Below are 56,233 nucleotides of genomic sequence, written 5' to 3'. Positions count from 1 at the left end.
TCGGCCTCATTGTCTTCATGGTGATCGGTGCGCCGAAGATGTCACTGGATAACCTGAACGCCTACTCCGGCGGAGCCATCCTGCCCAACGGCATCGGCGGCCTCTGGGCCACCCTGCCGCTCGCTGCATGGTTCTTCTTCGCCATCGAAAGCCTCCCTATGGCTGCCGAAGAGACCAAGAACCCGGCCAAGGACATCCCCAAGGCCCTGATCATGGCCTTCATCACCCTCGCCGTGATCGGCCTCGGCACCCTCACCGTCGCCGCCGGCGTCGGCGGGTCCGACTTCCCCGGCGCAGCGGCCCCGCTGACCGTGGCCCTGTCCAACGTCGTGGGATCCCAGACCTGGATCGTCCCGGTGATCGCGATCTTCAGCCTCGCCGCCCTGGTCGCCTCGTTCCACGCGATCGTGATCGCCTACTCACGCCAGACCTTCGCCCTGTCCCGTGCAGGCTACCTGCCGGCATCACTGTCCAAGCTCAACAAGCATCACGCTCCCATCGGCTCGCTGATCGTCCCCGGCGTCATCGGCTTCGTCTTCGTCATCCTGGGCGCCACCATCCTCCCGGACGCCATCCCGGTCCTGGTCACCCTCTCGGTCCTCGTCGCAGCCGTGTCCTACATGCTGATGATGGCCGCGGCCCTGGTGCTGCGCAAGAAGCGCCCTGACCTGCACCGGCCCTACAAGGCCCGCGGCGGACGTGTCACGATGTGGATCGCACTGATCCTGGCCGGGATCCTGATCCCCGCAGCCCTGGTTAGCTTCCCCCTCGCGTTCGTTATCGCCGTCATCATGGTGGCCCTGTTCATGGCCTACTACTTCGCCGTCGGCCGCAAGCGCGTCGGCAACTACACCGCCGAACAGGAACTCGCACTCACCGACCAGGCCCTCACCGCCGACGCCTGAGCAAACCGGCCCAACCAGCCCGGCAGGCTGACCAGGTTTGACCGCCCCGCGGGGGCCGCCGCGACCCGGCAGCCCCCGCCCGGCACCCGCACCACCAGCACCACACCGCGAAACTTTCTTCCAATGATTCCATTACCGACTTGAGTCGTTAGACGTCTAACGTTAGACTGATATTGTGTCCCGCAAGGGGCCGAAAGGAGGGCAAAGATGCCCGTTGAACTACTGGCCAAAGAAACCGGCCGCCGCGAAGCGGCCCCGCTCTACCGGGGCTACGCCTTCGACCTGGACGGCACGCTGTATCTGGGCGATGACCTGATCGAGGGCGCGGACACCGTCGTGGCGGCGCTGCGCGACTCGGGGGCCCGGGTGGTCTTCGTGACCAACAAGCCGCTCGAGACCGCCGAGGCCTACGCCGCGAAGCTGACCCGGCTCGGCATTCCGGCCCAGGCCCAGGACGTGATCTCCGCGCTCGACGCGCTCACTCTGTACCTGACCGGCCGCCACCCCGGGGCCCGCGTCCTGGCCGTGGGCGAACCGGTTCTGATCGAATCGCTGCGCGGCGCCGGGTTCACCCTGACCGAGGACCCAGCCCAGACCGACGTCGTGGTGGTCTCCTTCGACCGGACCTTCGACTACGACAAACTCACCCGCGCCTACCAGGCCGTGAACGCCGGCGCCGTAATCGTGGCCACTAATCCCGACCCGTACTGCCCCACCCCCGACGGCGGCCTGCCCGACTGCGCTGCGATGCTCGCGGCGATCGAGGCCTGCACCGGCGGGCACGCCGAGGCGATCGTCGGCAAACCCAGCGTCCACATGGCCAACGCCTTCCTGCACCGGCTGGGCGTCCCGGCCCACGAGGCCGTGATGGTCGGGGACCGGCTCCTGACCGATGTCGCCATGGGCCTTAACGCCGGCATGGCCTCGGCCCTGGTGATGTCCGGAGCGACCACCGATGACCATCTCGCTGCCTCCGGCATCCTGCCCACCCACGTCCTGGACGACGTCCGCGGACTCCTCCCCGCCTGACCCCACACACGCACCACCCCCCAAGCACCCACCAGCAGCACCCCAGCACCACCCCACCAGCAGCACCCACCACAAACGAAAGAACAAGAACAATGTCTGAATTCATCTTCATGCTCACCCACAACGACCGCACCGTGGACAACGCCCTGGAGGTCCTCGAACAGGTCAAGGACACCGGGCTGCGCCACATCGGCTTCAAGGACGTCGGCGCCACCGCCGAGAAGGCCCGCGAGCTGACCGCCGCCGCGCACGCCGCGGACCTGGTGGTCTACCTCGAGGTCGTCTCCGTCGACAAGGCCGACGAAATGGCCTCCATCGACGCCGCCATCGCCGCCGGCGTGGACTGGATCGTGGGCGGCAAGTTCGCCGCCGAGGCCGTCGAGAAGCTGGCCGGCACCGGGATCAAGTTCGCTCCCTTCCCCGGCCGCGTCGCCGGGCACCCCAGCGCACTGCTCGGCACCATCGAGGAGATCACCGCGCACGCCGCCGAACTCTCCAGGCTCGAAGGCGTCCACGGCGTGGACCTGCTCGCCTACCGCCACGCCACCGTCGACCCGCTGGAACTGACCGCCGCCGTAGCCCGCGTCGTCGACGGGCCCACCATCGCTGCCGGCTCGGTTGTCAATGAGGACCAGATCCGCGGCCTCGCGGAGGCCGGCGCCTGGGGCTTCACCATCGGCGGGGCCATCTTCGACGGCAAGCTCCCCGGCGCCAAAGACGTCGTATCCCAGGTCCGCACCGCCCTGTCTTACGCCGACGCCGCCGCCGGCGCCCGGGTCTAATCCGGACCCCCACCGCCAGTACACTGGATTTATTGCCCCAGGGAGGACACCATGTCAGGTCGCCGGCCAAATCTTGCAGAACAGGTTCGAGATGAACTCACCGAGCTCATCAGCAACGGCACGTATAACGTCGGCGACCGGCTCCCCAACGAAGACGAAATGTCGGTGAAGTTCGCGGTCAGCCGCGCCACGGTCCGCGAGGGCTACCGGGCATTGATCGACGCCGGGTACCTTTCCCGCCTCCACGGCAAAGGCACCTACGTCACCCGGGTGCCGCAGCGCCACGCGCTGGACCTGAATGTCAGCTACACCGCGATGATCCAGGCTGCCGGGTTCACGCCCAGCATCCGGATCATCTCCCAGCGCGTGGCACCCGCCGACGACGGCGACCGGGCCCGGCTCCGCTTGGACCGCGGGGCAGAGGTCGTCATCGTCGAACGGGTCCGGTTCGCCGATGACCGCCCCGTCGTCTACAGCGTCGACCGGGTCCCGCTGGCCCTCGTGCCCGAGGCAGCCCGGTCCGACCTCGGCCCGTCGCTGTTCGACCTGCTGGAAACCCTCAACCACGGCGTCCGGAACGGGCGGGCCAAGCTGCTCCCCGTCCTCGCCGGCCCCCCCGAGGCCGCACAGCTCCAGGTCAACGAGGGCGTCCCGCTGCTCTACTTCGACGAGGTCGACTACGACATCAACGGCACCCCCGTGCTCGCCTCCTTCGAGTGGCACACCAGCGACGTCTTCGAAATGTGGCTCAACCGCCGCGCCCAACCGCCCGCCCACCAGGCCCAGGCCACTCCGCCCCTCGCAGAGTCACGGACCTGAGCGGGCAACAACCGCACACACACCGGACACACGGCCGGGCACGCTCCCCAGCGTGCCCGGCCGGCTTCGTTATGGACCCGCACACCGACTCCGGCGCCCTGGAAATGTGGCTGCTGCCGGCCTACCGGCAGGTGTTCCGGCATGTGTTCAACGGCGAGCCCGAGAAGTACGACTCTTGGGACGCCGCCTACCGCACCGAAGTGCGGCGTCAGCCCGCGGCACGTCCTGCCGATCAGCGAGCAGTGGCACCAGCTCCTGATGCGCGCGCTCTCGTCCATCCCCGATGTGCAGGCGGGAGACTCGGTGTGGTGGCACTGCGACGTGATCCACGCCGTCGCGCCCGTACAGGACCAACTGGAATGGGGCAACGTCATGTACATGCCGGCAGCCGGTTCCGTGAGGAGGAACTCAACCCCACCGGCAGGCGCGGACCCGGGCCGGAGGCATGGCCGCGTCTCGCTCGAACGAGACTGGGCCGCTTCCGCTAGCGGAAACGGCCCAGTCACTCGCCAAACATCAGCAGAATGTGTGGTTACCCGATCAGCGCGAGCACCGCGCCGGCGGTGACAACCCCGCCCGCTTCGGTGCGGACGTCGGTGACGATGCCGTCCCGGTGCGCGGAGACCTGGGTTTCCATCTTCATGGCCTCAAGGACCACCACCGGATCTCCGGCCGAGACTTCGGTTCCCGGCTCGACGAGCCACTTGACCACGGTCCCGGCCATGTCCGCGCGCAACTCCCCCGGGTCGGCAGCGGCGGCGGCACCGCCGTCGGACACCGAAGACACGCCCGCGGGCAGCGGACCGCCCGCGCGGGCCCAGCCGTCGAGCAAATCCGCCGGAAGGCCGACGGCGAGGCGCCGGCCGTCCACGTCGACCGTGATGGTGCGGCGTGCGCCGTCGGGGGCGGTGGTGCTGTAGTCGGGGTCGGCAGGGATGCTGTCCGCGAAGTCGGTTTCGATCCAGCGGGTGTGGATGCCGAGGCCGTCCTCGGAGGTGAAGTCCGGGGATTCCAGCACGGCCCGGTGGAACGGCAGCACGGTGGCGACGCCGGTGATGCGCATTTCGGCGAGGGCCCGGCGGGCGCGGCGCAGGGCCTGCTGGCGGTCCGCGCCGGTGACGATCAGCTTCGCGAGCAGGGAATCGAACTGCGGTGCGACGAAGGAGCCGGAGCGGACGCCGGTGTCGAGGCGGATGCCCGGGCCGGTGGGGCCGGCGAACTCGCCGATGGTGCCGGGCGAGGGCAGGAAGCCGCGGCCCACGTCCTCGGCGTTGAGCCGGAATTCGAAGGCGTGTCCGCGCGGCGCCGGGTCTTCGGTCAGGCGCAGCGGCTCGCCCGCGGCGATCCGGAACTGTTCCTGGACGAGGTCGATCCCCGTGGTTTCCTCGGTGATGGGGTGCTCCACCTGCAGCCGGGTGTTGACCTCGAGGAAGGCCACGGTGCCGTCCGCCGCGACGAGGAATTCCACCGTGCCGGCGCCGGAGTAGCCCGCTTCCCGGCAGACGGCCTTGGCGGCGTCATAGATCAGCGTGGTCTGCTCGTCGCTCAGGAACGGCGCGGGGGCCTCTTCCAGGAGCTTCTGGTGCCGGCGCTGCAGGGAGCAGTCGCGGGTTCCGACGACCACGACGTTGCCGTGCGCGTCCGCCAGGACCTGCGCCTCGACGTGGCGGGGACGGTCCAGGTAGCGCTCCACGAAGCACTCGCCCCGGCCGAAGGCGGCAACGGCTTCACGGACGGCGGAGTCGAAGGCTTCCTCGACCTCGTCGATGGCCCGGACCACCTTCATGCCGCGGCCGCCGCCGCCGAAGGCGGCCTTGATGGCGATCGGCAGGCCATGCTGTTCGGCGAAGGCGCGGGCCTCGGCCGCCGTGTCGACGGGACCGTCGCTGCCGGCCACCAGTGGCGCGCCGGCCCGGACGGCGGCGTCGCGGGCCGTGATCTTGTTGCCCAGCAGGCGGATGGCGTCCGGGCTGGGGCCGATCCAGGTCAGTCCGGCGTCGAGGACGGCCTGGGCAAAGTCGGCGTTCTCGGAGAGGAATCCGTAGCCGGGGTGGACGGCGTCCGCACCGGACTGGGCCGCCACTGCCAGGAGCTTGGGGATGTTCAGGTACGTGTCCGCGGGCGAGTTGCCGTCCAGGCTGAAGGCAACATCTGCGGCCGAAACGTGCAGGGCATCGGCGTCGATGTCGGCGTAGACAGCGACGGACGCCAGCTGCGCGTCGTCGCAGGCCCGGGCTATGCGGACCGCGATTTCTCCACGGTTGGCGATCAGGACCTTGCGCATCAGTTACTCGCTTCTTCGTTATTGGTGGTGTGTTCGGTGGGGGTGGCGGATTCGGCCCAGCGGAAGCGGATCTTGCCGCCGATCGGGACCTGGGCGGCGAGGTCCAGCTGGGAGTCGACCACCACGGCGATTACCGGGTAGCCGCCGGTGATCGGATGGTCGGCCAGGAAGAGAACGGGAAGGCCCTCCGGCGGAACCTGCAGGGCGCCGGCGACGGTGCCTTCGCTGGGCAGTTCGCCCTGGCGGCTGCGCTGCAGCGGGGTACCGTCCAGCCGCATGCCGACGCGGTTGGACTGCGGCAGCACGGCCCAGTTCTGGGCGGTGAAGGAGTCCAGTGCCGCCTGATCGAACCAGTCGGCGCGGGGGCCGGGGACGACGTCGAGGACGGTCACCCCGGCGCCCGGGTAGTCCGGCTGCAGTTCGGGATTTCCGACGACGCCGGACTCGGCTTCTGCTCCGGCGCCGAGTTGCTGCCCGGCGGCCAGGGGCGCAGGACCGATCCCGGACATGGTGTCCGTGGAGCGGCTGCCCAGTACCGGGGCGGCATTCACCCCGCCGCGGACCGCGAGGTAGCTGCGGAAGCCGCTCTGCGGCGCACCGATGCTGAGCGTTTCGCCGTCGAGCAGCGCGAAGGGGGTGGCCACCGGCACGGTGCGCTGCCACGTATCGCCGGCCTCGTCCGGTGCGGAGGCGATGCTCAGTTCCGACGGCGCCCCGGCGACGGCGAGGACCCGGTCCCCCACGGCCTGGACCTTGAGGCCGCCGGCGACGGTCTCGATGCCGGCTGCGCCGGGGGCGTTGCCGACGAGGCGGTTGGCCCGGCGCAGCGAGGCCCGGTCCAGCGCGCCGGCGGCGGAGACGCCCAGGCCGGAGTGGCCGTCCCGGCCGAGGTCCTGGATCAGGCTCTGAAGACCCGGTGAAACGATCCGGAGTCCGTCGGCGGAAGCTTCTGCGACTGCCGCCGCGGGCTCCGCTACTGGCTCCGCCGCCAGGGCGAGTGCGTCCCGGACCGGACGGAACTGCACCCGGTGGCCGGGGGCGGCCAGGGCGGGCGGCTCCCGGTCCAGGTCCCACATCTTGGCGTTGGTGCGCCCGATCAGCTGCCAGCCGCCCGGGGACCGGCGCGGGTACACGGCCGAGTAGTTACCGGCCAGCGCCACGGAGCCCGCGGGAACAGCGGTGCGGGGCGAGCTGCGGCGCGGCACTTCCAGCTGTTGGTTCTCCCCGATCATGTAGCCGAATCCGGGGGCGAAGCCGGCGAAGGCCACGGTCCAGATCTGCCCCGAGTGGGCGGCGATCACGCCGTCGGTTCCCAGGCCGGTCAGCCGCCCGACTTCGGCGAGGTCCTCGCCGTCGTACACGGTGTCGATGACCACCAGCTCGCCGTCGCGCTGGACGGGTGCGGTGAGGTCGAGCTGCATCAGGCGGGCGGCGATGCGCCGCGCCGACGCCGGGGATTCGGCCTTGACCAGGACGGTCTCGGCCGCGGCCAGGACGTCCTGCTGGCCCGGCAGTGGCTTCTCCAGCAGCAGCGCCTGCAGGGCAAGCACGTCCTGGGTGCCGGAGAGCTCGGCCAGGACCGCGCGCGTCCCCACTGCCCGCACGGAGCGGACCTTGTGAGCTGCGGTTTCGCCTGCTTCGGCCGCTTGTACCTTCAGGGGTTCCCCTGCTGTCTCAATCACGAGTTGCCTCAATCATTGTGCCGGTGAACAGGATCCGCACCGCTCAGGCGCGGGCTTCCTGCAGGAGCCGCTCTTCTTCGTCGGTATGCGGGTTGCGCCCGATGGCCAGCCCGATGACCGTCACGATCGACGCGACCGCGAGGTAGCCGGCGATCAGGAACCAATTGCCGCTGGCAGCGAAGAGGGCGGTGAAGACCAACGGTGCGACGGCGCCGCCGACCACGCCGGCCAGCGTGTAGGCCAGCGAACTGCCGGCGTAGCGCAGCCGGGCCGGGAACTGTTCGGTGATGTAGGCAGCCTGCGGGCCGTACATGAAGGCGTGGAAGGCCAGCCCGATCACGATGCCGACGGTCAGCGTGAGGACCGACTTGTCCTGGATCATGACGAAGAACAGCGGGATGTAAATGGCGGTTCCGACGGCGGCGATACCGTATACGAGGCGGCGGTTGACGCGGTCCGTGAGGGCGCCCGCCGCGGGGATCAGAACCAGCTGGAAGGCGGAGCCGATCAGGATGGCAGTCAGTACGTTGCTGGTGCTCATGCCCAGCTGCTTGGTGGCGTAGACGGCCATGAAGACGGTGAGCAGGGAGTACAGCACGTCCGGGCTGATGCGGGACAGGGCGGCGGCCACGAGGGCGCGCGGTTCCTTGGTGAAGACCTCCTTGATGGGGGCCTTGGGCTGTTCGCCGTGGGCTTGGATGGCCTTGAAGACGGGGGTTTCCTCGAGCTTGAGCCGGATCAGCAGGCCGAAGCCCACCAAAACGGCCGAGGCGAGGAAGGCCACGCGCCAGCCCCAGGAGAGGAAGTCCTCGTTGCTGAGAGTCGCGGCGAGCACGGCCAGGACGCCGTTGGCCATTAGGTTGCCGGCGGGCGGGCCGATCTGCGCGGCGGAAGACCAGAAGCCGCGCCGCTTGGCGTCGCCGAATTCGCTCGAGAGCAGGACGGCACCGCCCCACTCGCCGCCGACGCCGATGCCCTGTGCCAGACGCAGCAACACCAGGATGATGGGTGCGGCTATACCGATGGTGGCGTAGCCAGGGAGCGCGCCGATCACCACCGTTGCGATGCCGATCAGCAGCAGGGTGGTCACGAGGACGTGCTTGCGGCCGATTTTGTCACCGAGCCGGCCGAAGATCACGCCGCCGATGGGACGGGCGAGGTAGCCCACCGCAAAGGTCGAGAAGGACAGCAGCAGCCCGACGTATTCGTCGTTGCCCGGGAAGAAGACCTTGGGGAACACCAAGGCCGAGGCCACGGAGTAGATCGCGAAGTCGTAGTACTCCAGCGAAGTGCCGGTGAGGCTCGCGACGTAGGCCTTGAGGGCACCGGGCGGGATCCTCCTCTTGCCGGCGGCCGGGGTGGCCTGATGCGGTGCTGCAGTCATGGTTTTCCTCCAGGTGTGCGGGGTGCTGCCTGTTGCTTGGGTTTACGTGCGGGGTCCCGGCGGAACCGGGGTGTGAAGCGGTGAAGCTGCGGCCTAGACGAAGGCGGCGGTGGTGATGTCCGCGGCGTTGAGCGCTTCGCGGACAGCAGCGGCCATGGCGACGGCGCCCGGGGAGTCACCGTGCACGCAGATGCTTTCGGCGCGGATTTTCAGGATGGAGCCGTCGATGGTGCGGATGGCGGAATCGGTGGCCATCCGGAGGACATGCTCAGTGACGAGAGCGGGGTCCTCCAGCACGGCTCCGGGGAGCGTACGGGACACGAGGGTGCCGTCCGGGTTGTAAGCCCGGTCCGCGAAGGCTTCGGTAACCGCGCGGAGGCCGGCGGCCTCGGCCAGGCGCAGCACTTCCGAGCCTGGCAGGCCCAGGATGGGCAGGTTCGGGTCCACGGATTTCACGGCGTCGACGACGGCGTTCGCCTGGGCGGTGTGCGAGACGATCGCGTTGTAGAGGCCGCCGTGCGGCTTGACGTACCTGACCGTGCCACCCTCGACGGCAGCCAGCGCCTGCAGCGCACCGATCTGGTAGACGATGTCGTCAGCCAGTTCGATCGGGTCGATGTCCAGGAAGCGCCGGCCGAAGCCGGCCAGATCGCGGTAGCCGACGTGGGCGCCGATCACGACGCCGGCGGCCACCGCCTCGCGGCAGGTCCGGCGGATGACGCTGGGGTCGCCCGCATGGAATCCGCAGGCCATGTTGGCGCTGGAGACCGAGCGGAACATCGCCGTGTCGTCGCCCAGGGTCCAGCGTCCGAAAGACTCGCCAACGTCGCTGTTCAGGTCAATGGTTGCCATTTGTGATCCTCGTCTCATGATAGCCCCCTACTAGGATGCATCAATTTCTGGGATTGTTCAACAATCCGACGATTCAACATTGGGACAATCGTGTAGATTCGGCACTATGACCACTCCCGATGGGGCTGCCGGCTCAGCCCTCGGCGCAGCTGCCGCGCGGCTGCGCGTGGCCGTTCCCTCCGTGGCGGACCGCGTCGCGGCCGAGCTGCGCCTGCAACTGGCGGAAGGCCTGCTCCTGCCGGGAGTCCGGCTGACGGAGTCGAGCATCGCCGAAGACCTGGGCGTCTCCCGCAACACGGTCCGCGAGGCCTTTGCCGAACTGGCGGCCGAGCGCCTGGTGGTCCGGCACCCGAACCGCGGCGTCTTCGTGGCCAGCCTCGAGGCCGGCGACATCCACGACGTCTACACCGTCCGCCGCGCCATTGAAGTCAGTGCGATCCGTGGCGGGGGCAGCCCGGAACGCGTTGCCGCGGTCCGGGCGGCGGTGGAAGAGGGTAAAGCCGCCGCCGCCGCCAATGACGAGGAAGGCCTGGGCAGCGCCAACCAGCATTTCCATGGCGCGATCGTGGCCCTGGCGGGCAGCCGGCGGCTGGACACGATCATGTCCCAGGTCCTGGCCGAGATGCGGCTGTTCTTCCACAAGGCCACCGTGGATGCGCACTTCTACCGGGGCTACCTGCCGGACAACGAGGAAATCTGCAGCGCCCTGGAAGCCGGGGACCTGGACCGTGCCGGCGCGCTGCTGCTGGCCTATTTAAACCGGTCCGAGGAGCGCCAGGCCGCCGTCCACGGCGAGTGACCCTGGTCCGGCACCCCGCGACCGTACCCTGGCCGCAAGAAAACCATTGACAGATCGTGGCTGCCGTCCCATAATTGTGGAACCGATTCCATGGAATCGATTCCATGACCGGGTTGAGTGCGAAAGGCGGCAGCAGTGACGGGACCATCCATCACCATCAAGGACGTGGCGGCACTGGCCGGCGTCTCCCCCGCCACGGCGTCCAGGGTGCTTTCGGGAAACCCGGCGACCTCCGCCGAGTCCCGCCAGAAGGTGGCCGCCGCCGTCGCCGAGCTGGATTTCCACCCCAACGCCCAGGCGCGGGCGCTCCGTTCCACCAGGACCAACGTCATCGGCCTGCTCCTTTCAGATGTCCGCAACCCCTTTTTCGCCGATCTGGCGCACGCCGCCGAGCAGGCCGCCCTCGCGGAGGGGCTTGTGACCTTGCTGGGCAACGCCAACGAGAGCATTCCGCAGCAGGACCGGTACCTGGACACCTTCATTTCGCAGCGCGTGGACGGCGTAATCGCCGCACCACAGGGCGAAGGGAGCTCCAGCCTGCGCGCGCTGCTGGAACGTGAGATCCCCACGGTGTTCGTCGACCGGACCGTCGACGGGATCGACGTCCCGAGCGTGACCACAGACAGTGATTCCGGCATCCGCCAAGCCGTGGAGCATCTCGCCCGGCAGGGTCATGAACGCGTCGGCTATATTGCCGGGCCCCAGACCACGTCCACCGGACGGGACCGGCTCAAGTCCTTCGCCCGCGCCGCCCGTGAGTTCGGGCTCAGCACCGACCCCGCCCTGACGTATTTCGGCGACTTCCAGTCCGCCAGCGGCTCGGCCGGAGCACACCACCTGCTGGGCCTCGCGCAGCCGCCGACCGCACTGCTGGCAGCGGACAGCCCCATGGCCGTCGGCGCGCTGGCCACCTTGAACCGGAAAGGCCTGCGCATCGGCCGCGACATGGCCCTCATCGCCTTCGACGACATCGAATGGTTTTCCCTGCTGGATCCACCGCTGACCGTCATCTCCCACGACGTGGAGGCAATGGGCCGCACCGCGGTCAGGCTCCTGCTCGAAGTAATTGACGGGCAGAAGCCGGCATCAGTCGTCCTCCCGAGCGAGCTCATTGTCCGTGCCTCCTCGGGCACTGCAGACCCGAGCCTGGGGCAGCCGTGACAGCAGCACCCCTCTATTCCGCCCCTATGTACTGCGGCTTGGGGCACCGTTCCGCACCACCGAAGGAGCAGGTCCAATGAGCACGGTTTTTGTGGTCGGAAGCCTCAATATCGACCAGAACATCCGCGTCAGCGCCCTGCCCCGGGCGGGCGAAACCGTCCGGGGCTCGGACGCAACGTATAGCCCCGGCGGCAAGGGCGGCAACCAGGCCGTCGCGGCCGCCCGGGCCGGCGCCACAGTGAAATTCACCGGCGCCGTCGGCGACGACGCCCATGGCCGGCGGATCCTTGAGGTCCTCGCCGGGGCGGGCATCGACGCCGGCCACGTGCGGGTCAGCGGCACCGCCGCCACAGGAACGGCGATCATCGCCGTCGACGACCAGGGTGAAAACCAGATCATCGTGAGTCCGGGCGCAAACGCCGGGCTTGCCGCCGCCGACGTCGAGGCGGCACTCGAAGCCGTCCAGGCCGGCGACGTCCTGGTCCTGCAGCTGGAGATCCCGACGGCGCTGGTCCGGCAGGCCGCGCGGACCGCGAAGAGCCGCGGGGCCTTCGTCATCCTCAACGCCGCCCCCGCCCCGCGGCAGATCGGGGCGCTGCTCGACGACGTCGACCTCCTGGTGGTGAACGAGCAGGAAATCCAAGTTCTAGCCGAACTCGCCGGCTTGGCCGGAATCCACGGCAACCACCGGGACCTGGCCCAGATGCTCCCGCCCGTCCTGGGGCCGGCCATCGTGTGCACCGCCGGCGCAGATGGGTCCTTCACCGTCTTCGACGGCAGTCCTGTGCACGTGCCGGCGACGAAAGTAGACGCCAGGGACACCACCGGAGCCGGCGACACGTTCGTCGGCTACCTCGCCGCGTCCCTCGCCGGCAGCCACCGCGACCTGCCTGCCGCCATGGTCCATGCCACTCGTGCCTCCGCTGTCGCCGTGACGCGCCCCGGAGCCATGGAATCGATTCCATGGCTCGATGAAGTCCCGGCCCTGCCAAACCCCGCAACGCCCCGCCTCAACGTCCTGCACTGAATCCCGCACTTAGGAGACCCCATGAAAATCGCACTCGGCAATGATCACGCCGGCTTCCCCTTGAAGTCCTTTGTCCAGTCAGTCCTGGAGGATCTCGGCCACGAGGTCATCGACTGCGGCGCGCCCGGCGAGGCCCCGGTCGATTTCCCGGACATCACCCGTGCCACCTGCGACTTGGTCCGCACCGGCGAGGCCGAGCGCGCGGTACTGGTCTGCGGGACCGGAGTCGGCGCCGTGATGGCGGCCAACAAGATCCCGGGCATCCGCTGCGCCCTGGGGCACGACGTCTATTCCGCCCACCAGAGCGTGGAGCACGACGACGCGAACGCCATCGCCATGGGCGCCTGGCTGATCGGCAGGGCCACCGCCAAGGAAGTCCTCCAGTCCTTCCTCGACGCCAAATTCGACAACGACGAGGACACCATCCGGCGGGTCCAAAAACTGCGCGAAATGGAGCTCGAAGGAGCCAGGGAGCTGGCCGCCGAAATCTGAACCGGCCCGCACCGCACGGCAAACATTTACCTGGCCTTCGGCACACCGCCCAAGGCTGTCCAGCAATATCAAGGGAGATATAGAACATGACGGCAGCATTCACGGACCGGCCGCGCCAGGCCGCCCACGGTTCACCCGGAAAGATCAAGACCGCCATGGCTTCGGCCGCCGGCACATGCGTGGAAAACTACGACTTCGTCGCCTACGGCACGGCCGCCGCCCTGTACTTCGGCAAGGTCTTCTTCCCCAACACGGATCCCGTGGTCGGAACGCTTCTGGCCTTCGCCACCCTGGCGGTGGGCTTCCTGATGCGGCCCATCGGCGGAGCCGTGGGCGGCTACCTCGGCGACAAGTACGGCCGCAAGCCCGTGCTGGTCGGAGCGCTGCTGACCATGGGCATCGCCACCGTCCTGATCGGCTGCCTCCCCACATACGGGCAGGTCGGCATCCTCGCACCCATCCTGCTGGTCATCATCCGGATGATCCAGGGCCTGGCCTTCGGTGCTGAGTGGGGCGGCGCCGTCATGATGACGTTCGAGCACGCACCGTGGAAGAAGCGCGGCCGTTTCGCCGCCATTCCGCAGGCGGGCAACCCGCTGGGCATCACGCTGGCCAACGCCGCCTTCCTGCTCTCCGCCTCCCTGCAGACCGACTGGGCCTGGCGCCTGCCGTTCCTCGCCAGCTCCATCCTGATCGTCGTCGGCCTGGTTGTCCGGATGAAGCTTGAGGAATCCCCCGAGTTCGAACACACCAAGGCCACGGGCGCGATCGTCAAGAACCCCCTGGCCACCGTGTTCAAGAACGACTGGCGGAACATCCTGCGGGTGATCTCACTGCGCGTCGTGGAGAGCTGCGCCTACTACGTCACGGCCACCTACCTGCTCTCCTACATCACGAAGAACAACCCCGACGACCGGGCCGTCGGCCTGACCGGAATTGTGATCGCGAGCCTTCTTGCCATCCCGGTCACGCTGATCGCCGGCGCGCTCACCGACCGCATCGGCCGCCGCAAGCTCTACCTCGGCGGAACCATCGCCGTCATTGTCTTCGGCTTCCCGATGTTCCTGCTCAGCAACACCGGCAACCCGTTCCTGATCGTGCTGGCGTTCGTGATCGGCATCGGCATCATCCACGCGACGTTCACCGGCACGCAGGGCGCCTGGTTCGCGGAGCTGTTCCGGACCAACACCAGGACGTCCGGCGCCTCCATCGGATACCAGGTTGCGGCCTCGATTTCCGGATTCGCGCCCTTCCTGGCCGTGCTCCTGGCCTCCATCTTCGGGTGGGCCGGCGGCGCGTCGCTGTACGTCCTGGTGGGTGTCATTGGCCTGATCGGCGTGCTGAACACCCGCGAAACCTGGGGTGCCAAGGAAAAGGCTGAAGTCGACGCCATCATCGCCGGCGAACCGGCCGCCGCGGAGGACCGGACGGCGGCTGCCCGGTAGCCGCCCAGCGACTGCGCGCACAAAACGAGCGACCCGGGTTGGCTTCATAGAGGCCACCCCGGGTCGCAGCAGTCTGCGGTATCCGGCGCTAATTCCCGGCCGCTGCCGCAAGGACGGGGGCGGGCACCGGCGCGCAGCCGCAGGACGCGCGCAGGACCAGGTCCACCGGAAAGATCCTGTTCCGGGTCGGAGACACGCCGTCAAAGCCAATGAGCGCCTCGACGGCGGCCTCGGCCATGGCCTGCACGGGCTGCGCGACCGTGCTCAGCGGCGGCCAGCTGAACTCCGCCTCAGCCGAGCCGTCGAAGGAGAAGACCGCCAGGTCCTCGGGGACCCGCAGCCCGGCCTCGGACACCGCGCGCAGCAGCCCGACAGCCTGCAGGTCGGAACTGACAAACACGGCGGTGGGGCGGTCCGCGGCCGCGACCAGCCGCTGCCCGGCCCGGTAGCCGCCCTGCCGGTCGAAGTCACAGCGCAGAATGGGCCCTTCCGGGAGGCCGGCCTCCGCGAGGCCCTGCTGCCAGCCGACCTCTCGGGCGTCCAGATCATTGCCGGCGTTCATGCCCATGACCAGGGCGATGTTGCGGTGGCCGTGGCCCACCAGGTGCTCGACGGCACGCCGGGAGCCTTCCAGCAGCTCCACGCCGACCGAGTTGAAGCCCGGCACCTCGGTGCTGTGGTTGAGCAGCACGGCGGGGATTTCCGAATGCTCCAGCTCGGTCAGGTCGGGTTCGAACAGCACGCTGGAGAGGAAGACCCCGTCCACGCGGCGGCTCGCGAGGTTCCTGACCTGCCGGCGCTCATTGGCTGCCGATCCGCCCGAGTTCGCCAGCAGCAGGGCGTAGCCGCGCGCCGCCGCCGCTTCCTCCACGGCGCGGGCCAAAGTGGCGAAGAAGGGGTTGGTGGTGTCCGGGACCACCATGCCGAGCATCTCGCTGGAGCCCAGCTTCAGGGCCCTCGCCGCGGCGTTCGGCCGGTACCCCAGGGCGCTGATGGCCTCGCGGACTTTCGCGGCCGTCACCGGGGAGACCCGCTTGGGGCCGCCGTTCACCACATAGCTGACGACGGCGGTGCTGACGCCCGCCAGCCTGGCCACGTCTTTGCGGGTGATCGTGGGCCTGGCGGAGGCGGGCGAGTGTGGCACAGTGACCATGCTACCGCCGGAGTTCCCCGGCAAAGCCTTCCTCATTGGTTCGCTGCGCAGGCAGCCGGACGGGGGCGTCGCCGTGGTCCGGCACGGGCAGCCGCTCCCCGCCGCGGAGGGCGGACTCGTGCGCCACGATCCCCGGCAGCGTGTAGCGGGCGGCTTCCCAGGCGTTGACGGGCGGGAGCGTTCCCGTGTCGACGGCCGTGGCAAAGTCGTCCACCAGGAAGTGGTGGCTGCCCTCGTGCCCGTTGTGAAGTCCGCGGAACTCGGCCGGAAGCCGGCCGGCTTCGTGCACGGCGGCCAGCCCGGAGCTGAAGGCGTCCCGCAGGGCCGGCGCGACGCCGGCCAGCGCCGGATCGTCCGCGGCGAGCGTGGCCCGGGTGGCCAGTTCGTCGCTGACATCGGTCACGGACTCCTTGTCCTGCCACACACTGACCAGGGCCAGCTGCTCGAAGCTGGCTTCGGTACCGAAGTAACGGAAGCGGCTCTCGCGCAGGTGAGACGGGTAGCCGACGCGGCGCATCTCGTTGATGCGCATGGACCCGCCGCTGGAAAGCTCGAACAGCGCGGTGGCATTGGAGAAGTCGTTGCCGAACATGCTGACGTCCTTGTCGAACACACCGTCCCCGCGCTCATCGCGGACGCCAATGCAGCTGACGCTGACCGCATGGCCGCCGATCGCGCCCAGCACCCCGCCGGTGGAGTGGGTCGGGTACAGCATGGGCGGGTAGCTGGCGGTGCGCTTCCAGTCCTCCCCGCCGCTGTACTGGTAGGCCTCGTAGAAACCGAGATCCATGTCGTGGACGTAGTCGCCCTCGGCATAGAAGATGCGGCCAAAGGCGCCCTCAGCCTTGCGCTTGCGGGCATAGACGGTGGCGGGGTTGTAGTAGCTTGTCTCGCCCATCATGTAGGTCAGGCCCGTCTCCCGGACGGCCTCGATGATCCGGGCGATCTCGTCCTCGCTGATGGCCATCGGCACCGCCGAATACACATGCTTGCCCGCCCGGAGCGCCTGCAGCACCAGCGGGCCGTGCGTCCAGCGCTGGGTGAAGATCGCCACGGCGTCGAGGCCGCCGTCGAGCATGGCCTCAAAGCTGGGGTAGGTCCCCGCGAGGCCGAGCCGCTCCCGGAGGGCCTCGGCCCGTTCCGGCAGGACGTCGGTGACATGGACTTCTGAAATCGCGGGATGGGCGTCGAAGAGTTTGGCGAAGGCGCCTGCGAACTGTCCGGCGCCGACGATTCCTAGTGTGAAAGTCATGCACGCAAGTTTCACACCAGTTTCTACTCGAGTCAATAGCAGGTGATGAGCAGAAAGTTTCCGCCCGGAAACATGAAAGAAACGGTTGCGCATTGCAAAGTTACTCGTGTAGATTCAAGCCTCAGTTGTAATCCACGTCACAGCATTCATGTCACAGCGGAGGAACCACCAATGACCACCACAACTGCCCGCGGAGCCGTTCCGGCCCGCAAGGCGACCGGCACGGGAACGGGCAATGCCGCCCCCCGTGGCCGGCGCCGAACGCGCAGCGACCTGAGGGTCGCCCTTCTCTTCATCGCCCCGGCCCTGATCGGCTTCGTGGCCTTCTACCTCGTGCCAAGCATCCGGGGCGTCTACCTCAGCTTCACCGAGTACAGCGTCCTGGGAGATCCCACCTGGATCGGCACCAAAAACTACACCGCGATCTTCGCGGACGATCTGTTCTGGAACGCCATGGCCGTGACGGTCCAGTACGTGGCACTGAACATCGGCTTCCAGACCGCGATCGCCCTCGGCCTGGCGCTCCTGATGCACAACGTCGCCAAGTCCACCTTCATCCGCGGCGCCCTGCTGCTGCCCTTCCTGGTGGCGAACGTGATCGTTGCACTGCTCTGGTTCTGGATGCTCGACTACCAGCTGGGAATCGTCAACGAGGTCATCAACTGGCTGGGCCTGCCGCGCATCGCCTTCTTCGGCAGCGAGCAATGGGCCATCCCCACCATCGCGGGCGTCAACGTCTGGCGCCACATGGGCTACACCGCCCTGCTGATCTTCGCCGGCCTGCAATCCATCCCCAACCACGTGTACGAGGTCGCCTCGCTCGACGGAGCCTCCCCGACCCGGACCTTCTGGAGCATCACGATGCCGCTCCTGCGGCCCGTGCTGGTGCTGGTCCTGGTGGTCACCGTGATCGGCTCCTTCCAGGTCTTCGACACCGTGGCAGTGACCACTGGCGGCGGCCCGATCAATGCCTCCCGCGTCATCCAGATGTACATCTACCAGAAGGCCTTCGGTGAATCCGACTTCGGCTACGCCTCGGCCCTGTCCGTCATTCTCTTCGTCATTCTCGCTCTTGTGGCCTTCGTCCAGATGAAGTTCCTCAAGGGCAACGAATCGGATCTGGACTAAGGAACCCCAGCCATGACTACCTCCGCCCCTTCCCGCACGAAACCCGCCACCACCGTTCCCGCTCCCAGGAAGCCGGTGAACTGGCGCCGCGTCGGCGCCTGGGCCCTCGTCGCCGTCGCCGTCGCCGTGACGATCGCGCCGTTCCTCTGGATGCTCCGCACCGCACTGTCCAGCAACGCCTCCCTGGCCTCGAACGCCAGCAACCTGCTGCCGGCCGACTTCAGCCTCGGCGCCTTCAAGCGGGTCCTGGGGCTGCAGAGCCCCGAGGAAGCCATCGCCGAGGGCGGCTCCGGCGCCGCTATCAACTTCTGGCTATACCTGCGGAACTCCGTCATCTTCGCCACCGTCACCACCGCCGGGCAGGTGTTCTTCAGCGCGATGGCCGCCTACGCCTTCTCCCGGCTCCGCTGGCCGGGCCGGAACGTGGTGTTCGGCCTGTTCCTGGCCACCATGATGGTCCCGCCGATCTTCACAGCCCTGCCCAACTTCCTGATGATCAAGAACCTCGGCCTGCTCAACACCTTCGCCGGCCTGGCCCTGCCGTTCCTGTTCATGACCCCCTTCGCCATCTTCTTCCTGCGCCAGTTCTTCCTCTCCATGTCCCGCGAGGTGGAAGAGGCCGCCATGCTCGACGGCGCCAAGCACGTTCGGATTTTTTTCCAGATCGTGCTCCCGAACGCCGCGGCCCCGCTGGCCACGCTGGCGCTGCTGACCTTCATCGGCCAGTGGAACGAGTACTTCTGGCCGCTGCTTGTGGGCCAGGACGAAAGCGTCCGCGTCCTGACCGTGGGCCTGGGCGTCTTCAAGTCCCAGTCCCCTCAGGGCGCGCCCGACTGGTCCGGCCTGATGGCCGCAACACTGATCGCGGCCCTGCCCGTCCTCCTGCTCTTCATCGCCTTCGGCAAGCGGGTGGTCAACTCCATCGGCTTCTCCGGCATCAAATAACCCCGACCCAACACGCACTCCCCGTCAACAAGCGTTCCCTCAAAGAAGCATTTCCACGAAAGGTCCACCATGAAGAAGACCCTAGGCGCCGTCGCTGCCGCCGCAGCCATCGCCATCTCCCTCTCCGCCTGCGGCGGGTCCGCCCCGGCCTCCACCGAGGCCAAGGGCGAAATCAACTACTGGCTGTGGGACGCCAACCAGCTCCCGGCCTACAAGCAGTGCGCGGACGATTTCACCAAGGCCAATCCGGACATCAAGGTCAAGATCACCCAGCGCGGCTGGGACGACTACTGGACCACGCTGACCAACGGCTTCGTCGCCGGCACCGCCCCCGACGTCTTCACCAACCACCTCTCGAAGTACCCCGAATACGCCGCGAAGAAGCAACTGCTCTCCCTCGACGAGGCAGTGGCCAAGGACGGCATCAAGCTGGAGAGCTACACCAAGGGACTCCCCGAGCTCTGGGTGGGCCAGGACGGCAAGCGCTACGGACTACCCAAGGACTGGGACACCGTGGGCCTCTTCTACAACAAGGCCATGACGGACTCCGCGGGCCTGACCGCCGAGCAGATGGCCAACCTGGACTGGAACCCGCAGGACGGCGGCAGCTACGAGAAGGCAATCGCGCACCTGACTGTGGACAAGAAGGGCGTGCGCGGCGACGAGGCAGGCTTCGACAAGAACAACGTGGCCGTCTACGGCCTCGGCCTGGCCGGCAGCGGCTCCGGGCAGGGCCAGACCGAGTGGAGCTTCCTCAGCGCCACCACCGGCTGGACCGCCACGGACAAGAACCCCTGGGGCACCAAGTTCAACTACGACGACCCCAAGTTCCAGGAGACCATCGCCTGGTGGGCCGGACTGACCGAGAAGGGCTACATGCCCAAGCTCGAAACCACCGTCGGCGCCAGCCTGGCGGACAACTTCGGCGCCGGCAAGGCTGCCATCAACACCACCGGCGACTGGCTGATCGGCCAGTACCAGAGCTACAAGGGCGTGAAGACCGCGTTCGCCCCCACCCCGAAGGGCCCTGATGGCAAGCGCGCCAGCATGTTCAACGGCCTGGCCGACTCCGTCTGGGCAGGCACCAAGAACCCGGCAGCCTCGGTCAAGTGGGTCGAATACCTCGCCTCCACCGCCTGCCAGGACGTCGTAGCCTCCAAGGCCGTCGTGTTCCCGGCTCTCACCAGCTCCTCCGAGAAGGCAGCCGAAGCCTTCAAGGCCAAGGGCACCGACGTCTCCGCCTTCACCACCCACGTCAAGGAAGGAACCACGTTCCTGTTCCCGATCGCGGATAAGGCAGCCAAGGTGGACGGCATCATGAAGCCGGCCATGGACGCCGTCCTCTCCGGCAAGAAGCCTGCCAGCTCCCTCACCGAAGCCAACGACCAGGTCAACGCCCTCTTCAAGTAGGCCCCTGAAGCCATAGCCGCCCGCCACGGCGGCGTCCGGTGCGCGGGATCTCCCGCCGGGATCCCGCGCACCAGCACCTGACTTCCGCACAACTGAAAGCGAATCCCATGCACCCCGTGCACCTGCGTTCTGCCGGCACCAGCGTCCTGCTGGCCTTCGACTCCGGCGAGGCCGAGATCGTCCATTGGGGCGCCGACCTCGGGGAGAACCTCCCCGATCTGGCGATCCTCCGCGGACCGGTCCCGCACTCCGCCCTCGACATTCCCGTCACCGCCGGGCTGCTCCCGCAGGCCTCCTCCGGCTGGGCCGGGCGGCCCGGGCTGCGCGGGCACCGGAGTACCGACGGCACCGCCGGCGGGGACTTCTCGCCGGCCCTGCGGGTGGTTTCCGCCGAAGTCCACGACGGCGGCCGCGGAGTCCTCATCATCCACCGGGATGCCGACGCCGGACTCGAGGTCAGCTCCGAACTCACCCTGCACCCGGGCGGTCTCCTGGAGCTGGCGCACACCCTGACCAACAGCGGCACGGCCGCGTACCAGCTCGAGGAACTGGCCTCTGTGCTGCCGGTGCCGCGGGACGCCACGGAGCTGCTCGACCTCACCGGACGCTGGTGCCGCGAAAACCACCCGCAGCGGCACGCCGTCCAGCAGGGCACCTGGGTCCGCACGGGCCGGCACGGCCGGACCGGCCACGATTCCTCGCTGCTCGTAGCCGCGGGGACCGCCGGTTTCGCCAACCGGCGCGGCCAGGTCTGGGCCACGCATTTCGGCTGGAGCGGCAACCACGAGCAATACCTCGACAGCCTTGCCGACGGCCGGCGCATGCTCGGCGCCGCGGAGCTGCTCGGCTCCGGCGAGGTGGTGCTCCACCCCGGCGCCAGCTACCGGACGCCGCCGCTCTTCGCCGCCTACTCCGGGCGCGGCCTGGACGGCATCACCGAGGCCTTCTACGACTGGTTCCGCGCCCGGCCGCAGCACGTGGACACCACGTCCGGACGGGTCCGCCCGGTGGTGCTCAACACCTGGGAGGCCGTGTACTTCGACCACAGCCTCGAACCCCTGCTGGAATTGGCCGATTCGGCCGCCAAGCTCGGCGTGGAACGGTTCGTCCTCGACGACGGCTGGTTCCGCGGCCGCCGCGACGACCATGCGGGCCTCGGCGACTGGTACGTCGACGAAGGCCTCTGGCCCGACGGCCTCACCCCGCTGATCGACGCGGTCACCGGCCACGGCATGGAGTTCGGCCTGTGGGTGGAGCCGGAGATGGTCAACCTGGAGTCCGACGTCGCGCGCGAACACCCGGACTGGATCGTGGGCCCGTCATTGCTCTCCTACAAGGACGGCGGCCGGCTCCCGCACCCCTGGCGTCACCAGCACGTCCTGGACCTCGCCAACCCGGAGGCCTGGCAGTACATCTTCGGCCGCCTCGACGCGCTGCTGCGCGAGAACGCCATCGCCTACCTCAAGTGGGACCAGAACCGGGACCTCACCGAGCACGGCCGCGGCGGCCGCCCGTCCGTTCACGAGCAGACCCTGGCCGCCTACCGCCTCTTCGACGCGCTCAAGGCAGCCCACCCGCATGTGGAGATCGAAAGCTGCTCCTCCGGAGGGGGCCGTGTGGACCTCGGCATCCTGCAGCGCACCGACCGCGTGTGGGCATCGGACTGCAACGACGCCCTGGAGCGCCAGACCATCCAGCGCTGGACCCAGTCGGTCCTGCCGCCGGAACTCGTCGGATCACATATCGGCCCCACCACCTCGCACACCACCGCCCGCACCCACGACATCTCCTTCCGCGCCATCACCGCCCTCTTTGGCCACTTCGGCATGGAGTGGGACATCCGCACAGCCACGGACGGGGAGCGCGCCACGCTGCGCCGCGCCATCGCGCTGTACAAGCGCCACCGTGCGCTGCTCCACTCCGGCAAGCGCGTCAACGCGGACACCGCCGAGCCCACCTTGAGCGTCCACGGTGTGGTGTCGCACGACGGCGGCGAGGCTCTGTTCGCGGCGGTATCCCTGGCCTCCGCCCCCGCCGAGGTCCCCGGACTGGCCTCGCTTCCGGGCCTTGACCCGCAGCGAAACTACCGGGTCCGGGCCGAGCTGCCCACCCTTCTCGACGGCGACTACGCGCACACCTTCACGCAGATCCGGCCGCCCGCCTGGCTGGAAGACGGGGCCGTCGCCACCGGCGCCTTCCTGCAGCACGTCGGCCTGCCCCTGCCGGTCCTGAACCCGGAGCACGCCCTGCTCCTGCACGTCCAGGCCCTCTGACCGCTGAGTTTCTGACCGCTCCTTTCGGCACCGCCCCCCATCCTTGAAGGAACCCCATGACCAGCATGATCAGCCGCGTTGACGCCCCGGCGTCGGTGTCCGCGGTGACCAGTACCCGCCTCGCCGACGGGCGCGAGCTCCTGTTTTTCGACGACACCGCCCATCCCCTGCAGCGCCCGTCGAGGGACCGCCGCGACCTTCCCGAACGCGGCCCGTCCGGGGAAATCCGGTACGACGCGCTGACCGGGGAATGGGTGGCGGTCGCCGCGCACCGGCAACACAGGACGCATCTTCCGCCGGCGGACGAGTGCCCGCTGTGCCCGGGCACCGACGCGCGGCCCTCGGAGATCCCGGCGGATTACGATGTCGCCGTGTTTGAAAACCGCTTCCCCTCGCTCGGCCCGGATCTCGCCGCGGCCCCGGCCTCCCCGGGCTGGGGCAGCCGCGGGGTGGCCGGGGGCCGGTGCGAAGTGGTGGCGTTCACGTCTGCGCACACCGGAACCTTTTCAGCGCTCAGCACCCGGCGCGTGCGCACCGTGATCGACGCCTGGGCGCACCGGACCGAGGCCCTCAGCGCCTTGCCCGGCGTGGCTCAGGTGTTCTGCTTCGAGAACCGCGGCCAGGACATCGGCGTGACACTGCACCACCCGCACGGGCAGATCTACGCCTACCCGTACGTCACGCCGCGGGCCGCGGTCATCGCCGCGGCCGCCCGGCAGTTCCATGAGGCGGCATGCGGAACGGCCACCCTGACCGGAAGCATTCTGGCGAGTGAACGTGCCGACGGCGCCCGGATGGTGCTCGAGGGCGAATTCTTCAGCGCCTATGTGCCGTTCGCGGCCCGCTGGCCGCTGGAAGTCCATCTGGTCCCGCACCGCCAGGTTCCGGACCTCGCCGCGCTGACCGGCGGCGAGCGTGACGAGCTCGCCGTCCTGTATCCGGACCTGCTGGGCCGCCTCGACAGGCTCTACGGCAGCCCGACGCCGTACATCAGCGCCTGGCACCAGGCCCCCCTTGACCCGGTATTGCGCCGGTCCGGATACCTGCACCTGCAGCTCACCTCCCCGCGGCGGGCCGCGGACAAACTCAAGTTCCTGGCCGGCTCCGAGGCCGCCATGGGCGCCTTCATCAACGACACCACCCCCGAAGAGGTCGCGGCCCGGCTCCGGGACGCCAGGACAGGAACGGCATGACCACCACCGACACCAAAGGAACGGCCCTGACGGACGCGCTGACCCGCGCCTTCACTGGCCACTTCGGCCACGAGCCCGACGGCGTCTGGCAGGCACCGGGACGGGTCAACCTGATCGGCGAACACACGGACTACAACGACGGCCTCGTCCTGCCGTTCGCCATCAACCGCACCACCACCGTGGCCGTGGCGGTCCGGGCGGACCGCACCGTGCGGCTGGCCTCCGCGTTCGCGGGCGCTGACCCGGTCGAATTCGATCTCGACACCTTCGTCCCGGACCAGGCGGCCGGCTGGTCCGCGTACCCGGCCGGGGTGGCGTGGGAGCTGGAACGCGCCGGCATCACGGTGCCGGGCTTTGACCTGTTCGTATCCTCCGATGTCCCGGTCGGCGCCGGACTGTCCTCCTCCGCCGCCCTGGAATGCGCCGTCGCGCTGGCTTTGTCCGATCTCACCGGGGCCGGCCTGGGCCGCGCCGAACTGGCGGCCATCGGACGCCGGGCCGAAAACAACGTGGTCGGCGCCCCCACCGGCATCATGGACCAGTCCGCCTCGATGCTCGGCACCAAGGACTGCGCCGTCTACCTGGACTGCCGTGACCTCAGCTCCCGCCCGGTGCCGCTCGGACTGGAGGAGTCCGGGTTGGTCTGCCTGGTGATTGACACGAAGGTCTCGCACGCCCATGCCACCGGCGGGTACGCCGAACGCCGGGCCTCCTGCGTCCGGGGCGCCCGGGCCCTGGGCGTCGGCGCCCTCCGCGATCTCGACGGTGCCGATCTGCCCCGGGCCGAGCGCATCCTCGACGACGTGACCTTCCGCCGGGTCCGGCACATCGTCACCGAGAACGAACGGGTCGCGCGGACCGCGGAACTGCTCACGTCCCACGGGCCCCGGGCTATCGGAGACCTGCTGGACGCCAGCCACCGTTCCATGCGGGACGACTTCGAGATCTCCTGCCCGGAACTGAACCTGGCCGTTGACACCGCGCGCGCCAGCGGGGCTATCGGGGCCCGAATGACAGGTGGCGGGTTCGGCGGCTCCGCCATCGCCCTGGTTCCGGTGGACGATGCCGCTCGGGTCCGGACCGCGGTCCTGGCTGGCTTCGCCGCGCGCGGGCTCCGGGCACCGGATGTCTTTACTGTCCTGCCGGCAGAGGGCGCGCGCCGGCTGTGATCAGCGGCGCGGATCGGGCGCTCAGCGCCCGAAGCCGGTGCAGCGCGGCCCTTCGCTGGGTCCCTTCCATCAGTACTTCCTCAGATCCAGCGGATCCTGGCCGTACCAACGCTTGCGCAGTAGGGCGGTGGCGGCCCCGAGCACGCGTTTGAGTTCCTCCGTGCTGTTGGAAAGCGATCTCAGCACCAGCCCGGCCGTTCCCAGCACGGCGGCCGTGAGCGAAATGCCGGTATGGGCGCCGTACCCGGCCGTAATCTCATGCAGCTCGTCGGCGAGGGCCTGGTCCACTCGCGGGTCCACCACCATCAGCGACCCCAGGTGGCTGTAGCCCTCCATGAACGCCATCCCCGTCACATCGCCCAGGGGCGGGCGGATGAGCACGTTGTCCAGGGCCAGCAGCCCGCCCGCCTCACCGACGGACGCCTCCGACTCGACCCGGATTTCGGTCCGGAGCCGCAGCTCCTCATACCGGAACGCGGCCCCGTCCGGCGACCACCCCGGGGTCACAATTTCGGCCATGATGAGGCTCGACGACGGCCGCACCGTCACGCACGTGTTCTGCCGGTAGCTGGCCTCCCGGTAGGCGATCACCTGATCCGGGGCCAGCTCCAGCTGTGCGCCCTCCCCGAGCCGCAGCCGCATCCGCTGTTCGGCAAAGGATCCCGGAGTCCGGTAGATCTTGGTGGCCGACTGCGTGGCGAGCAGCAACTTCGCCCCGTCCGCCACCTCGACATCGATCACATACAGGTCAGCCCCAAGATAGGCCCCGCCAGGATTGACGAGCACATAACAAACCTGCCCGCTGCCATCCAAGTAATGCGGCCGCAAAACCCGCAAGGCCCCCCGATGGTACTGATGCGTGGCAACAGAACGTCCTGCACGCTCGGCCACCACGAGTTCGAGCTCCCCCATCGGTTCCCGGGCGCTCTGGTTGGCGCCGGCGGCTTCGCCGGATTTGGGGCCGTGCCCACTTCGCGGTGCCCGCCACGCCGCGGCCCCAAAATCCGGCCTCGCCGCCTCAGCGGTTAGCTCGCCGGGACTGACCCGGGGTGCGCTCATGGCGCCAGGTCGAGCATCAGGACGTCCCGCCGCACCCAGTCGATGACGCGTTCCAGCCCTTCATCGGTCTTGAGGTTCGTGAAGCAGAACGGCTTCTCGCCACGGAATTCCTTGGAGTCCCGCTCCATGACGGCCAGGTCCGCGCCGACGTGCGGCGCGAGGTCGGTCTTGTTGATGATGAACAGGTCGGACTTGATCATGCCCTGGCCTGCCTTGCGCGGGATTTTCTCACCCTGGGCCACGTCGATGATGTAGATCGAGAAGTCCACCAGTTCGGGGCTGAACGTGGCGGAGAGGTTGTCGCCGCCGGATTCCACAAAGATCACCTGCAGGTCAGGGTGCCGCTGCTTCAGCTCTTCGATGGCCGCTGTGTTCATGGACGTGTCTTCGCGGATGGCGGTGTGCGGGCAGCCGCCGGTTTCGACGCCGATGATCCGGTCGATCGGGAGGATCCCGTTGGCGGCGAGAATCTTGGCGTCCTCGATCGTGTAGATGTCGTTGGTGATGGCCGCCATGGAGATCTCCCGGCTCATGTGACGGGTGAGCCGCTCCACGAGCTGGGTCTTGCCGGCACCCACCGGGCCGCCGATGCCGATTTTGATGGGCTCAGACATATTCTTCTCCAGACATATTTCGAAGGGCATTTTTCGTACAGATCTGTTAGCTCATGAACATGCGGGCGCGCTGGCGTTCGTGCCGCATCTGCGAAATTTCGAGACCGGGGCTGACCGCCCCGAAGTCGTCGGGCGTGAGGTGACTGACCCGCTCGACCGCGGAGGCGACGTCGTCGGCGGCGTTGCGCAGCAGCCGTTGGCCGGCGTTCTGCCCCAGCGGGATCGCCCGGACGGCGTTCTGCGTCAATGACGTGACGGCGGCGAACAGGTAGGCCGCGAGGGCCTCCGGTAGCGGGACCCCCAGGGACCGGGCGACGACGGCGAACGCCAGCGGCTGATGCCCGGCGGCACGGCCGGAACCCACCAGCTCCCGGTACTCCGCCAGTTCAGCGGACGGGAAGATCTCGGCGCCGATCTCCAGCAGCCGGCCGCCCATCTTGGTACTGGCCTCGCGCAGCTGCCGGGGCAGCAACTGGGCGGTCAGCAACGAATCCAGTTCGGCAACAGTGACACCCTCATAGAGGAACCGGATGGCCAGGGCGTCCGAATACGTCAGCTGCTGTGAAATGAACGCCGCCAGCCACACCCCAAAGCTCGCCTCATCCCGCACCAGCCCGCGCTCCACATACGTCTCAAACCCAAGAGAGTGAGCAAACGCCCCGGTAGGAAGCGCCGAGTCCGTCAGCTGCTGCAACGCCAACTGGTAAGTCATAACGGGTCCCACGACGCAAGGCAAGCTGTCGAACCTGCGAAGGCGGGTGATAGGGGTCGCGGCGTGGCGGGCACCGCGAAGCGGGCACGACCCCTATCACCCGCCGCAGCGCGCACGGCGCCCCAGCCGCGGAAGAGAAAACTAATGGCTGTGTTCGGCATGGCGGAAGGGGACGGGCATCACGCGTTCCTGGCGGTCGTAGGGCGCTCCGACGTGTTTGAGATAGTCCTCCACGGTGTGGTCGTACTGGCAGACCATCACCTCCGCCCCGTACTCCGAGGAAGCGTCGAAGAACTGGGCCTGCAGGTGCCGGTTGCCCAGGGAGTGCGCCACCACCCCCATCTCGTGGATGGTGCGCGGGGCGATCACCAGGACGTCGGTGGCCAGCACCGAGACCACGATCATGTTGGTGTCGGCCACGTGCAGGATGTCCCCGTCGCGCAGGTCCCCGGAACCGGCGGGGAGGCGGATGCCGAGTTCCTTCCCGTGGTCGGTGGTGACGCGCTGGATGCGTTTGACCAGCTGGGCGCTGGGCAGCACCACCTTTTCCCGGTGGAGCCCAAAGTAGGGGTCCGGACCCGGAGGGAGGTCGTGGGTGTTGCCGAGCACCTTTTCGATGATCATGGTGGTCTCCTCTGGAAGCCTAGAAAAGGAAGTAGCGCTGCGCCATGGGCAGCACGTCTGAGGGCTCGCACGTGACGTCCTCGCCGTCGACGCTCACCTGATACGTTTCCGGGTCCACCTCGATAGCAGGGGTGGCGCCGTTGTACTTGAGGTCCGCCTTGGTGAGGCTGCGGATGCCGGACACCGGCCGGATGACCTTCTCCAGTCCAAGCTCCGCCGGGACCCCGGCCTCGATCGCCGCCTGGGAGAGGAAGGTGATGGAGGACTGCTGCAGCGCTTTGCCGTAGGCGGCGAACATCGGCCGCATGGTGCGCGGCTGCGGGGTGGGAATGGAGGCGTTGGCGTCCCCCATGAGGGCGTAGGCGATCTGGCCGCCCTTGAGCACAAGGTCCGGCTTCACTCCGAAGAACGCGGGGTCCCAGAGCACCAGGTCCGCGAACTTGCCGACCTCCACGGAGCCGATGGAGTCGGCCATGCCCTGTGCGATGGCGGGGTTGATGGTGTATTTCGCCACGTAGCGCTTCAGCCGGAAGTTGTCGCTCTCCGCGCCGAGGCCGGAAGCGGCGCCGTGGCTGCCGCCGTCGGGGTCCTTGAGCACGCCGCGCTGTTTCTTCATCTTGTCCGCCACCTGCCAGGTGCGGATGACCACCTCGCCCACCCGGCCCATGGCCTGGGAGTCCGAGGACGTGATCGCGAAGATGCCCAGATCCTGCAGGACGTCCTCTGCGGCGATGGTCTCGGCGCGGATGCGGGAATCCGCGAACGCCACGTCCTCCGGGATGTCCGGGTTCAGGTGGTGGCACACCATAAGCATGTCCAGGTGCTCTTCGATGGTGTTGCGCGTGTACGGCAGGGTGGGGTTGGTGGAGGCCGGCAGGACATTGGGCAGCCCGGCGATCTTGATGATGTCCGGGGCGTGGCCGCCGCCGGCGCCTTCGGTGTGGAAGGTGTGGATCACGCGGCCGTCGATAGCCCGGATGGTGTCCTCCACGAAGCCGCACTCGTTCAGGGTGTCGGTGTGGATGGCCACCTGGACGTCATACTGGTCCGCGACCTGCAGCGACGTGTCGATCGAGGACGTGGTGGAGCCCCAGTCCTCATGGACTTTCAGCCCGATCGCGCCGGCGCGGATTTGCTCGGCCAGGGGTTCGACGGCGGACGCGTGGCCCTTGCCGAACAGCCCGATGTTGATGGGGAGCCCTTCGGCGGCCTGCAGCATCCGGCCGATGTGCCATGCGCCCGGCGTGACCGTGGTGGCTTTGGTGCCCTCGGCCGGGCCGGTGCCACCGCCGACCATCGTGGTCACGCCGCTGCACAGGGCGGCCGCGACCTGGTCCGGGGAGATGAAGTGAATGTGGGAGTCCACCCCGCCGGCGGTCAGGATCTTCCGCTCGCCGGCAATGATCTCGGTGCTCGCACCGATCACGATGTCCACGCCGTCGGTAATCTGCGGGTTGCCGGCCTTGCCGATCCGGAAGATGTGGCCGTCCCGGAGGGCAACGTCGGCCTTGTAGATACCGGTGTAGTCCAGCACGACGACGTTGGTGATCACGGTGTCCGGGACTCCGCCGCCGGAACCAATACTGCCGGAACCAGCACCGTCCCGGGTCAGCTGGCCGTTCTGGCCCATGCCGTCGCGGATCACCTTCCCGCCGCCGAACACCACTTCCTCACCGTAGACGGTGAGGTCTTGCTCGATCTCTAGGAACAGGTCGGTGTCGGCCAGGCGGATGGCGTCGCCCGTCGTCGGGCCGTAAAGGTCCGCGTACTGCCTGCGGGATAGCTCGAAGCTCACTGCGCATCCCCTCTTCGTTCGGAAACGTGGAGTTCGGAAACGTGGAGTCCGGTCTCGTCGAGTGGGCCGTTGACGGCGTTGCTGAGTCCGTACACTTCACGGCTGCCCGCGAGCTCGATCAGCCTGACGGTCCTGCTGTCCCCAGGTTCGAACCGCGCGGCGGTGCCGGCCGGGATGTCGAGCCGGCGGCCGTAGGCGGCCGCCCGGTCAAACTGCAGCGCGGAATTGGCTTCGGCAAAGTGATAATGCGAGCCCACCTGGACGGGACGGTCGCCGGTGTTGGTCACCGCGACGTCCACCGCCTCACGGCCGGCGTTGATGACCAGCGGCGCGGAACTGAGAACGTATTCTCCCGGAATCATCGACGCTCCTAGCGGATCGGGTCGTGGACGGTGACGAGCTTGGTGCCGTCCGGGAAGGTTGCTTCGATCTGGACGTCGTGGATCATTTCCGGCACGCCCTCCATCACGTCGTCACGGCCAAGGAGGGTGGTTCCGTAGCTCATGAGCTCCGCCACGGTCCGGCCGTCCCGGGCGCCCTCGATCAGTTCGTAGCTGATCACGGCGACGGCCTCGGGGAAGTTCAGCTTCAGTCCGCGGGCCTGGCGGCGGCGGGCGAGATCCGCCGCGACCACGATCATGAGCTTTTCCTGCTCACGGGGCAAGAGGTGCATGACGGTATCCCTTCAAGAACCGGCCGGCTGGCGGACCGCAGACGCCGCGGTGTGACCAGCGTAGGCCGCGGAGATTTCCTGCAGGTTTCCGGGACCCGTGAACATCTCCGGGGTCAACCGCTAACGGCTATCCCGTGATCCGCCAGTGTGCCTGGAATTCGGGGTGGTCTGCATACGGCAGCGCCAGGGTGTGCAGGGAGAGCGTGGTCCATTCGATGACGTCCGGCACCCATCCGGCGTCGGCGGGTTCCTGGCTGACCAAGGCGGCCAGCACGGACTGGCGTGCGGATTCAATGATGCCGATGAGCTGGCGCTTGGCCTCGCACTCGCGGAGCAGGCGGCGTTCATACCACTCGCCGGAGACGGCAAGCGTGGGGTCGCCGAGCAGCTTCAGGGCGGCGGCTTCGTCTTCTCTAATGCGTGCGGTCAGGAACTCGACGATGTCCACTCACCGAGCCTATGCGCGCCGGTGCTCACACGGCTATGGTCTGGTGTTTGCCCTTTTTCCTCAGGCCGGCAGAAGCCGCGCTTGTTAGGGTGGATGGATGAAACGACGTCTCGCCGCCCTTGCCGCTGCCACCTTCTTGATCGGACTTACCGGCTGCGCGCAAGTGCAGGACGCTACCGAAAAGGCCGTCAACGACGGGGCGTCCCAGGCTGCGACGGCGGCCGGCAATGAAGTGAAGAAGCAGGCCTGCGCCATCGTGGAGAACGGCCTCGTCAGCGCCAAGGACAAGGAACTTCTGGGCGGTCTTGTCGTCGGCGCGGAAGCCGCGGGTGCTCCCGCTGAAATCACGACCCCGCTGCGCCAGATCGCCGACTCCGGCGACCAGGTTCCGGCCGAATCCGTCAAGGCCCTCCAGGACGCCTGCGCCAAGTAGCGGGCAGCACCCCTGGCGTGTGGAGTTCGGCGCCTCGTGGCGGCGTTCTGTGATCGCCTGATCTCAGAATGAGGGTGAGGGCCAGTGCGCCTGACTTCAGTCATTGCCGCTCTGCGTGTCCTTTGGGAGGCAGGGCGCGCTTCAGCTCGGCAATACGCAGCCGGAGAAAGATGATCACGAGGATCAGAACGTACAGTGCCAGGCCGATCAGCACGGCAGTGAAGATCAGATAGAGGACGTACGAGATGCCAAAGACTTCGATGTTGTTCACTGATTACCCCCAATAGTTGTATCTTCGCGGTAGCCTACGCGGCTAGTCAGGCCAACTTGAGATTTGCGTCCAAGCGAACTCTGGACAAGGTCTTGCTGGGTGTGTCCCTATTGAAGGGCCGAGCGCGAGGCCGGCGGGGCTTACCAAATCGGCCGTGAGTTCCAGCCCGGTCCCGCGTCTTCAGGCACATCCACCATCCGCGCGGACTTTGGGGGCACGTTTGAAACTCTTGCTTACGTCAGGCGGCGTGTCGAACCCGAGCATCCACTCGGCGCTCGTGCAGCTTCTCAACAAGCCGATCGCCCAGTGCCACGCCCTGGTCGTCCCGACAGCGCAGTGGGGTCACCCAATGTGCGGACCGGCATCGGTGCGGGGCCTCCTGGCCGCCGAGCCCGACTCCCGTCACTTGTCCGGCCTGGGCTGGGCGACGCTCGGCGTTCTCGAGCTCACCGCGCTGCCCACCATCGGCGCGGAGCGATGGGTCCCCTGGCTTCGGGAGGCCGACGTGCTCTTGGTCGACGGCGGCGACGCGACGTACCTGTGCCATTGGATGCGTGAGTCCGGGCTGGCCGACCTGCTGCCGTCGCTGCCGGACACGGTGTGGGTGGGAGTGAGTGCCGGGAGCATGGTGATGACGCCCCGGATCGGGGAGTACTTCGTCGAGTGGCCGTCCGCGCCGGACGATCGCACCCTGGGGGTGGTGGACTTTTCGATCTTCCCGCACTTGAACGCTTTCCCGACCAACACTCTGGCGCACGCAGAGCGGTGGGCCGCCGACCTCGGCGGCCCGGCCTATGCCATCGACGAGCAGACAGCTATCAAGGTCGTCGACGGCTCCGTCGTGGTGGTTTCCGAAGGAGAATGGACGAAGTTCGGGTGATGGCAAACCGCCGGAGTGACCCGTTCGCGGGTCCTTCACCGGGCAGCTCAGTTTAAACGTGGGCCGAGGGCTATGGCATCCAGATCATTGGCAGTTACGGTGGCTCCACGAGGGACGGGAGGCTGCCGATCATGTGCGGGACGGCAGAGTCCAACGACGCCCTCGACTACTGCGAGACGGAAGGCTGGCGCCGTGCGGAAACTGATTTACGGCATGAACGTGACCCTGGACGGCTACATCGCCGCGGCCGGCGACGACATTGGCTGGGGCGGGCCGAGCGAGGAACTGTTCCAGTGGTGGCTCGACCAGGAGCGGGCTAACAGCCTGTCGCTGTACGGCCGCAAGCTCTGGGAGACCATGAGCTCATACTGGCCGACCGGCGACCAGCAGCCCGACGCCACCGCGGCGGAGATCGAGTTCGCGCGGAACTGGCGGGACACGCCGAAGGTGGTGTTCTCCTCGACGATCGACAAGGTCGACTGGAACACCCGCATGGTCACCGGTGACGCGATCGCCGAGATCACCCGGCTCAAGGCCGGGGACGGCGGCCCGATGAGCGTCGGCGGCGCAACGCTCGCCGGGGCGGCCATGCGGGCCGGGCTGATCGACGAGTACGTGCTGGCCACCCATCCGGTCCTGGTGGGCGGCGGCACTCCGTTCTTCACCGCGCTGGACAGTTGGGTGAACCTGGACCTGGTGGAGACGCGGACGTTTCCCGGCGGCGTGGTCCTGACCAGGTACGAGGCGAGGCGCTGAGCACGATTCCTCCGCGCGGTCGGGAAAGGACTCCACCACCAGCGGCCCCACGTCGACGGGCAGCAGATAGTCCGGAATGTGCCTGCGCACCGGCCCCGGCGACCTCACCCAGCGACCACAGAACGCCGCCAAAGCGCGTCCGACTCCACAGGCCTAGCGTTTCCCCTTTTTCCGGGATCCCTTGCCGCGGCCCTTGTCCGGGTTGGGCGCGTAGCGCTGCGCCACCTTGGGCTTCTTCGCGGCTCCGGTGCCGCGCCGGTCCGGCTTAGGCTCGCGTTTGGGTTTCTCCTGCTGCGCCGAGGGCTGGCGGGAGCTCGCCGCGGTGCGTCCGCGGACAATACCGATGAATTCCTCGATGACCTCGTCCGTGGCGTCGCTCGGCCAGGCCAGGGCGATCTCCGTGCCGGGCGCCCCCGTGAGTTTCCGCGCCACGGTGTCCTTGACGTTGAAATGCCGGGCCACGGACATCGGCAGGATCACCAGCCCGGCACCGGACGCCACCACCTGCAGCGCCATCGCCGGGCCGCCGAGCTCCTGCACATCGAGAAACGTCTCGGCGGACAGGTCCGCCAGGTCCACTTCTTCAAACAAGGAGACCTCGTGCCCCTTCGGTGCCACCACCACGGGCTGCTCCTCGTAGAGCGGGATCACGCTGAGGCCCTCGCGTTCCACCGGGAGCCGTACGAAACTCAGGTCCGCGGAACCGTCGCGGAGCACGGACAGTTGCGCGCCGTCGTCGGACATAAAGGAGTGCAGCGGAACATCGGGCATCCGTTCCTCCCAGCGGCGGATCCATTTGCCCGGTGTCACACCGGCGACGTAAGCGAAGCGCAGCTCCCGCCCGACTGCGACGGCTGGGACGACGGCGGTTTCGTCGGGGGTCTGGGATGGTTCTTCTGCTGCGGACACATGTTCACAGTACCGCCCGGGGTGGCGCGGGGGTCCGCCGCGATGGCGGCACCGTGCTGATCCGGTGCCGGTTTGGTGCTGGTTGGTGCTGGTTTGGTACTGGGTTGGTGCCCTGCGGGCATCGCGCCAGATACCCTTGGACTATGACCTCTGCAAACTCCCAGTCCATGAAACCGGCCACCGTTGCCAAGAAGCTTGGCATCTACCTGCCGGCGACACCCCAGGAGTTCCAGGATTCAACCATCACCCGCGCTGATTTTGCCGATCTCCAGGCCAACCCGCCGGAGTGGCTCGCGGAACTGCGCCGCAACGGCCCGCACCCGCGCCCCGTGGTGGCGCAGAAGCTCAACGTCTCCATCGCCGGCCTGGCCCGCGGTGGTGTTGAGGAAGCGCTGACGACGGCGGAAATCACCGCACTGCTCCAGGCACCCCCGGCGTGGCTGGTCGCCGAGCGCGCCACCCACGCCGCCGTCCGCGCCGAGGCCCAGCGGGTCAAGGAAGAGGCCGCCAAGAAAGACGCCAAGAAAGCCCGCGCCAAGGCCGAATAGCGGCAATCGCTTTCTCCCGGCCCCTCTTTTCATCCCGCGGACGCAGGACTACGCTCGCGGAATGGTTCGGGGCCGCCGGTCCGATCCCCTCCATATCCCAATTCACCTGCCACCGGCGGCTTATCGGGAAGGAACAAGGCCATGGCCTTCAGGATCGGATATTTTGTCGGGAGCCTCTCCAGCAACTCCATTAACCGCACGTTGTCCAGGGCGCTGATCCGGCTTGCACCTGCGGAGCTGGATTTCACGGAAATCCCCATCAGGGACCTGCCGTTGTACAGCCCGGATTTTGATGCCGCTTTCCCACCCGCGAGGTAAAAGACGAGGCCACGGCCGGTCTGCTGCGCCACTACATGGAGGAGTATGCCTCCTTCGTGGCCCGGGTCCTGGCCGCCAACGCACCGGGCCATATCGGCGACGAGCACCCGGACAAGGACAAGGTGAGCCGTTAGACCCCGCCCGGGGTGCGGTGGTCCGGCACCTAGTCCTGGTGCAGCTGGACGAAGTTCCCGCAGCCGTCATCCAGCACCACGCTGGTCCCGCCGGGCCCCTCGGACGGTTCCCCCTGGAACATCACGCCCTTGGCCGCCAGCCGCTGGTATTCGGCGCGCACGTCCGGCACGCCAAAGACAATCGCGGGTATCCCGGCGTCGTGCAGGCCGTTCATGTAGGCCGCACCGATCGGGTTGTCACTGGGTTCCAGCAGCAGCCCGGCTCCCCCGGCACCATCGGGGTCCTTGACGATGAAGAGGTTGTGCTCCGGCATGGCCATCAGGGTTTCGAACCCCAGCGTGCCGGTGTAGAACTCATGGGCCGAGGCTGGATCCTTGACGTGGATGCTGCACATTTTCAGTCGCATGGCCCCTAGGCTACGCCGGGAGGCTCGGCTGCGGAACCGCGACGCGGCGTTCGCACGGGGCTTGGCGCCTGGGTTTGCGCCTGGGTTTGAGACCGAGCCGGCGTCCGGCACTGCCCCGGACCGGCAGGCATTGACGGCCCCGCCGCCAGGGATTCCAATGGAACTAGCGGAACAGCGCCCGCCCGGGACCGTTCCGGGGAGGTGTGCAATGACGCTTTCACTATCCGGTGCCCTCGCGGCCTGGCAGTTCCTGGCCCTCGCCATGCTGGCTGCCGGGGCAGCGTTCGCCTCGGTCTATTTCGCCGTCAAGCATCTGGCCGTTAAAGACGGACCCTCCGAAGGCGCCGACGGCGCGTTTTGGGACGCTTTCGCCGGACTCGCCGTCATTGTGCCCGCCATCGTCCTGGCCTCCTCCACATGGCCCTGGGCCGGCCTGGCGCTCGGGGTGCTGGCCGCGGGGGCAGCCCTGGCGGCCCTGGCAGCGGCACCCCGGCTGCTCCGCCGGCAGGAAGCCCGCCGGACCAGCCGCGAGACCCGGCTCCTGAACGAGGCGGCCGCCGCACGGCACCGGAGCGCCCTCGCCCGGTGGCAGCGGTACGAGCTGGATCCGGGTTTTTCGATTGACTATCCCGCGATGAGCGATACGCGGCAGCCGGAAACCGCGGCACTGATCCGGGCGATCAAGGCCGCCGAGGGCCTCGGCGGCCGTACGGACCGCGCCTGCACCGATGCCGCTTACGCCCCGGCCGTTGAACGGCTGGAACATGCCCTGGCTGCCGCCGAACGCGCGGCCGGTGTCAGCGCCGCCGGGCGGCCTGGCCCGGACCACGCGCACGGCTGATTCCCGGGATTGCCGATCCGGCAGTTCGCCGCCACCTTCGAAAGGTTCCATCATGACTGACATCACGATCATCGGCAGTGGAAACATGGCACGGGCCATCGGCACCCGGGCTGTCGCTGCCGGCCGTTCCGTCCAGATCCTGAACCGGACGCCGGAGAATGCCGCCAAGCTCGCTGCTGAACTTGGCGGCACAACGAGCTCCGGCGGCCTGAGTGAGGTTCCCGAGGGCGACATCGTCTTCCTCGCGCTGTACTTCGGCCCGGCCAAGGAAGTGGCCACACATTTCGGCGACACGCTCAGCGGCAAGACGGTCGTGGATATCTGCAATCCGATCGACACCGACACCTTCGACTCGCTGGTGGTTGCCCCGGGAACTTCGGCGGCCGAAGAAATCGCCGCACTGCTCCCCGGCGCACGGGTGGTGAAAGCCTTCAACACCACCTTCGCGGGCCCGCTCGGGTCCGGTGCGGCCGGTGGCCAGCCGATGGACGTCTTCATCGCCTCGGACTCCGAAGAGGCCCGCAACCAGGTTGCGGTCTTCGCCGAAGCCGCCGGGCTGCGCCCGCTTCAAGTGGGCGGACTGCGCCACGCCCGCGAACTCGAGGGCTTCGAGCTGCTGGTCATGGCGCTGCAGGCTAACCCCGCGTATCCAAACTTCAACTGGGGCACCGGCCTGAAAATCACCGACTAGGCAGTCAGCCACCCCCGCCGGCCCGGCTCCGCGCGACGGGCCAGGTTCAGCCCGCTACAGCTCGACCGTTCCGCTGTCGCCGACGCTCATCCGGCTGTTGGTCACCTTGGACTTGATCCACTGCAGCACGGTGGCCGCCGTGCCGCCCGGGCTGGTCCAGTACTCGGCGGAGTCCGAGTCGACGTGGAGCAGGACAGCCTCCGGGGTGTCCGGTCCGTCCGGGAACCAGGCCTCCACCACCTGATTCCACATGTCGTGGATCAGCTGCCGGTCAGTGACCACTTCAGCGGTCCCGGCCACCGAAACCCACTCGGTGCGCTTGCCGAAGGAGACGTTCACCGCCGGGTTCGCGCGGATGTGGGCCACCTGAGAGGTGGTCGCCGACGTGAAGAACCACATGTCGCCGTCGTCCTTGACCTCTTGGACTGCCAGCGGCCGGCTGACGAGCGCGCCTGCCTCGTTGATGGTGGTGAACATTCCGATGTGCGAATCGTTGATGATGTCCGTGACCTTGCTGATGCTTTCGGCATCCGACATGCTCTCACCTCGTTCTGGTTCCAACGGAGGAAGGTCCCCCTTCGGAACAGCCTATTGGTAAGTGTGCTTACTTTCCAATGACTGCCGGACGGGGACCTTCCCGGGACCTTCCCTGAACTGGCAGTGGACTCAGTGCCCGCGGGTCAGGACCTTGCCCCTGAAGAACTCGGGGCGGAGCTTGGCCATGACCAGCATGAGCACCACGCCCAGCAGGATGACGCCCATGCCCAGGATAAAGACCAGCCCCACACCGCCAATCGACGAGCCTGATCCGTACGCGGGATCCATGGAGTCGTAGGCGGTCTTGAAGAACATGACCAGCAGGATGACGCCGCCCAGGAGTGGCGCGAGGAACTTGAAGAAGAAGGCCCTCGCTCCGCTGAACGCCTCGGCGCGGAAGAACCAGACACAAGCCAGCGCGGTGATGCCGTAGTAGAAGCAGATCATCATGCCCAGGGCCGTGATGGTGTCCCACAGTGCGTTTTCCGACGTCGTCCGGGTGATGACATAGAACGCGGCGGCCGCAACGGCCGAGGCGATCGTGGCATAGCTCGGCGACTTGTATGTGGGGCTGATCCTGCCGAACTTCTGCGGCAGCGCCCGGTAATGGCCCATGGACAGCAGGGTGCGCGCCGGCGAGACAAATGTGGACTGCAGGGACGCGGCGGAGCTGCTCAGGATGGCCAGGGACATCAGGATGGCGAACGGACCCATCACCGGTCCCGCCAGGACGGCGAAGATGCTGCCCTGGTTCTCCGGGTTTCCGGCGCCCAGCCCCGTGTCGCCGATGCCGGCGTAGCTCAGCGTTGCCAGCGCAACCGTCATGTAGATGATCACGATGACCAGCACGGTGATCGTGGCGGCACGGCCCGGGGTCTTCTCCGGGTTCTTGGTCTCCTCGTTCATGGTCAGCGTGACGTCCCAGCCCCAGTAGATGAAGATGGACAGCGAAACGCCGGCGGCGAAGGCGGAGAAGGATCCCACGGCGAAGGGGTTAAACCAGTCCGGGGAGATGGCCGTGGCGTCAAAGGCGGTTCCGTTGGCGACGTGGCCGAACGCTGCGATCGAGAACCAGGCGAGGACCAGCAGCTGAAATCCCACGAGCACGTACTGGACGGACTTGGTGGTTTCCATGCCGCGGTAGGAGATCCAGCACGCGAGGGCGATGAACACCAGCGTGGTCGCGATATTCAGCGGCAGGTTCGTGGTGAGGTCGGCGAGTTCGGGATTGCCGAAGATCTGCGCCAGCATGAGGTAGAAGAAGTCCACAGCGACGGCGGCCAGGTTCGAGAGCACGATGATGGTCGCGGCGATGAGCCCCCAGCCGCCCATCCAGCCAATCCAGGGACCGAACGCCCGCGAGGCCCAGGTGAAGGAGGTCCCGGCGTCGGGCATGGCGTTGTTCAGCTCCCGGTAGCCGAAGGCCACCAGCAGCATGGGGACAAAGCCCACCAGGAAGATCGCCGGCAGTTGCACGCCGACCTCGGCCACGGTGGGACCCAGGGCCGCCGTGAGGGTGTACGCCGGGGCGATACAGGAAATGCCGATGACGACGGCGCCGATGAGCCCCACCGATCCGGCTTTCAGGCCCTTTTCACTCAGTCCGTGCTGCTGTTCGGTGTGCTGTCCTGTTTTTTGTCCTGTGTTGTGTCCTGTGTGCTGTCCCGTGTGCGACGGATTGGGCGTCGCATGGTCTGCGCTCATTGTTGTGCCTCTCGGGGGGTGTCACTCGACGCTGAATGTTTGAGTTGCTTGAGTTCATAGCCGCTGGGGACCACGATCATCGGCACCGGCAGGGCGCGCAGAATGCGGCCCGCTGTGCTGCCGAGGAAGATGGACCGGCCCTTGGCAAGCCGGCTGGATCCGATCAACAGGACCTCGCCGTCTTCCCAGTCCAGGCGGTCCACGGCTTCCTCGATGCTGCGTCCGTGGGCCACGACGATTTCCGTCTTCGCCTCCACCTGGGCCTCCGCCTTCGCCTCCCCTGAAACTTCCGGCCCGCCGGCAGACAGTGCGTCGGCAAGGCACTTGGCCGCATATTCCCGGGCAGCGTCGGCTGAATCGGCCGCATCGTCGCCGTCGAGGGCCAGAAGCGACACCACGCGCAGCGGCACGTCCCGGTTCGACGCCATGCCTAGGGCGAAATCGAGCAGTTTCTCCGCGCCGGCCCGGGTTCCGAGCCCGCAGCTGATCCGGGTCAGGGCCTCCTGGCGGTAGTAGCCGTGCGGTGCCAGGGCCACCGGAACGGTCGAGGCGTGGAGCAGTGCGCTGGCCACCGACCCGACCGTGAACCGTTTGAAGATCCCGGTGCTGGTGGCTCCGATGATGAGCATGTCCGCGCCCAGTTCCTCGGCCGCCTCGATCAGTGCGTGCGCGTCGGAATCATGGCTGCGGATGTGGGCCTGCGCCGGGACACTGGATGGAACCAGCGCCAGGGCCTGGTCGAGCCACTCCTGGGCCTGCTCATTGAGCAGATTTTCGAAGCCGGCCTTCGGTGCGATGGCGTGCCCGGAGTGCTGCACTTCGGGCACCACCAGCACAAGGTCCAGGCTCGCCCCCCGCCCGAGCGCTAGGGAGACGGCCAGATTGACCGCATCATGGCCTCTGGCATTGGCTGAATACCCCACTACGTAACGCATCTGGCCGCTCTCCTATCTGAACTGGACTGCATTCAACTGAATTGTTGGGATTTTCTACGAGGCGACGGACGCAAGGTCCGCAGCTGCAACGATCCTGGCCGCCGTGAGCTGCCCCATCCGGACGGCGCCGTCAACATGCTGGTAGCCCTCGGCCGCAAGGTCCGAGCAGGACCAGTAGATCGGCCCGACCGGCGTCAACTGGTCCTTGCCGTAGCGGTGCAGTCCGCCCAGGTCGTAGCTGGCGGCGTAGGCTCCCCTGGTCCATTCCTCCGAACCCCAGTCGGACTCGTAGTAGACCTCGGGATCCAGGGCCTTTTCGCCGAGGAAGGACGCAATCGATTCAAGGATGGCGCGGCGGCGGTCCTCCGCGCTGAGCTCGAACATGGCGTCGGCCTTCTCATCCGAGACAAAGCCCACCAGCGTGCCGCGCGGGTCCTCGTGGTTTGTGTTGTCGTAGACCTCCTGCACAATGGCGCCGGCGCCGAAGGCGGTTCCGGACAGGCCGTCTTCGCGCCAGAACGGGCTGCTGTAGACGGCGTGGACCTTGATGACCAGGCCAAGTGACTGGTGCTGGTGCATCTGGTGCTGGCGACGGGGCAACGGCGGGTTAAAGGACACCCGGGTGTAGAGGTTCGGCGGCACGGCCATAATGACGAAACGGGCGTTCACCGTGGCCCGGTCGGAGACGGCCGTGACACGGTAGCCTCCGCTCGCGTCCTCGGCCCAGTTGATGGTGCGGACGGGGCTGCCGAGGACGACGTCGTCGCCCAGTTCAGCGGCCTGCAGCAGCGAAACCTGCTGCATCCCGCCGACAACCCGCTTGTCCAGGATGAAGTCCTCATCCGTGAGGTTGGTGAAGGACCCCGCCGAGGCAGCCATGAGGACGGCCTGCAGGGCGGAGAAGGCGTGGGCCGGTTTGGTCAGCATGCCGCCGGCGATGAACAGGCCGATGTTGTTGCAGGCTTCCTCATCTGTTGAGTTCTGCCGCAGCCAGTGGTGGAAGGAGATGGTGTCCAGCTCGCGGGCCTTGGGGTGTGCCCACGGCTCCTCGGGGTCCATCTCCGCGGCCAGGGAGTCCAGCAGGGCCGTGAGCTTGTCCATTTCGACGGCGGTGGTTTCGCTGACCGGGAAGGTGTCACCGGTGTACAGGGTCCGCTTGCCGTCCGCGCCAATGTAGACGGATTCGCCGTCGCGGTAGCGGGAATAGGTCTGCAGCCCGAGCTCATCCAGGAGCCCCAGGAGCCCCGTCTGGTCCGGCGAGACCCACTGGCCGCCGATCTCGAGCATGGCCCCGTCAACCGTGTCGGTCCAGGTCCGGCCGCCCACGCGGTCCCGCGCCTCGAGTACCGCCACACTGAGCCCGGCCTTCTTCAGCTCGCGGGCGGCGGTCAGGCCTGACGGACCGGCTCCTACGATGACGACGTCGCGGTCAAGTTCCAGCATGATGTTCCTCCCCGTGGCCGCTAGAGTGATGCGGACCACTAAATGAATGGCGTTCATTTAGAATGATAGACCTTCAGCGCGCTTCGGGGAAGACCCTCCGCCTAATGAATTTCGCCCGTAAAGTAGGGGCAGAACGGGCTGACCCCGACACCGCCAGCCAGGCAGAGTAGACAAGCAGAGAAGAAAGGCCCGGAATGACGGCAGCAACCAGCGCCCCGGCCGATCCGCACGGCCCCGCCGCCAGGCCCCGCCGCCGCGCGGGACGGCCCGCCGCGGCCGTGCTGGACCAGAACGGCATCACTTCGGCGGCCCTGCAGCTGATTGGCAAGAGCGGCTACGACGGGTTCACCATGGCTGCCCTGGCGAGGACCCTCAACGTGGCGCCCTCAGCGCTGTACAACCATGTCTCGTCCAAACGGGACGTGCTGGTCCTCGTCCAAGACCACTTGACCTCGTTCGTGGACGTCACCGCCTTCGAGGCCGGGGACTGGGAACAGGCCGTGAGGGATTGGGCCTGGAGCTACCGCGACGTATTTTCCAAGCACACCCCGCTGATCCCCGTTATTGCCGTACTGCCCGTGGCTGACGCGCCCAAGACACTGGCCATGTATGAGGCGGTCAGCGCCGGTTTCAGCCGCGCAGGCTTTCCGCAGGAACGCATTGTCCCGGCCATCGTCGCGATCGAATCCTTCATCTTTGGCTCCGCCTACGACGTCACGGCGCCGGCGGACATCTTCGATTCCGGCACCATGGCCGCGTCGACACCGCACTTCACCGCCGCCGTCCAGCGCCTGGCCGAGGAAGGCCATGAAAAACCGGCCGATGTCGCCTTCAGGCTGGGACTTGAGGCACTCCTCGCCGGGCTCGGGGCGCTGCGCGCAGCCTAGCGGGGGTGTCTGTGGGGTAGGTCCGCCGCGGAGTTTCCCCACTTTTGACGGACCGACGCCGCCAAACACCGGCGGGTCGGCGCAACACGCCGGTCTGAGCCTTCGAATGTGGGGAAACCCGCAAACCCCGACGCCGGCTGCCTCCGCGTGGGTTAAACAAAAGAACCCCGGTCCAAGACCGGGGTTCTTTCGATTGCGTGCGCGAGGGGGGATTTGAACCCCCACGCCCTTTCGGACACTGGCACCTGAAGCCAGCGCGTCTGCCGTTCCGCCACTCGCGCGCAACTTCTTCCACTCGGATAGGGCCGGTTTCCCGGACCGCCAACCTCGTAAAAGCAGCGAGATCAAGCATAACGGACAATTGCCGGAAAACACCAATCGAGCCCGCGGGCCCCCTGCTTGGGGTCGTTTGGCGGCCATATTTGCCCAGCCGCCGGACGTCACGTGGGGACCCGGTGAGGCAGCCCGGCCGGCGGTGTCCGCGCACGTCAGGGCGCGGCGGCCGCTCATTTTGACGCCGCCCCCGTGGCGTCCGTTGAGGCCATTCCCAGACACGCCCAGTAGTATCTGATGTAGGAGTGTCCGCTGAGCGCGGGCCCGCAAAAGTTGGAAACCGAGTTCCGGAACGAGCGCTGCCCTGCAGCCAACAGGAAAGGAGAAGGACCATGGGATTGCTGGACAAAGTCGAGCGCGGCATCGAAAAGGCCGTCCGCGGAGTCTTCTCCACCGGTTCCCGCGCCCAGGTTGAGCCTGTCGAGATCGCGAGCCGCCTCCGCACCGAGGTGGACAACAAGGCCATCACGATCGCCGCGGGACGCACCCTGGCCCCCAACGTTTTTGACGTACTCCTCAGCAGCGACGACTTCCAGCGCGCCCAGGAATGGGGCACACCGCTCGCGGAGGAACTGTGCGACGTCGTCATCAACCATGTCCGGAGCCAGGGCTACACTCTCCAGGGCCCGGTCCGGATCAGTTTCCGCCGCGATGAGGAGCAACGTGCCGGGAATTTCGACATCACGTCGCGTACCGAGAAAGCCTCCGCCCCTTCCGTGCCGGCGCAGCCGGGTGTCCACGGCAACGTACCCGCGGCCCCGACACGCCAGCCGGCCCAGCTTCAGCCGGTACTGGACATTGACGGCCAGCGCTATTCGCTGAACGCGCCCTCAATCGTTCTCGGACGGTCCTCTGAAGCAGACATCCTTATTGACGACACCGGCGTTTCGCGCCGCCACCTGGAAATCCGGACTGGGCCTGGTACGGCCGAGGCGATCGATCTCGGCTCCACGAACGGCAGCTACGTCAACGGCCAAAAGATCGTGGGCAGTTCGGATCTTGCTGACGGCGCCACGATCATGATGGGACGAACCAAAATCATCTTCCGCCTACTGCCCGCCCACCCAGGCGGCCGCGCATGAGCGAATTGACCATCACGGCCCTGCGTTTCGGGTTCCTCATCCTCCTGTGGGTGCTGATCTTCAGCATTGTCTCGGCCATGCGCCGCGATCTGATGATCGGCCGCAAGGCGGCGGCCGGGGCCCCCACGGCGCGCCAGGTGCGCAAGAATCCTTCCCTCGCCGAACCGCCGCCGGCCCCGGTCAAACAGCAGGCCCGCCAGCTGATCGTGACCGAGGGACCGTTGAAGGGCACCACCATCGCCCTCGCGGCGAGCCCCATCCTCCTTGGCCGGGCACAGGAAGCCACCCTCGTCCTGGAGGACGACTACGCCTCGGGCCGCCATGCCCGCCTGTTCCCGCAGGGCAGCCGCTGGTTCATCGAGGACCTTGGCTCCACTAATGGCACGTATCTGGCAGACCAGCAGCTGACCCGGGCCCTCCCGGTGGAGCTGGGCGTCCCCGTGAGAATCGGCAAGACGGTCATCGAATTGAGGCCGTAGCCATGGCTGCCCCGGAATTTCCCGCAGACAGGGCCGAAGGCAAAACACCTGCCCCGAAGCGGCCGCTCATCATGCGCTACGCCGCGCGTTCAGACGTCGGTCGAATACGCGCCAAGAATGACGACTCCGCCTACGTCGGCCGGCACCTCGCCGTCGTTGCCGATGGCATGGGTGGCCATGCCGGCGGCGACGTCGCCTCCGCCGCGACCGTCCTGGACATGATCCACCTGGACCATGACGACTACGACGGCGACGCCGGCACCGTCCTCGCCGACGAAATCCAGACGGCCAACTCCCTGCTGTCAGAACTGGTCCACATCAATCCCAAGCTCGCCGGGATGGGTACCACGGTCACGGCCCTACTCCTCGCCGAAGGAAAGCTCCACTTCGCCCACATCGGCGACTCCCGGGCCTACCGGCTGCGCGACGGCGAGTTCGAACAGGTCAGCGTCGACCACACCTTCGTCCAGCGGCTCATCGATGAGGGCAGGCTCCGCCCCGAAGAGGCCGAAACACATCCGCACAAGAACGTCCTCATGCGCGTGCTGGGGGACGTCGATGCCAGCCCGGAGCTGGATCTCGACACACTGCCTGTCCAGGCCGGGGAACGATGGCTGCTCTGCTCTGACGGCCTGAACTACGTGGCCGGCCACGTCGTGGAGCGCACCGTCCGGGAGACGAAGGACCTGGGCGAATGCGCCGACCTGCTGATTGAACTGACGCTGGAAGCAGGCGCCCCGGACAACGTGACCGTGGTGGTACTCGACATCGCCGAGCCGACCCGCGATGACGTCCGGACCGCCGCCGTCGACGTCGTGCCCGCGCCCGCAGCCGCCGGGACGTCGGCGCCCGCCGCATCGGCCGGGCCCCTGGCCGGTAGCACCGTCGGTGCCGCGAAAGCCCCCGGCGAGTCCGGAACAAAGGACAATTCCGCCCAGGACACCGGGTCCGCCGCGCCGGCCGCGGCGGCAGGAGCATCCGGCCCGCCGCCGGCCGACCCTGCCACAGGGTCCCCGGCCGGCGGCACGCCGCCGGCCGCCGCCGCGCAGAAGGCCGCCGAGGGCAAGGAGCCCGAGACCACCACCGACCCGCACCTGGGCGAACACCTCTCGGCCGAAGTCCTGCGTGAAGAACTCTCCATGCGCCCCCACGAACTCGTCGGGGCCGCCGCCGCAGCAGCGCAATCAGGGTCTATTCCTTCCATCGCCGGACGCACAGTGGCCCGGCGCGCGGCCACGGTCCTCACGCACAAGTCCGAACAGGACCGCGAGGAGGCCGAGGACTTCAGGCCCGCCGGTCGGCCGCGCCGGTGGCTCACGGTATCCATTGCCGCAGCGATCGTCGCGCTGCTGGCCGTCGGGCTCTGGCTTGGCTACGCCTGGACCCAGACGCGCTACTACATCGGCGAACACGATCAGCATGTGGCCATCTTCAACGGCGTCTCGCAGCGTCTCGGGCCCATCCAGCTTTCCACCCTCGAAGCGGTAACCGATATCAAGATGTCCGACCTTCCCGAATTTTCGCAGCAGCGGGTGCGCCAGACGGTGCCCGCCCGCGATCTCTACGACGCGCAGCGGATCGTCAAAAACCTGGAACGCACCGGCACGACCGCCCCGGCCGATGAATGCCTCACTCCGTCCCCCGCAGCGACGGCCGCCGGAGCCACCCCGTCCCCCGGCACGACAGCCAAGCCGGGCTCAACGGCGTCGCCAGGTGCCGCGGCCTCCCCTGGAGCGGCCAAGCCGTCGCCATCCGCCACCCCGACTACGAATTGCGAGGGGGCCAAATGACACCCATCGACCCCGTGCCCAGGCCACGACGAAACGTGGAGCTTGTCCTCCTCGTCCTCGCCCTCGCTGTAGGGATCGGCGCCCAGGCACTCGTGGGCGTGGACCGGCAGAAGGCGTTCGATACCGACTTCTGGTTCCAGTCCGGACTCCTCGCGCTGGCCGCCCTCGCCTTCCATGTGGTGCTGCGGCTCCGCGCAAAATATGCCGATCCGGTAATACTTCCGCTTGTGGTCGCCCTTAACGGGCTGGGCCTGGCCATGATCCACCGGCTGGACAGGGTGGGCGAAGACACCGGCAACAACCAGCTGCGCTGGACCCTGGTGGCCATGGCGGTTGCGATCGCGGTCATTTGGTTCCTCAAGGACCACCGGATCCTGCGCCGCTTCACGTACATTTCGCTGGCCATCAGCGCCGTGCTCCTCATCCTGCCGCTGGTTCCCGGCATCTCGGCCGGAGAGGTCCTGGGTGCGAGCGTCTGGATCAAGATCGGTTCCATGACCTTCCAGCCGGGTGAAATCGCCAAGATCACCCTGGCCATCTTCTTTGCCGGGTATCTGTCGTCGAACCGGGACCTGATCCTGCTGGCCGGCCGCAAGATCGGCCCGGTACAGTTCCCGCGGTTCAAGGACATGGGCCCCATGATCACCGCGTGGCTCGTGAGCATCGGCGTGCTGGTCTTCCAGCGCGACCTCGGGTCCTCGATCCTGTTCTTTGGCCTGTTCCTCGTCATGATCTACGTCGCCACGAGCCGCATCAGCTGGGTGATCATCGGCCTGGTGCTGATTGCCGTCGGCGGCTTCGTCGCTGCCCGCGTCTTCTCGCACGTGGCCCTGCGGATCGATGGCTGGCTCAACGCCTTCACCGATGAGGTCTACGGCCGGCAGTTCGGCGGCAGCCTCCAAATTGTCGAGGGCCTGTTCGGCATGGCCAACGGCGGCCTGGTCGGCACCGGCCTCGGCCAGGGCCGGCCCAACCTGGTCCCCTTCGCCAACAGCGACATGATCATCGCCTCCTTTGGCGAGGAACTCGGCCTGATCGGCGTCTTCGCGATCGTCCTGATGTACCTGCTGCTGTTCACCCGGGGCTTCCGCGCCGCGCTGGGCACCCGCGACGCATTCGGCAAACTGCTCGCCACCGGGCTCTCGTTCGCGATCGCGCTGCAGTGCTTTGTGGTGATCGGTGGCGTGACGCGCCTGATCCCGCTGACCGGACTTACGACGCCGTTCCTCGCCGCCGGCGGGTCCTCGCTCCTGGCGAACTGGATCATTGTGGGTTTGCTGCTCATGATTTCGCACTCCGCGCGCGGCCCGGTGGATACAACGCCGCTGCCGCCCGGCCAGGAACCGGGTGCCCGCAAGAACTTCCCCGTGCTGCCGTCCAAACCGGCGCCGGATCCCCGAAACAGTCCCGACGCACCCACCGAGGCGGTGAAACAGCTGTGAACCAGGCCATCCGCAATTCATGGATTGCCGCCATCGCGATGTTCGTGCTGGTCTTCGGCGCGCTGAGCTATGTGCAGGTGGTCGGCGCCGACGAGCTCAAGGCCAACGCCTGGAACAGGCGCGCCATCCTGCAGAACTACTGCAACGACCGCGGTGCGATCATTGTCGGCGGCACCCCGGTGGCAGAGTCCGTGCCCGCCACGGAGAGCTGCAAATTCCAGCGGACGTACTCCCAGCCGGAGCTCTACGCGGGCGTCACCGGCTACTTCTCCAAGAACTACGGCCTCACCGGACTCGAGAAGTCCATGAACGATGTCCTGGCCGGCAGCTCGGACCAGCAGTTCCTGGACCGGGTGGGCCAGTTGTTCCTCGGCAACCAGCCCAAGGGCGCGTCCGTGGAGCTGACCCTGGACCCCAAGCTCCAGAAGCTGGCGTACGACCTCATCCCGGACGGCATTCGCGGGCACATCGTGGTCACCAACCCGAAGACCGGCGCGGTCCTGGCCATGGTGTCCAAGCCGTCCTATGACCCCAACCTGATTGCCACCCAGGACGCTGCCGCCGAACAGGCCAACTACACCGAGCTGAACCAGGTCCCCGGGATCAACCTGAACCAGAACGTCTCTGGACCCACGGGCGAGCTGCTCGCACCGGGATCGGTGTTCAAGCTCATCGACACCTCTGCGGCGCTGAAATCGGGCAAGTACAACAAGGACAGCGACCTGCCCAACCCGGCCGAAATGTCCTTCCCCGGCATCGACTACAAGCTGCCCAACTACGCGGGCGGCAACTGCTACACGCGCACGACGGCGTCGTTCGCGTTTGCCCTGCAGCAGTCCTGCAACACACCGTTCGCCAGCATCGCCCTGGACCTGGGGCAGAAGGCCATCGGAGACGAGGCCGGGAAATTCGGCTTCGGCCAGGACTTCGGCGACCAGCTCAAGCTGGACAGCGCCCCAAGCTTCTTCCCGAGCGAACCGCTGGACGACGCCGGGCTGGCGCAGTCCTCGATCGGCCAGCGCGATGTCCGCGCCACGCCGCTGCAGATCAACACGATGACGGCGGCGATCGCCAACGACGGAGTGCAGATGCAGCCGAACCTGATCAAGGCCGTACGCGCCCCTGACCTGCGGACGATCAGCGAACCGAAACCGCAGGCCCTGCGCACCGCCACGACTCCGGAGATCGCACGGCAGATCAACGAGTGGATGGTCAGCGTCGTCGACGACGGCATCGCCAGCCGTGCGGCCGTGCCCGGTGTCCAGGTGGCCGGCAAGACCGGTACCGCGGAACTCGGCAACGGCCTGAACAATTCTTGGTTTACCGGGTTTGCCCCGGCAAATGACCCGCAAGTGGCCGTCACCATCGTCATGGAAGGCGTAGACATCACCACTGGCGCAAACCTAACCAGTCCGAACGCGAAGAAGATTTTTGAGGCGGTGTTGAATAAGTGAGGCCTACTTCGGGAATCACCCTCGGCGGCAGATTCCAGCTGACCACGCGCATTGCGATCGGCGGCATGGGAGAAGTCTGGAAAGCCAAAGACCTGATCCTTGGCCGCATTGTCGCCATCAAGGTGCTCAAGGAGGAATACACGGGCGACCCCGGATTCCTGCAGCGCTTCCGCGCCGAGGCACGCCATACCGCCCTCCTGAACCACGTGGGCATCGCCAACGTCTTCGATTATGGCGAGGAAGAGGGTTCCGCCTACTTGGTCATGGAACTGGTTCCGGGCCAGCCCCTGAGCAGCATCATCGAGCACGAACAGGTGCTGTCCCCGGACCGCACCCTTTCGATGATCGCGCAGACGGCGCGTGCCCTGGCCGTCGCCCACGCGCAGGGCCTCGTGCACCGCGACATCAAGCCGGGAAACCTGCTCATCACCCCCGACGGCCGCGTCAAGGTCACCGACTTCGGCATCGCGCGCCTGGCGGACCAGGTTCCGCTGACCCAGACCGGCCAGGTGATGGGCACCGCCCAGTACCTGGCACCGGAACAGGCCACGGGGCAGACCGCCACCGGAGCGTCGGACATCTACTCCCTCGGCGTGATCGGCTACGAGTGCCTCACAGGCCACCGGCCGTTCTCCGGGGAATCCCAGATCGCCATCGCGCTGGCCCAGGTCAACGACGCGCCGCCGCCGCTGCCGGACACGCTGCCCAGGCCCGTCCGCGCCCTGCTGATGTCCATGCTGGCCAAGGATCCGAAGAACCGCCCGGCCGACGCCATCAAGCTCTCCGAGGCGGCCGAGGCCATCCGCAACGGTGATATCGCCGCCGCACACGCAGCTGTGCCGGGCATGCTGCTCTTCGAGGCAGCCACCGGACCCATCACGGCCCCCGTCGACGTCCCCACGGCGGCCACCAGCGTCATTGGCTCCAGCGCGGCAGAGGACAAGTCGACGTCCGCGACGTCCGCGCTGCCCGTCGTGGGCGCCGCCGGTGCAGGTGCAGCCGCGGGCCTGGCAGCCGGCGCCGCCGCCGCCAGCGGCTACGGCGCCCGCAACGCGCTCAACCGCGCCGATGCCCTGGCGGCCGAGCGGAGCTGGGTGCAGGAAGAGGAAGAGGAAGACTACGACGAACCGGAGGAGCCGAAGCGCCGCGGGCGCAGCCCGTGGACGTGGCCGCTGATTGCGCTGATCCTGCTGGTGGTGTTCGCCCTGGTCGGTGTGGTCCTGAGCCAGGCCGGCAGTCTCTTCCCCTCGCAGGGTCCGGCCACGAGCAGTGCCACGTCCAGCATCGCGAAGCCGAGCAGTGCCACGCCGTCGGCGTCGTCCGCTTCCCCGTCCGAGACTCCCACCCCCACACCCACCTCCGCGACACCCACCGAGTCCACCCCGGCAGCGGTCAACCTGATCCCGGATGCCTACCTGGGACGTCCGTTCAACGAGGTCCGCAACGAGCTGATCGGCAAGGGCCTGCAGGTCACCGGTGCTGAAGTTGTCAATGACGCGACGCCGGGCACAGTCACCAACATCGACCCCTCCGGCCCGGTCCAGCCCGGGACCACCATCACGGTCAGCTACTCCAAGGGCCCGGAAATGGTCGAGGTCCCGTCCATCAAGGCAGGCACCAGCGAGGCCGGGGCCCAGCAGGCCATCCAGGACGCCGGGTTGCGCTGGGCCAAGGGAGCCGATGTCAGTCCCACGAACAAGAATGAAGATCCGGGTACCTTCGTCAGCTCCGAGCCTCCTTCCGGGTCCAAAGTGGCCGCCGGAAGCGTCGTGACCTACCACCTCGCCAAGGCCACGGCCACGTCCCCCTCACCTTCAGCTACCAAGTCCGGACCCTAAACGATCATGAGCAATACACCCCGCACTCCGTCGCACAGGGAGGAACGCCCGGCGAACACGCAGCGCGTCCTCAGCGGGCGCTATGAGCTGGGTGAGCTGATCGGCCGTGGCGGCATGGCGGATGTTTTCCGCGGCCTCGATACCCGGCTGGGACGTACCGTGGCCGTCAAGCTGCTGCGCCCGGACCTGGCCCGGGACCCGCAGTTCCAGGCCCGGTTCAAGCGCGAGGCCCAGGCCGTCGCGGCACTGAACCACCCGTCGATCGTGGCTGTCTTCGACACCGGGGACCACGCGGTCCCCGGTGACCACGACGACAGCGTCCGGGTGCCCTACATCGTGATGGAGTTCGTTTCCGGCAAGACCATCCGCGACATGGTGAGGGCCAAGGACGTGACCATCGATCAGGCGATCGATTTCACGCTGGGTGTGCTGTCCGCGCTCGATTACAGCCACAAGGCCGGAATCGTGCACCGCGACATCAAGCCCGCCAACGTGATGTTTTGCCCGGATTCAAACAGCGTCAAGGTCATGGACTTCGGAATCGCCCGCGCCATGGCGGACTCGTCCGCCACCATGACGCAGACGCAGGCCGTCGTCGGCACCGCCCAGTACCTGTCCCCGGAACAGGCCCGGGGCGAGGCCGTCGACGCGCGCAGCGACCTGTACTCCGCAGGATGCCTTCTCTACGAGATGCTGACCGGCCGGCCGCCGTTCATTGGCGACAGCCCCGTCTCCGTGGCCTACCAGCACGTTCGCGAGATCCCCGAGCCCGCCAGCAGTCTCAACCCGGACGTCTCCGCCGCGCTGGACAGCGTGTTGATGAAGGCCCTGCAGAAGAACCGCGCCGACCGTTTCCAGGACGCCGCCGCCTTCCGCCGCGCCCTGCGGGCCGCGCGCAGCGGCGTTCCGGTGACGGCGCCGTCCGCCAGCGAGGCCCCCACCGACCCCACCAACGCGGTTCCCCGGCACGACCCCCTGGCGCCCACGGCGGCTTTCTCCCTGACCGGAGCCAAGTTCCTCGACGATTCCCCCGGCGGCCGGCTGCGGCCCGCCGAAGAAACGCCCGACGACGAGGAAGTGCTGCAGCCGGCAGGCACCGAACTCTATGGCATTGCGGACACCGGAAGCCTTCCCCTGGCGCTGCCGGTCGAACGCGAGCACACCCCGGGCCAGAAGACGCGCCGCCGCACCTGGATCGCGACGCTCGTGGTCCTCACACTGCTGGTGCTGGCCGGCGGCGGCCTCTGGCTGTACAACCTCATGAATCAGGCCCCGCCACAGGCAACCAAGGTCCTGGTTCCCACAGTGACGTCCCTGACGGAATCGGAGGCCCTGCAAAGGCTGTACAACGCCGGCTTCAAGCCACAGCTCCAACGGCTGCAGCACGAGAGTATCCCCAAAGGCACCGCGATTGGCACCGTGCCGACGTCGGGGAGTTCCATGGACGCCAACTCGGACATCATCCTCAACATCTCCGAAGGCCCCAGCGCGATCACCATCCCGACGGACCTGCCCGGCCGGACCGAGGCGGCCGCCCGCGATCTTCTCCACCAAACGGGGCTGACAGGTGCCCTCACCACCAAGATGTCCAACCACCCCACGGTTCCGGTCGGCATTGTCATCACCACCAACCCTGCCCCGGGCCAGGTTGTGGCCGTGGCGGACCCGGTCGAAATCGTCGTCTCCACGGGCAAGGTGGCTGTGCCGCAGCTGATCGGGCTGCCGCTGGCGGAGGCGGAAGCGAAACTGAAGGAGCAGGGCCTGGTGCTCAAGGCCACCGAAGTGGAGAATTCCCAGGTGGCTCCGGGCAAGGTGACGGGCCAGGCCGATGCCGCGGATTCGCTCGTGGAACAGGGCAAGACCATCACTGTGACCGTGGCGAAGGCACCGGCACCGGCTCCGCCTCCCCCGCCGTCGCCCACGCCGTCGCCCACCAAGAGCGCGTCGAAAGAAGACGCAGCCCTGGGCGGGCTGTTCCCCTAATCCGGTCGGGGAACTAACGTGCCGGCTACCGCCGCACTGTCCGCGCCGTCACGTGCAGTGCCTGCCGGGTCAGTGCTTGATGAGCGGGCTCAGGTCCGCTGCCCGTTCGGCAGCGCCCGCCATGCCGAGTGACTCCAGCCAGTTGCCGAGCATCTGGTAGCCGCCTTCGGTCAGGACGGATTCCGGGTGGAACTGGACGCCGCACAGCGGGGCGGTGCGATGCTGCAGTCCCATCACCACACCGGTGCCCGTTTCCGCGGTGATCTCCAGGACCTCCGGGATACTCTCGCGGACAGCGGCCAGCGAATGGTAACGGGTGGCCGTGAGGGGCGAGGGGAGCCCCGCAAAGACGCTGGTTCCATGGTGTTCGACGAGCGAAGTCTTGCCGTGCATCAGTTCGGGAGCGTGCGTCACGGTTCCGCCGTAGGCCTCCGCCAGCGCCTGGTGCCCCAGGCACACACCCAGCATGGGCTTCTCGTGGTTGCCGCACCACCTGATCAGCTCAATGCAGACGCCGGCCCCCGCCGGATTCCCCGGACCGGGAGAGATGAGGACCCCGTCCCGCGCCTCGGCCATCTCGATCGCCTCGGCGAGCGTGACGTCGTCGTTGCGGACCACGGTGGTCTCCGCACCGAGCTCCTGGAGATAGCCGACCAGGGTGTAGACAAAGCTGTCGTAGTTGTCTACGACCAGGATCTTGGTTGTGCTCATGGGTGCCTTGCTGAACCAATCGTTGAATCTGTTAACTGGGTGAATTGCGCCAGCCAGGGAAAAAGGAACTGAACCATCAATACCAGTGCTCCGGCCACCAGCACCAGCGCGGTCGCAATCCTGAGCCACAAGGGCCCGGGAAGGCGGCGGAAAAGCCAGCCATACATGCGTCAGCCTGCCCCGGCCGCGCGGGCCGCCCGTGAAATTTCAGCCGGCGGTCCGGCGGAAAGGGGCTGCCACCGCTCCAGCAGGGCGTAGGCCACAAAGCGTTCCTCGGAGCCAAACCGCGGGTTGCAGCTCGTCATGGTCAGGTAGCTCTCCGTCGGCGCGGCTCCCGGCCGCATTGGCACCGGTAACAGGACGTCGGTCCGCGACGGGAGGACTGTCTGGCTGTTCCGGAACACGTAGACATAGTAGCCCTCACGGGTCTGGACGTAGATCCGGTCGCCGGGCACCAGGGCGTCGATATGATCCAGGACGGCGCCGTGGGTCTGCCGGTGCCCGGCCACGGCGAAGTTTCCCGCAGCCCCTGGCATGGCCGTGCCCTGATAGTGTCCGATGCCCAGGGTGTCCAACACTGCCGGGGTGGTTCCCTGAACGATGGGACGCGTGTATCCGGCGCCGAAACGGGGAACATACAGGATGCCGATAGTCGCGCCCTCCGCCGGTTCGGGCGCGGCGTCGGGTTCCGCGGCACCTGCCGCCGGCAGCCCGGGCGCCGCGGGAGCGGCTGCTCCAATCCCGCGGGCAAAGTCGTGCACAACCTCGAGCTGCCGGGCATCGGAGGCCACGTTCGTCCACCACAACTGCCACGCCACAAAGAGCAGGACAATGGCGCCCGCGGTCATGAGCAGCTCACCCGCGACCTGGACGGTGCGCAGTACCGGCCCGCGGCGGCCGCGAGCCGTCCGGCCGGATCCTTGCTCCAACTCCAGCACTGCGGGTTCTCCTCCAAGGCGGTTGCGGGGTCCACGGTGTGGCCGGAACTACAGCTAGAATTGTGCGACAAATGAATTTGAACTTGACCAAGAGCGCGTTGGCCGGCGGGGGCCTCGCTTCCTGCAGGATACCAAGCCACGTTTGCCGCTCTTGTTCCAGCCCGCCAAGGAGGATCAGTGCCCGAGTCGAAGCCGCGTAAAAGGACTGCCCGTGTGGCCCCGCAGACTTCTGCCGCGGAGGCCTACAAGCCCAATCCGGTCTGGTTCAAGCCCGTCATGTTTGGCCTGATGATCATTGGCCTGCTGTGGATCATCACGTTTTACATCACCGAGGGCGCCTTCCCGGTTCAGGCTTGGGGCTCGATGAACATCGTCGCCGGCTTCGGAATCGCGATCATCGGCTTCCTGATGACCACACGCTGGCGTTCCTGAACCAGGCCCGCGCGGCGCACATCCCTGACGGGCCGGTACACACAGTGTGCCGGCCCGCCACCGTTAAACCACTGCATTAATCCCGGCCCAACGAAGGAATCCAGATGACCCCGGCAGTGAACGGCTCAACCATTGGCGACGACGGACTGGCGCGGCCGGCGTGGGCGGCCGTTGATCCCATGCTGCGCGAGTACTACGACTCCGAGTGGGGCATGCCCGTCCGGGATGAACAGGGCCTCTACGAACGGATCAGCCTCGAGGGGTTCCAGGCGGGGCTGTCCTGGGCGACGATCCTGCGCAAGCGGCCCGCTTTCCGCGCGGCGTTCAAGGACTTCGACCCGGAACTGGTGGCGCTCTTCACGGACGCCGATGTGGAGCGGCTCATGCTCGATGCCGGGATCGTCCGGAACCGGCTGAAGATTCAGGCAACCATCACCAACGCCCGGGCCACTCTGGCGTTGAGGGACGACGGCGGCCTGGTTGACTTCGTGTGGGCGTTCCAGCCGGCCGCCACACCCCGGCCAAGCTCCCTCGATCAGGTCCCCACCACCTCGGCCGAGTCCATCGCGCTCTCCAAGGCGCTGCGCAAGAAGGGCTTCGCCTTCGTCGGACCCACCACGATGTTCGCGCTCATGGAGGCTATCGGAATGGTGGACACCCATCTGCTGGACAGCCACCGGCGCGGGTCATCGGGCGTCTGGCCGCAGTAACCCGACGGCGTCCCGCCTCCTTATCCACACCTGTGCACAAGTCTGGGGAAACTTATCCACATTGTTCATAAGTTTCCGGGTCTTCATCCCATTTGGCTGAGTTTCGAGGCCACAGCGGGGCGCAAAGCCACTGATGAGATTCCCGGCCGGACCTGAATTACACCCTTGGAAGTTATTAACAGTGTGGATTTCCTGTGGACAAGCTCACCGGTCCGGGCAACAGGCCCAGGATGGCGCC

At 67.5% G+C, this 56,233-nt stretch carries 55 protein-coding genes, 1 tRNA gene and 2 pseudogenes (1 of these 58 only partly in view); 34 read left to right on the top strand and 24 right to left on the bottom strand.

Translation table 11 applies throughout. From position 1 onward, the window contains the following. The 6 genes and pseudogenes from eat to C560_RS23810 form a co-directional block, all read left to right on the top strand. A protein-coding gene (gene eat, locus C560_RS0109810; RefSeq protein WP_026538075.1) for an ethanolamine permease crosses the window boundary here: on the top strand, positions 1 to 905 show its 3' portion. It extends 508 nt beyond the left edge of the window; only the last 905 of its 1,413 coding nucleotides appear in the window; its start codon lies off the left edge, out of view; the stop codon is at positions 903 to 905. A 207-nt stretch (positions 906 to 1,112) separates the two neighbouring features. Continuing rightward, on the top strand, positions 1,113 to 1,934 hold the full coding sequence (locus C560_RS0109805; protein WP_051533072.1) for an HAD-IIA family hydrolase: 822 nt from the start codon (positions 1,113 to 1,115) through the stop codon (positions 1,932 to 1,934). 92 nt (positions 1,935 to 2,026) lie between these two features. Beyond that, positions 2,027 to 2,716 carry a 1-(5-phosphoribosyl)-5-((5-phosphoribosylamino)methylideneamino)imidazole-4-carboxamide isomerase gene (locus tag C560_RS0109800; RefSeq protein ID WP_026538073.1) on the top strand — a complete coding sequence of 230 codons (690 nt, stop codon included), beginning with the start codon at positions 2,027 to 2,029 and terminating at the stop codon, positions 2,714 to 2,716. A gap of 51 nt (positions 2,717 to 2,767) precedes the next feature. Next, entirely contained in the window at positions 2,768 to 3,535 is a 768-nt protein-coding gene (locus C560_RS0109795; protein ID WP_026538072.1) for a GntR family transcriptional regulator, read from the top strand. A gap of 71 nt (positions 3,536 to 3,606) precedes the next feature. Then, a pseudogene (locus tag C560_RS24000) lies at positions 3,607 to 3,699 on the top strand (YbiU family protein); the annotation flags it as partial. Further along, positions 3,677 to 4,102, top strand: coding sequence for a YbiU family protein (locus tag C560_RS23810; protein WP_269320025.1), 426 nt, complete (start codon positions 3,677 to 3,679; stop codon positions 4,100 to 4,102). The pseudogene C560_RS24000 and the gene C560_RS23810, both read left to right, overlap by 23 nt. Here C560_RS23810 and C560_RS0109790 read toward each other — a convergent pair. From C560_RS0109790 to C560_RS0109775, 4 genes are all read right to left on the bottom strand, one after another. Beyond that, entirely contained in the window at positions 4,068 to 5,819 is a 1,752-nt protein-coding gene (locus C560_RS0109790) for an acetyl/propionyl/methylcrotonyl-CoA carboxylase subunit alpha (RefSeq protein WP_026538071.1), read from the bottom strand. The two genes, C560_RS23810 and C560_RS0109790, sit on opposite strands and share 35 nt — an antisense overlap. Continuing rightward, on the bottom strand, positions 5,819 to 7,498 hold the full coding sequence (locus C560_RS0109785) for a 5-oxoprolinase/urea amidolyase family protein (RefSeq protein ID WP_442853153.1): 1,680 nt from the start codon (positions 7,496 to 7,498) through the stop codon (positions 5,819 to 5,821). Before C560_RS0109785 ends, C560_RS0109790 begins: the two co-directional genes overlap by 1 nt. A gap of 46 nt (positions 7,499 to 7,544) precedes the next feature. Continuing rightward, a complete protein-coding gene (locus C560_RS0109780; RefSeq protein WP_026538069.1) occupies positions 7,545 to 8,885 on the bottom strand; it encodes an MFS transporter in 1,341 nt (446 codons plus the stop codon). 93 nt (positions 8,886 to 8,978) lie between these two features. After that, positions 8,979 to 9,737: a LamB/YcsF family protein gene (locus C560_RS0109775; protein ID WP_026538068.1), complete on the bottom strand. Its 759-nt coding sequence runs from the start codon at positions 9,735 to 9,737 to the stop codon at positions 8,979 to 8,981. 106 nt (positions 9,738 to 9,843) lie between these two features. Between C560_RS0109775 and C560_RS0109770 the strand changes: the two genes are divergently transcribed. From C560_RS0109770 to C560_RS0109750, 5 genes are all read left to right on the top strand, one after another. After that, positions 9,844 to 10,536, top strand: coding sequence for a GntR family transcriptional regulator (locus tag C560_RS0109770; RefSeq protein ID WP_026538067.1), 693 nt, complete (start codon positions 9,844 to 9,846; stop codon positions 10,534 to 10,536). Between the two features lie 135 nt (positions 10,537 to 10,671). Further along, positions 10,672 to 11,697, top strand: a complete 1,026-nt coding sequence (locus tag C560_RS0109765) for a LacI family DNA-binding transcriptional regulator (protein WP_026538066.1) — start codon at positions 10,672 to 10,674, stop codon at positions 11,695 to 11,697. A gap of 76 nt (positions 11,698 to 11,773) precedes the next feature. Then, entirely contained in the window at positions 11,774 to 12,724 is a 951-nt protein-coding gene (locus tag C560_RS21490) for a ribokinase (RefSeq protein WP_051533071.1), read from the top strand. Between the two features lie 21 nt (positions 12,725 to 12,745). Then, positions 12,746 to 13,216 carry an RpiB/LacA/LacB family sugar-phosphate isomerase gene (locus C560_RS0109755; RefSeq protein WP_026538065.1) on the top strand — a complete coding sequence of 157 codons (471 nt, stop codon included), beginning with the start codon at positions 12,746 to 12,748 and terminating at the stop codon, positions 13,214 to 13,216. Positions 13,217 to 13,302: 86 nt separating this feature from the next. Continuing rightward, on the top strand, positions 13,303 to 14,661 hold the full coding sequence (locus C560_RS0109750; RefSeq protein WP_026538064.1) for an MFS transporter: 1,359 nt from the start codon (positions 13,303 to 13,305) through the stop codon (positions 14,659 to 14,661). An 88-nt stretch (positions 14,662 to 14,749) separates the two neighbouring features. Here the strand turns inward: C560_RS0109750 and C560_RS0109745 are convergent, their stop codons facing one another. Both C560_RS0109745 and C560_RS0109740 read right to left on the bottom strand, forming a co-directional pair. After that, a complete protein-coding gene (locus C560_RS0109745; protein WP_026538063.1) occupies positions 14,750 to 15,814 on the bottom strand; it encodes a LacI family DNA-binding transcriptional regulator in 1,065 nt (354 codons plus the stop codon). 1 nt (position 15,815) lies between these two features. Next, positions 15,816 to 17,066, bottom strand: a complete 1,251-nt coding sequence (locus tag C560_RS0109740; protein ID WP_026538062.1) for a Gfo/Idh/MocA family protein — start codon at positions 17,064 to 17,066, stop codon at positions 15,816 to 15,818. 171 nt (positions 17,067 to 17,237) lie between these two features. Here C560_RS0109740 and C560_RS0109735 point away from each other — a divergent pair, with 171 nt between their 5' ends. The 6 genes from C560_RS0109735 to galK all read left to right on the top strand — a co-directional run bounded on the left by C560_RS0109735 (position 17,238) and on the right by galK (position 25,184). Beyond that, positions 17,238 to 18,194, top strand: a complete 957-nt coding sequence (locus tag C560_RS0109735; RefSeq protein WP_018775617.1) for a carbohydrate ABC transporter permease — start codon at positions 17,238 to 17,240, stop codon at positions 18,192 to 18,194. 12 nt (positions 18,195 to 18,206) lie between these two features. Then, entirely contained in the window at positions 18,207 to 19,139 is a 933-nt protein-coding gene (locus C560_RS0109730; protein ID WP_026538061.1) for a carbohydrate ABC transporter permease, read from the top strand. 69 nt (positions 19,140 to 19,208) lie between these two features. Continuing rightward, positions 19,209 to 20,549, top strand: coding sequence for an ABC transporter substrate-binding protein (locus C560_RS0109725; RefSeq protein WP_026538060.1), 1,341 nt, complete (start codon positions 19,209 to 19,211; stop codon positions 20,547 to 20,549). A gap of 107 nt (positions 20,550 to 20,656) precedes the next feature. Next, a complete protein-coding gene (locus C560_RS0109720; RefSeq protein WP_026538059.1) occupies positions 20,657 to 22,822 on the top strand; it encodes an alpha-galactosidase in 2,166 nt (721 codons plus the stop codon). Positions 22,823 to 22,878: 56 nt separating this feature from the next. After that, entirely contained in the window at positions 22,879 to 24,015 is a 1,137-nt protein-coding gene (gene galT, locus C560_RS0109715) for a galactose-1-phosphate uridylyltransferase (RefSeq protein ID WP_081801659.1), read from the top strand. Further along, positions 24,012 to 25,184, top strand: a complete 1,173-nt coding sequence (gene galK, locus C560_RS0109710) for a galactokinase (protein ID WP_026538057.1) — start codon at positions 24,012 to 24,014, stop codon at positions 25,182 to 25,184. Before galT ends, galK begins: the two co-directional genes overlap by 4 nt. A 69-nt stretch (positions 25,185 to 25,253) precedes the next feature. Here galK and C560_RS0109705 read toward each other — a convergent pair whose 3' ends face one another. The 8 genes from C560_RS0109705 to C560_RS0109670 all read right to left on the bottom strand — a co-directional run bounded on the left by C560_RS0109705 (position 25,254) and on the right by C560_RS0109670 (position 31,109). Beyond that, positions 25,254 to 26,096: an urease accessory protein UreD gene (locus C560_RS0109705; RefSeq protein ID WP_051533070.1), complete on the bottom strand. Its 843-nt coding sequence runs from the start codon at positions 26,094 to 26,096 to the stop codon at positions 25,254 to 25,256. 143 nt (positions 26,097 to 26,239) lie between these two features. Continuing rightward, positions 26,240 to 26,857, bottom strand: a complete 618-nt coding sequence (ureG, locus tag C560_RS0109700; protein WP_026538055.1) for an urease accessory protein UreG — start codon at positions 26,855 to 26,857, stop codon at positions 26,240 to 26,242. Between the two features lie 46 nt (positions 26,858 to 26,903). Beyond that, positions 26,904 to 27,569, bottom strand: a complete 666-nt coding sequence (locus tag C560_RS0109695; RefSeq protein ID WP_043422855.1) for an urease accessory protein UreF — start codon at positions 27,567 to 27,569, stop codon at positions 26,904 to 26,906. A 141-nt stretch (positions 27,570 to 27,710) separates the two neighbouring features. Next, entirely contained in the window at positions 27,711 to 28,193 is a 483-nt protein-coding gene (ureE, locus tag C560_RS0109690; protein WP_026538053.1) for an urease accessory protein UreE, read from the bottom strand. A gap of 19 nt (positions 28,194 to 28,212) precedes the next feature. Beyond that, the gene (ureC, locus tag C560_RS0109685) at positions 28,213 to 29,988 is read right to left on the bottom strand and encodes an urease subunit alpha (protein WP_026538052.1); all 1,776 of its coding nucleotides are present in this window, start codon (positions 29,986 to 29,988) and stop codon (positions 28,213 to 28,215) included. Then, entirely contained in the window at positions 29,985 to 30,350 is a 366-nt protein-coding gene (locus C560_RS0109680) for an urease subunit beta (protein WP_026538051.1), read from the bottom strand. The genes ureC and C560_RS0109680 overlap by 4 nt, the downstream gene beginning before the upstream one ends. Before the next feature lie 8 nt (positions 30,351 to 30,358). Further along, positions 30,359 to 30,661: an urease subunit gamma gene (locus C560_RS0109675; protein ID WP_018775629.1), complete on the bottom strand. Its 303-nt coding sequence runs from the start codon at positions 30,659 to 30,661 to the stop codon at positions 30,359 to 30,361. A 127-nt stretch (positions 30,662 to 30,788) separates the two neighbouring features. After that, complete coding sequence (locus tag C560_RS0109670; RefSeq protein ID WP_018775630.1) at positions 30,789 to 31,109, bottom strand: DUF6221 family protein; 321 nt, start codon at positions 31,107 to 31,109, stop codon at positions 30,789 to 30,791. 97 nt (positions 31,110 to 31,206) lie between these two features. On the opposite strand from C560_RS0109670, the gene C560_RS0109665 reads away from it, so the two are divergent. Then, positions 31,207 to 31,542, top strand: coding sequence for a hypothetical protein (locus tag C560_RS0109665; RefSeq protein ID WP_026538050.1), 336 nt, complete (start codon positions 31,207 to 31,209; stop codon positions 31,540 to 31,542). A 100-nt stretch (positions 31,543 to 31,642) separates the two neighbouring features. Here the strand turns inward: C560_RS0109665 and C560_RS23575 are convergent, their stop codons facing one another. Next, on the bottom strand, positions 31,643 to 31,813 hold the full coding sequence (locus C560_RS23575) for a hypothetical protein (RefSeq protein ID WP_197026129.1): 171 nt from the start codon (positions 31,811 to 31,813) through the stop codon (positions 31,643 to 31,645). A gap of 220 nt (positions 31,814 to 32,033) precedes the next feature. Between C560_RS23575 and C560_RS0109655 the strand changes: the two genes are divergently transcribed. Together C560_RS0109655 and C560_RS0109650 are read left to right on the top strand one after the other, a co-directional pair. Next, complete coding sequence (locus tag C560_RS0109655) at positions 32,034 to 32,693, top strand: Type 1 glutamine amidotransferase-like domain-containing protein (RefSeq protein ID WP_026538049.1); 660 nt, start codon at positions 32,034 to 32,036, stop codon at positions 32,691 to 32,693. A 192-nt stretch (positions 32,694 to 32,885) separates the two neighbouring features. Beyond that, entirely contained in the window at positions 32,886 to 33,449 is a 564-nt protein-coding gene (locus tag C560_RS0109650; protein WP_026538048.1) for a dihydrofolate reductase family protein, read from the top strand. Between the two features lie 153 nt (positions 33,450 to 33,602). On the opposite strand, the gene C560_RS0109645 is transcribed toward C560_RS0109650, so the two are convergent. Continuing rightward, on the bottom strand, positions 33,603 to 34,358 hold the full coding sequence (locus tag C560_RS0109645; protein ID WP_026538047.1) for a LysR substrate-binding domain-containing protein: 756 nt from the start codon (positions 34,356 to 34,358) through the stop codon (positions 33,603 to 33,605). A gap of 143 nt (positions 34,359 to 34,501) precedes the next feature. Here C560_RS0109645 and C560_RS0109640 point away from each other — a divergent pair, with 143 nt between their 5' ends. Next, positions 34,502 to 34,906 (top strand): DUF5997 family protein, encoded by a 405-nt coding sequence (locus C560_RS0109640; protein ID WP_026538046.1) that lies wholly within the window; start codon positions 34,502 to 34,504, stop codon positions 34,904 to 34,906. Between the two features lie 141 nt (positions 34,907 to 35,047). Next, positions 35,048 to 35,358: pseudogene (locus tag C560_RS22990) on the top strand (NADPH-dependent FMN reductase). A 29-nt stretch (positions 35,359 to 35,387) separates the two neighbouring features. On the opposite strand, the gene C560_RS0109625 reads toward C560_RS22990, so the two are convergent. After that, on the bottom strand, positions 35,388 to 35,765 hold the full coding sequence (locus C560_RS0109625) for a VOC family protein (RefSeq protein WP_026538045.1): 378 nt from the start codon (positions 35,763 to 35,765) through the stop codon (positions 35,388 to 35,390). Between the two features lie 208 nt (positions 35,766 to 35,973). Between C560_RS0109625 and C560_RS21485 the strand changes: the two genes are divergently transcribed. Both C560_RS21485 and C560_RS0109615 read left to right on the top strand, forming a co-directional pair. Beyond that, positions 35,974 to 36,606, top strand: coding sequence for a hypothetical protein (locus C560_RS21485; RefSeq protein ID WP_051533069.1), 633 nt, complete (start codon positions 35,974 to 35,976; stop codon positions 36,604 to 36,606). Positions 36,607 to 36,658: 52 nt separating this feature from the next. Then, a complete protein-coding gene (locus tag C560_RS0109615) occupies positions 36,659 to 37,297 on the top strand; it encodes an NADPH-dependent F420 reductase (RefSeq protein ID WP_026538044.1) in 639 nt (212 codons plus the stop codon). Positions 37,298 to 37,351: 54 nt separating this feature from the next. Here C560_RS0109615 and C560_RS0109610 read toward each other — a convergent pair whose 3' ends face one another. The 4 genes from C560_RS0109610 to C560_RS0109595 all read right to left on the bottom strand — a co-directional run bounded on the left by C560_RS0109610 (position 37,352) and on the right by C560_RS0109595 (position 41,916). Beyond that, positions 37,352 to 37,834 carry a pyridoxamine 5'-phosphate oxidase family protein gene (locus tag C560_RS0109610; protein WP_026538043.1) on the bottom strand — a complete coding sequence of 161 codons (483 nt, stop codon included), beginning with the start codon at positions 37,832 to 37,834 and terminating at the stop codon, positions 37,352 to 37,354. Between the two features lie 129 nt (positions 37,835 to 37,963). Continuing rightward, positions 37,964 to 39,538: an APC family permease gene (locus tag C560_RS21480; protein ID WP_051533068.1), complete on the bottom strand. Its 1,575-nt coding sequence runs from the start codon at positions 39,536 to 39,538 to the stop codon at positions 37,964 to 37,966. Next, positions 39,535 to 40,473, bottom strand: a complete 939-nt coding sequence (locus C560_RS0109600; protein ID WP_026538042.1) for a universal stress protein — start codon at positions 40,471 to 40,473, stop codon at positions 39,535 to 39,537. Before C560_RS0109600 ends, C560_RS21480 begins: the two co-directional genes overlap by 4 nt. A gap of 54 nt (positions 40,474 to 40,527) precedes the next feature. Continuing rightward, complete coding sequence (locus C560_RS0109595) at positions 40,528 to 41,916, bottom strand: flavin monoamine oxidase family protein (protein WP_026538041.1); 1,389 nt, start codon at positions 41,914 to 41,916, stop codon at positions 40,528 to 40,530. Positions 41,917 to 42,110: 194 nt separating this feature from the next. Between C560_RS0109595 and C560_RS0109590 the strand changes: the two genes are divergently transcribed. Beyond that, positions 42,111 to 42,803 carry a TetR/AcrR family transcriptional regulator gene (locus C560_RS0109590; RefSeq protein ID WP_018775645.1) on the top strand — a complete coding sequence of 231 codons (693 nt, stop codon included), beginning with the start codon at positions 42,111 to 42,113 and terminating at the stop codon, positions 42,801 to 42,803. 198 nt (positions 42,804 to 43,001) lie between these two features. On the opposite strand, the gene C560_RS0109585 is transcribed toward C560_RS0109590, so the two are convergent. Next, a tRNA-Leu gene (locus tag C560_RS0109585) sits at positions 43,002 to 43,084 on the bottom strand. 384 nt (positions 43,085 to 43,468) lie between these two features. Here C560_RS0109585 and C560_RS0109580 point away from each other — a divergent pair. Genes C560_RS0109580 through pknB form a run of 7 tightly spaced genes read left to right on the top strand, consistent with a single transcriptional unit; the run spans position 43,469 to position 53,204 of the window. Beyond that, entirely contained in the window at positions 43,469 to 44,218 is a 750-nt protein-coding gene (locus tag C560_RS0109580; protein WP_026538040.1) for an FhaA domain-containing protein, read from the top strand. Then, a complete protein-coding gene (locus C560_RS0109575; protein WP_018775647.1) occupies positions 44,215 to 44,697 on the top strand; it encodes an FHA domain-containing protein FhaB/FipA in 483 nt (160 codons plus the stop codon). The genes C560_RS0109580 and C560_RS0109575 overlap by 4 nt, the downstream gene beginning before the upstream one ends. Before the next feature lie 2 nt (positions 44,698 to 44,699). Beyond that, on the top strand, positions 44,700 to 46,487 hold the full coding sequence (locus C560_RS0109570) for a PP2C family protein-serine/threonine phosphatase (RefSeq protein ID WP_026538039.1): 1,788 nt from the start codon (positions 44,700 to 44,702) through the stop codon (positions 46,485 to 46,487). Then, complete coding sequence (locus C560_RS0109565; protein ID WP_026538038.1) at positions 46,484 to 47,929, top strand: FtsW/RodA/SpoVE family cell cycle protein; 1,446 nt, start codon at positions 46,484 to 46,486, stop codon at positions 47,927 to 47,929. The genes C560_RS0109570 and C560_RS0109565 overlap by 4 nt, the downstream gene beginning before the upstream one ends. Beyond that, on the top strand, positions 47,926 to 49,383 hold the full coding sequence (locus C560_RS0109560) for a peptidoglycan D,D-transpeptidase FtsI family protein (protein WP_018775650.1): 1,458 nt from the start codon (positions 47,926 to 47,928) through the stop codon (positions 49,381 to 49,383). Before C560_RS0109565 ends, C560_RS0109560 begins: the two co-directional genes overlap by 4 nt. Next, a complete protein-coding gene (locus tag C560_RS0109555) occupies positions 49,380 to 51,221 on the top strand; it encodes a protein kinase domain-containing protein (protein WP_026538037.1) in 1,842 nt (613 codons plus the stop codon). Before C560_RS0109560 ends, C560_RS0109555 begins: the two co-directional genes overlap by 4 nt. A 6-nt stretch (positions 51,222 to 51,227) precedes the next feature. After that, positions 51,228 to 53,204, top strand: coding sequence for a Stk1 family PASTA domain-containing Ser/Thr kinase (pknB, locus tag C560_RS0109550; RefSeq protein ID WP_026538036.1), 1,977 nt, complete (start codon positions 51,228 to 51,230; stop codon positions 53,202 to 53,204). 69 nt (positions 53,205 to 53,273) lie between these two features. Here pknB and C560_RS0109545 read toward each other — a convergent pair whose 3' ends face one another. Both C560_RS0109545 and C560_RS0109540 read right to left on the bottom strand, forming a co-directional pair. Then, positions 53,274 to 53,915 carry an anthranilate synthase component II gene (locus C560_RS0109545; protein WP_026538035.1) on the bottom strand — a complete coding sequence of 214 codons (642 nt, stop codon included), beginning with the start codon at positions 53,913 to 53,915 and terminating at the stop codon, positions 53,274 to 53,276. A 170-nt stretch (positions 53,916 to 54,085) separates the two neighbouring features. Next, positions 54,086 to 54,853, bottom strand: coding sequence for a class E sortase (locus tag C560_RS0109540; RefSeq protein ID WP_081801658.1), 768 nt, complete (start codon positions 54,851 to 54,853; stop codon positions 54,086 to 54,088). A gap of 177 nt (positions 54,854 to 55,030) precedes the next feature. Here C560_RS0109540 and C560_RS0109535 point away from each other — a divergent pair, with 177 nt between their 5' ends. Continuing rightward, positions 55,031 to 55,285 carry a cell division protein CrgA gene (locus tag C560_RS0109535; RefSeq protein ID WP_026266806.1) on the top strand — a complete coding sequence of 85 codons (255 nt, stop codon included), beginning with the start codon at positions 55,031 to 55,033 and terminating at the stop codon, positions 55,283 to 55,285. Positions 55,286 to 55,389: 104 nt separating this feature from the next. Then, complete coding sequence (locus C560_RS0109530) at positions 55,390 to 55,995, top strand: DNA-3-methyladenine glycosylase I (RefSeq protein ID WP_026538033.1); 606 nt, start codon at positions 55,390 to 55,392, stop codon at positions 55,993 to 55,995. Positions 55,996 to 56,233 lie beyond the last annotated feature (238 nt).

This window comes from Arthrobacter sp. 9MFCol3.1 (assembly GCF_000620385.1).
Taxonomy (GTDB): domain Bacteria; phylum Actinomycetota; class Actinomycetes; order Actinomycetales; family Micrococcaceae; genus Arthrobacter.
This window is presented reverse-complemented; position numbering and strand designations above follow the sequence as displayed.

Bases quoted from the DNA above. Each gene is read 5' to 3' on its own strand.
- C560_RS0109805 (WP_051533072.1), top strand. From the start codon at position 1,113: ATGCCCGTTGAACTACTGGCCAAAGAAACCGGCCGCCGCGAAGCGGCC.
- C560_RS0109800 (WP_026538073.1), top strand. From the start codon at position 2,027: ATGTCTGAATTCATCTTCATGCTCACCCACAACGACCGCACCGTGGAC.
- C560_RS0109795 (WP_026538072.1), top strand. From the start codon at position 2,768: ATGTCAGGTCGCCGGCCAAATCTTGCAGAACAGGTTCGAGATGAACTC.
- C560_RS23810 (WP_269320025.1), top strand. From the start codon at position 3,677: ATGTGTTCAACGGCGAGCCCGAGAAGTACGACTCTTGGGACGCCGCCT.
- C560_RS0109790 (WP_026538071.1), bottom strand. From the start codon at position 5,819: ATGCGCAAGGTCCTGATCGCCAACCGTGGAGAAATCGCGGTCCGCATA.
- C560_RS0109780 (WP_026538069.1), bottom strand. From the start codon at position 8,885: ATGACTGCAGCACCGCATCAGGCCACCCCGGCCGCCGGCAAGAGGAGG.
- C560_RS0109775 (WP_026538068.1), bottom strand. From the start codon at position 9,737: ATGGCAACCATTGACCTGAACAGCGACGTTGGCGAGTCTTTCGGACGC.
- C560_RS0109770 (WP_026538067.1), top strand. From the start codon at position 9,844: ATGACCACTCCCGATGGGGCTGCCGGCTCAGCCCTCGGCGCAGCTGCC.
- C560_RS21490 (WP_051533071.1), top strand. From the start codon at position 11,774: ATGAGCACGGTTTTTGTGGTCGGAAGCCTCAATATCGACCAGAACATC.
- C560_RS0109755 (WP_026538065.1), top strand. From the start codon at position 12,746: ATGAAAATCGCACTCGGCAATGATCACGCCGGCTTCCCCTTGAAGTCC.
- C560_RS0109750 (WP_026538064.1), top strand. From the start codon at position 13,303: ATGACGGCAGCATTCACGGACCGGCCGCGCCAGGCCGCCCACGGTTCA.
- C560_RS0109745 (WP_026538063.1), bottom strand. From the start codon at position 15,814: ATGGTCACTGTGCCACACTCGCCCGCCTCCGCCAGGCCCACGATCACC.
- C560_RS0109740 (WP_026538062.1), bottom strand. From the start codon at position 17,066: ATGACTTTCACACTAGGAATCGTCGGCGCCGGACAGTTCGCAGGCGCC.
- C560_RS0109735 (WP_018775617.1), top strand. From the start codon at position 17,238: ATGACCACCACAACTGCCCGCGGAGCCGTTCCGGCCCGCAAGGCGACC.
- C560_RS0109730 (WP_026538061.1), top strand. From the start codon at position 18,207: ATGACTACCTCCGCCCCTTCCCGCACGAAACCCGCCACCACCGTTCCC.
- C560_RS0109725 (WP_026538060.1), top strand. From the start codon at position 19,209: ATGAAGAAGACCCTAGGCGCCGTCGCTGCCGCCGCAGCCATCGCCATC.
- C560_RS0109720 (WP_026538059.1), top strand. From the start codon at position 20,657: ATGCACCCCGTGCACCTGCGTTCTGCCGGCACCAGCGTCCTGCTGGCC.
- galT (WP_081801659.1), top strand. From the start codon at position 22,879: ATGACCAGCATGATCAGCCGCGTTGACGCCCCGGCGTCGGTGTCCGCG.
- galK (WP_026538057.1), top strand. From the start codon at position 24,012: ATGACCACCACCGACACCAAAGGAACGGCCCTGACGGACGCGCTGACC.
- C560_RS0109705 (WP_051533070.1), bottom strand. From the start codon at position 26,096: ATGGGGGAGCTCGAACTCGTGGTGGCCGAGCGTGCAGGACGTTCTGTT.
- ureG (WP_026538055.1), bottom strand. From the start codon at position 26,857: ATGTCTGAGCCCATCAAAATCGGCATCGGCGGCCCGGTGGGTGCCGGC.
- C560_RS0109695 (WP_043422855.1), bottom strand. From the start codon at position 27,569: ATGACTTACCAGTTGGCGTTGCAGCAGCTGACGGACTCGGCGCTTCCT.
- ureE (WP_026538053.1), bottom strand. From the start codon at position 28,193: ATGATCATCGAAAAGGTGCTCGGCAACACCCACGACCTCCCTCCGGGT.
- C560_RS0109680 (WP_026538051.1), bottom strand. From the start codon at position 30,350: ATGATTCCGGGAGAATACGTTCTCAGTTCCGCGCCGCTGGTCATCAAC.
- C560_RS0109675 (WP_018775629.1), bottom strand. From the start codon at position 30,661: ATGCACCTCTTGCCCCGTGAGCAGGAAAAGCTCATGATCGTGGTCGCG.
- C560_RS0109665 (WP_026538050.1), top strand. From the start codon at position 31,207: ATGAAACGACGTCTCGCCGCCCTTGCCGCTGCCACCTTCTTGATCGGA.
- C560_RS0109640 (WP_026538046.1), top strand. From the start codon at position 34,502: ATGACCTCTGCAAACTCCCAGTCCATGAAACCGGCCACCGTTGCCAAG.
- C560_RS0109625 (WP_026538045.1), bottom strand. From the start codon at position 35,765: ATGCGACTGAAAATGTGCAGCATCCACGTCAAGGATCCAGCCTCGGCC.
- C560_RS21485 (WP_051533069.1), top strand. From the start codon at position 35,974: ATGACGCTTTCACTATCCGGTGCCCTCGCGGCCTGGCAGTTCCTGGCC.
- C560_RS0109615 (WP_026538044.1), top strand. From the start codon at position 36,659: ATGACTGACATCACGATCATCGGCAGTGGAAACATGGCACGGGCCATC.
- C560_RS0109610 (WP_026538043.1), bottom strand. From the start codon at position 37,834: ATGTCGGATGCCGAAAGCATCAGCAAGGTCACGGACATCATCAACGAT.
- C560_RS21480 (WP_051533068.1), bottom strand. From the start codon at position 39,538: ATGAGCGCAGACCATGCGACGCCCAATCCGTCGCACACGGGACAGCAC.
- C560_RS0109600 (WP_026538042.1), bottom strand. From the start codon at position 40,473: ATGCGTTACGTAGTGGGGTATTCAGCCAATGCCAGAGGCCATGATGCG.
- C560_RS0109595 (WP_026538041.1), bottom strand. From the start codon at position 41,916: ATGCTGGAACTTGACCGCGACGTCGTCATCGTAGGAGCCGGTCCGTCA.
- C560_RS0109590 (WP_018775645.1), top strand. From the start codon at position 42,111: ATGACGGCAGCAACCAGCGCCCCGGCCGATCCGCACGGCCCCGCCGCC.
- C560_RS0109580 (WP_026538040.1), top strand. From the start codon at position 43,469: ATGGGATTGCTGGACAAAGTCGAGCGCGGCATCGAAAAGGCCGTCCGC.
- C560_RS0109575 (WP_018775647.1), top strand. From the start codon at position 44,215: ATGAGCGAATTGACCATCACGGCCCTGCGTTTCGGGTTCCTCATCCTC.
- C560_RS0109570 (WP_026538039.1), top strand. From the start codon at position 44,700: ATGGCTGCCCCGGAATTTCCCGCAGACAGGGCCGAAGGCAAAACACCT.
- C560_RS0109565 (WP_026538038.1), top strand. From the start codon at position 46,484: ATGACACCCATCGACCCCGTGCCCAGGCCACGACGAAACGTGGAGCTT.
- pknB (WP_026538036.1), top strand. From the start codon at position 51,228: ATGAGCAATACACCCCGCACTCCGTCGCACAGGGAGGAACGCCCGGCG.
- C560_RS0109545 (WP_026538035.1), bottom strand. From the start codon at position 53,915: ATGAGCACAACCAAGATCCTGGTCGTAGACAACTACGACAGCTTTGTC.
- C560_RS0109530 (WP_026538033.1), top strand. From the start codon at position 55,390: ATGACCCCGGCAGTGAACGGCTCAACCATTGGCGACGACGGACTGGCG.